The organism is Photobacterium sp. BZF1 (genome assembly GCF_014349205.1).
GTDB lineage: Bacteria > Pseudomonadota > Gammaproteobacteria > Enterobacterales > Vibrionaceae > Photobacterium.
In genome coordinates this window covers 1-43,772 of the sequence record NZ_JACSOF010000042.1, presented here as the reverse complement: position 1 = coordinate 43,772, position 43,772 = coordinate 1, and the positions used below count along the sequence as shown (strand labels likewise).

Annotated in this window: 39 protein-coding genes; 25 read left to right on the top strand and 14 right to left on the bottom strand. The window is 46.3% G+C overall.

Going from position 1 to position 43,772, the window contains the following annotated elements; translation table 11 throughout:
* Positions 1–305: 305 nt before the first annotated feature.
* The 3 genes from BIZ37_RS11505 to BIZ37_RS11495 all read left to right on the top strand — a co-directional run bounded on the left by BIZ37_RS11505 (position 306) and on the right by BIZ37_RS11495 (position 4,417).
* On the top strand, positions 306–2,009 hold the full coding sequence (locus BIZ37_RS11505; RefSeq protein ID WP_187461635.1) for a YdiU family protein: 1,704 nt from the start codon (positions 306–308) through the stop codon (positions 2,007–2,009).
* A 342-nt stretch (positions 2,010–2,351) separates the two neighbouring features.
* Positions 2,352–3,326, top strand: a complete 975-nt coding sequence (locus BIZ37_RS11500; RefSeq protein WP_187461634.1) for a DUF1852 domain-containing protein — start codon at positions 2,352–2,354, stop codon at positions 3,324–3,326.
* A 29-nt stretch (positions 3,327–3,355) separates the two neighbouring features.
* Positions 3,356–4,417 (top strand): methionine synthase, encoded by a 1,062-nt coding sequence (locus BIZ37_RS11495; RefSeq protein ID WP_187461633.1) that lies wholly within the window; start codon positions 3,356–3,358, stop codon positions 4,415–4,417.
* Here the strand turns inward: BIZ37_RS11495 and BIZ37_RS11490 are convergent.
* Complete coding sequence (locus tag BIZ37_RS11490) at positions 4,377–4,748, bottom strand: DUF2237 family protein (protein WP_187461632.1); 372 nt, start codon at positions 4,746–4,748, stop codon at positions 4,377–4,379. The genes BIZ37_RS11495 and BIZ37_RS11490 overlap by 41 nt on opposite strands.
* 292 nt (positions 4,749–5,040) lie before the next feature.
* On the opposite strand from BIZ37_RS11490, the gene BIZ37_RS11485 reads away from it, so the two are divergent.
* A complete protein-coding gene (locus tag BIZ37_RS11485) occupies positions 5,041–5,880 on the top strand; it encodes a phosphate/phosphite/phosphonate ABC transporter substrate-binding protein (protein ID WP_187461631.1) in 840 nt (279 codons plus the stop codon).
* Positions 5,881–5,919: 39 nt separating this feature from the next.
* Positions 5,920–8,214, top strand: coding sequence for an ATP-binding protein (locus tag BIZ37_RS11480; RefSeq protein WP_187461630.1), 2,295 nt, complete (start codon positions 5,920–5,922; stop codon positions 8,212–8,214).
* On the opposite strand, the gene BIZ37_RS11475 is transcribed toward BIZ37_RS11480, so the two are convergent.
* Positions 8,150–9,052: a LysR family transcriptional regulator gene (locus tag BIZ37_RS11475; protein ID WP_187461629.1), complete on the bottom strand. Its 903-nt coding sequence runs from the start codon at positions 9,050–9,052 to the stop codon at positions 8,150–8,152. The two genes, BIZ37_RS11480 and BIZ37_RS11475, sit on opposite strands and share 65 nt — an antisense overlap.
* Positions 9,053–9,215: 163 nt before the next feature.
* On the opposite strand from BIZ37_RS11475, the gene BIZ37_RS11470 reads away from it, so the two are divergent.
* Complete coding sequence (locus tag BIZ37_RS11470; RefSeq protein WP_187461628.1) at positions 9,216–10,199, top strand: zinc-binding dehydrogenase; 984 nt, start codon at positions 9,216–9,218, stop codon at positions 10,197–10,199.
* Here the strand turns inward: BIZ37_RS11470 and BIZ37_RS11465 are convergent, their stop codons facing one another.
* Positions 10,200–11,087, bottom strand: a complete 888-nt coding sequence (locus BIZ37_RS11465) for an AraC family transcriptional regulator (RefSeq protein ID WP_187461627.1) — start codon at positions 11,085–11,087, stop codon at positions 10,200–10,202.
* Between the two features lie 51 nt (positions 11,088–11,138).
* Between BIZ37_RS11465 and BIZ37_RS11460 the strand changes: the two genes are divergently transcribed.
* Together BIZ37_RS11460 and BIZ37_RS11455 are read left to right on the top strand one after the other, a co-directional pair.
* Positions 11,139–12,518, top strand: a complete 1,380-nt coding sequence (locus BIZ37_RS11460) for an MATE family efflux transporter (protein ID WP_187461626.1) — start codon at positions 11,139–11,141, stop codon at positions 12,516–12,518.
* Positions 12,519–12,661: 143 nt separating this feature from the next.
* Positions 12,662–13,177, top strand: coding sequence for a hypothetical protein (locus BIZ37_RS11455; protein ID WP_187461625.1), 516 nt, complete (start codon positions 12,662–12,664; stop codon positions 13,175–13,177).
* 48 nt (positions 13,178–13,225) lie between these two features.
* Here the strand turns inward: BIZ37_RS11455 and BIZ37_RS11450 are convergent, their stop codons facing one another.
* On the bottom strand, positions 13,226–14,149 hold the full coding sequence (locus BIZ37_RS11450) for a LysR family transcriptional regulator (protein WP_187461624.1): 924 nt from the start codon (positions 14,147–14,149) through the stop codon (positions 13,226–13,228).
* A gap of 90 nt (positions 14,150–14,239) precedes the next feature.
* Here BIZ37_RS11450 and BIZ37_RS11445 point away from each other — a divergent pair, with 90 nt between their 5' ends.
* From BIZ37_RS11445 to BIZ37_RS11420, 6 genes are all read left to right on the top strand, one after another.
* Positions 14,240–14,482, top strand: a complete 243-nt coding sequence (locus tag BIZ37_RS11445) for a DUF2798 domain-containing protein (RefSeq protein ID WP_107298020.1) — start codon at positions 14,240–14,242, stop codon at positions 14,480–14,482.
* Positions 14,483–14,558: 76 nt separating this feature from the next.
* Positions 14,559–15,107 (top strand): carboxymuconolactone decarboxylase family protein, encoded by a 549-nt coding sequence (locus tag BIZ37_RS11440; RefSeq protein ID WP_187461623.1) that lies wholly within the window; start codon positions 14,559–14,561, stop codon positions 15,105–15,107.
* 177 nt (positions 15,108–15,284) lie between these two features.
* Positions 15,285–15,740 (top strand): Fur family transcriptional regulator, encoded by a 456-nt coding sequence (locus BIZ37_RS11435; protein ID WP_187461622.1) that lies wholly within the window; start codon positions 15,285–15,287, stop codon positions 15,738–15,740.
* Between the two features lie 83 nt (positions 15,741–15,823).
* Positions 15,824–17,158: a dihydroorotase gene (locus tag BIZ37_RS11430; protein ID WP_187461621.1), complete on the top strand. Its 1,335-nt coding sequence runs from the start codon at positions 15,824–15,826 to the stop codon at positions 17,156–17,158.
* A 60-nt stretch (positions 17,159–17,218) separates the two neighbouring features.
* The gene (locus BIZ37_RS11425) at positions 17,219–17,779 is read left to right on the top strand and encodes a DapH/DapD/GlmU-related protein (RefSeq protein WP_107298024.1); all 561 of its coding nucleotides are present in this window, start codon (positions 17,219–17,221) and stop codon (positions 17,777–17,779) included.
* Positions 17,769–18,767, top strand: a complete 999-nt coding sequence (locus BIZ37_RS11420; protein WP_187461620.1) for a GTP-binding protein — start codon at positions 17,769–17,771, stop codon at positions 18,765–18,767. The genes BIZ37_RS11425 and BIZ37_RS11420 overlap by 11 nt, the downstream gene beginning before the upstream one ends.
* A gap of 101 nt (positions 18,768–18,868) precedes the next feature.
* Here BIZ37_RS11420 and BIZ37_RS11415 read toward each other — a convergent pair whose 3' ends face one another.
* Complete coding sequence (locus tag BIZ37_RS11415; RefSeq protein WP_187461619.1) at positions 18,869–20,569, bottom strand: alkaline phosphatase family protein; 1,701 nt, start codon at positions 20,567–20,569, stop codon at positions 18,869–18,871.
* Positions 20,570–20,645: 76 nt separating this feature from the next.
* On the bottom strand, positions 20,646–21,452 hold the full coding sequence (locus tag BIZ37_RS11410; RefSeq protein ID WP_187461618.1) for an SUMF1/EgtB/PvdO family nonheme iron enzyme: 807 nt from the start codon (positions 21,450–21,452) through the stop codon (positions 20,646–20,648).
* A gap of 154 nt (positions 21,453–21,606) precedes the next feature.
* Here BIZ37_RS11410 and BIZ37_RS11405 point away from each other — a divergent pair, with 154 nt between their 5' ends.
* The 3 genes from BIZ37_RS11405 to BIZ37_RS11395 are packed head-to-tail and all read left to right on the top strand — an operon-like array spanning position 21,607 to position 25,206.
* Entirely contained in the window at positions 21,607–22,941 is a 1,335-nt protein-coding gene (locus tag BIZ37_RS11405) for an anaerobic sulfatase maturase (RefSeq protein ID WP_187461617.1), read from the top strand.
* Positions 22,942–22,955: 14 nt separating this feature from the next.
* Positions 22,956–23,987 carry a tetratricopeptide repeat protein gene (locus tag BIZ37_RS11400; RefSeq protein ID WP_187461616.1) on the top strand — a complete coding sequence of 344 codons (1,032 nt, stop codon included), beginning with the start codon at positions 22,956–22,958 and terminating at the stop codon, positions 23,985–23,987.
* Between the two features lie 37 nt (positions 23,988–24,024).
* Positions 24,025–25,206: an OmpP1/FadL family transporter gene (locus BIZ37_RS11395; protein ID WP_187461615.1), complete on the top strand. Its 1,182-nt coding sequence runs from the start codon at positions 24,025–24,027 to the stop codon at positions 25,204–25,206.
* 252 nt (positions 25,207–25,458) lie between these two features.
* Here the strand turns inward: BIZ37_RS11395 and BIZ37_RS11390 are convergent, their stop codons facing one another.
* A complete protein-coding gene (locus tag BIZ37_RS11390) occupies positions 25,459–26,259 on the bottom strand; it encodes a LysR family transcriptional regulator (protein WP_187461614.1) in 801 nt (266 codons plus the stop codon).
* A 261-nt stretch (positions 26,260–26,520) separates the two neighbouring features.
* Between BIZ37_RS11390 and BIZ37_RS11385 the strand changes: the two genes are divergently transcribed.
* Positions 26,521–27,666: a GGDEF domain-containing protein gene (locus tag BIZ37_RS11385; protein ID WP_187461613.1), complete on the top strand. Its 1,146-nt coding sequence runs from the start codon at positions 26,521–26,523 to the stop codon at positions 27,664–27,666.
* Between the two features lie 282 nt (positions 27,667–27,948).
* Here BIZ37_RS11385 and BIZ37_RS11380 read toward each other — a convergent pair whose 3' ends face one another.
* Both BIZ37_RS11380 and BIZ37_RS11375 read right to left on the bottom strand, forming a co-directional pair.
* Positions 27,949–28,845 carry a 1,4-dihydroxy-2-naphthoyl-CoA synthase gene (locus BIZ37_RS11380; protein WP_187461612.1) on the bottom strand — a complete coding sequence of 299 codons (897 nt, stop codon included), beginning with the start codon at positions 28,843–28,845 and terminating at the stop codon, positions 27,949–27,951.
* A gap of 226 nt (positions 28,846–29,071) precedes the next feature.
* Positions 29,072–30,067 (bottom strand): NADP-dependent oxidoreductase, encoded by a 996-nt coding sequence (locus BIZ37_RS11375; RefSeq protein ID WP_187461611.1) that lies wholly within the window; start codon positions 30,065–30,067, stop codon positions 29,072–29,074.
* A gap of 208 nt (positions 30,068–30,275) precedes the next feature.
* On the opposite strand from BIZ37_RS11375, the gene BIZ37_RS11370 reads away from it, so the two are divergent.
* The 5 genes from BIZ37_RS11370 to BIZ37_RS11350 all read left to right on the top strand — a co-directional run bounded on the left by BIZ37_RS11370 (position 30,276) and on the right by BIZ37_RS11350 (position 36,192).
* Entirely contained in the window at positions 30,276–30,695 is a 420-nt protein-coding gene (locus BIZ37_RS11370) for a MarR family winged helix-turn-helix transcriptional regulator (protein ID WP_187461610.1), read from the top strand.
* A gap of 25 nt (positions 30,696–30,720) precedes the next feature.
* Positions 30,721–31,758, top strand: coding sequence for a DUF2955 domain-containing protein (locus BIZ37_RS11365; RefSeq protein WP_187461609.1), 1,038 nt, complete (start codon positions 30,721–30,723; stop codon positions 31,756–31,758).
* 91 nt (positions 31,759–31,849) lie between these two features.
* Complete coding sequence (locus tag BIZ37_RS11360) at positions 31,850–33,307, top strand: cryptochrome/deoxyribodipyrimidine photo-lyase family protein (protein ID WP_187461608.1); 1,458 nt, start codon at positions 31,850–31,852, stop codon at positions 33,305–33,307.
* Between the two features lie 62 nt (positions 33,308–33,369).
* Positions 33,370–35,748 carry a helicase-related protein gene (locus BIZ37_RS11355; RefSeq protein ID WP_187461607.1) on the top strand — a complete coding sequence of 793 codons (2,379 nt, stop codon included), beginning with the start codon at positions 33,370–33,372 and terminating at the stop codon, positions 35,746–35,748.
* Positions 35,749–35,892: 144 nt separating this feature from the next.
* A complete protein-coding gene (locus BIZ37_RS11350) occupies positions 35,893–36,192 on the top strand; it encodes a hypothetical protein (protein ID WP_187461606.1) in 300 nt (99 codons plus the stop codon).
* Between the two features lie 116 nt (positions 36,193–36,308).
* Here the strand turns inward: BIZ37_RS11350 and BIZ37_RS11345 are convergent, their stop codons facing one another.
* Positions 36,309–36,590, bottom strand: a complete 282-nt coding sequence (locus BIZ37_RS11345) for a DUF3861 domain-containing protein (protein ID WP_187461605.1) — start codon at positions 36,588–36,590, stop codon at positions 36,309–36,311.
* Positions 36,591–36,646: 56 nt separating this feature from the next.
* Positions 36,647–37,138 carry a DUF2798 domain-containing protein gene (locus BIZ37_RS11340; RefSeq protein ID WP_187461604.1) on the bottom strand — a complete coding sequence of 164 codons (492 nt, stop codon included), beginning with the start codon at positions 37,136–37,138 and terminating at the stop codon, positions 36,647–36,649.
* Positions 37,139–37,240: 102 nt separating this feature from the next.
* Here BIZ37_RS11340 and BIZ37_RS11335 point away from each other — a divergent pair, with 102 nt between their 5' ends.
* Positions 37,241–37,672: a MarR family winged helix-turn-helix transcriptional regulator gene (locus BIZ37_RS11335; protein ID WP_187461603.1), complete on the top strand. Its 432-nt coding sequence runs from the start codon at positions 37,241–37,243 to the stop codon at positions 37,670–37,672.
* 66 nt (positions 37,673–37,738) lie between these two features.
* Here BIZ37_RS11335 and BIZ37_RS11330 read toward each other — a convergent pair whose 3' ends face one another.
* From BIZ37_RS11330 to BIZ37_RS11320, 3 genes are all read right to left on the bottom strand, one after another.
* The gene (locus BIZ37_RS11330) at positions 37,739–38,080 is read right to left on the bottom strand and encodes a hypothetical protein (protein WP_187461602.1); all 342 of its coding nucleotides are present in this window, start codon (positions 38,078–38,080) and stop codon (positions 37,739–37,741) included.
* A gap of 150 nt (positions 38,081–38,230) precedes the next feature.
* Entirely contained in the window at positions 38,231–38,692 is a 462-nt protein-coding gene (locus BIZ37_RS11325) for a TerB family tellurite resistance protein (protein ID WP_187461601.1), read from the bottom strand.
* A gap of 220 nt (positions 38,693–38,912) precedes the next feature.
* A complete protein-coding gene (locus BIZ37_RS11320) occupies positions 38,913–39,446 on the bottom strand; it encodes an LA_2272 family surface repeat-containing protein (RefSeq protein ID WP_107298044.1) in 534 nt (177 codons plus the stop codon).
* Positions 39,447–39,629: 183 nt separating this feature from the next.
* On the opposite strand from BIZ37_RS11320, the gene hrpA reads away from it, so the two are divergent.
* Positions 39,630–43,544: an ATP-dependent RNA helicase HrpA gene (gene hrpA, locus BIZ37_RS11315; protein WP_187461600.1), complete on the top strand. Its 3,915-nt coding sequence runs from the start codon at positions 39,630–39,632 to the stop codon at positions 43,542–43,544.
* Positions 43,545–43,772 lie beyond the last annotated feature (228 nt).

Genomic DNA, 43,772 nt, shown 5'->3' with positions numbered 1-43,772 from the left:
CTGTCATTGAACGCCAGCCGCTCAGTAAAAGTTGTCGCGACAGATGATATGGATATGTCAGTAGCATCAAGAACTGTTTTCCATAGCCACTCGCGCTAATCTTAGTCTGAAGAACCCTGCAAGGTTTCAATATTCCAAGGCCTCAAGGCCTCAAGGCCTCAAGGTTCAAGATATAAAGATTGCAGGGTTTTGATTGGCCATTGAATTTGATATCGAGGCATTTAACGCTAGCCGTTAATGCCTTTTTGTCGATCTAGACGTATGATTGCCAATAGGTTCAGGATAAATAAACGGGTATCAAAGCGATGAGTGCACGAGAGGGAGCAGGAGGACCTGCCAATATTTCCACTATTGACGAGTTTGCCAAGGCCGCAGATTATTCTTTGATGGATACGTTAAACCCAGACCCAGATGCCACGGAAGATGGTAACGACTTTTCCCCACGACAGGTGTTCTCCGGGCATTATGTCCCCGTAAAGCCTTCACCGATTGCTGATCCTGTTTATATCAGCCATAGCCAACAGTTTTTTGGAGAGTTGGGGTTAGATGACAGCTTAGTATTGAGCGAAGGGTTCGCAAAGCTATTTTCAGGTGATATCACCGATGTGCCGGCACCTATGCGGAAGGTAGGGTGGGCGACTGGCTATGCACTTTCCATTTTTGGTAATGAATATACCGAGCAATGCCCATTTAGAACCGGCAACGGTTATGGTGATGGCCGTGCGGTCTCGGTGTTTGAAGGTGTGTTCAATAACCAGCGATGGGAGATGCAGCTAAAGGGAGGCGGGCCGACGCCATATTGCCGAGGAGCAGACGGTAGGGCGGTACTACGCTCAAGTGTCAGGGAATTCCTTGCCCAAGAGTATATGCATGCGCTCGGTGTTCCATCGACCCGTTCATTAAGCTTGTTCGTTTCACAATCCGAAACGGTTGATCGTCCATGGTACAGCGAGGGTTCCCGTTCGGAAAACCCCGATATTATGGTCTCCAATCCTGTTGCTATCTCAACTCGTGTCGCGCCTTCATTCTTGCGGGTAGGCCAGTTGGAGCTATTTGGCCGAAGGGCCCGTGTCGGTGATCGCCCTAACGCAATGGCCGAGCTTGAGATGATCGTCCTGCACGTTATCGAGCGGGAATACAAAGCGCAGATTGACGCAGATTTGCCTATGACCGACAAAATACTCGCTCTAGCGACTGAGTTTCGCGACAGGTTAACTGACTTGGTGGCGAACTGGTTGCGAGTGGGTTATTGCCAAGGTAATTTCAATAGCGATAACTGTGCGGTGGGTGGATTCACCATAGACTACGGCCCATTTGGCTTCTGTGAATACTTTGACCCTTATTTCCAACCATGGACGGGCGGTGGCCGCCACTTCTCCTTCTTTAACCAGCCACTGGCTGCCGAGAAGAACTTTGAATCATTCTGCTCCGCGCTAAAGCCGCTACTGCAATCAACCCCTGAAGCATTAGAGCAACTGGAACAGATCATCGAAGGTTTCTCCACAGTGATGGAGGGTAAAGTCAGTAAAATGTGGGCTACCAAGCTTGGGCTGGAATCGCTCGACAGTGAATTGTTCACTCAACTTTTATCATTGATGATGAAAACCCACGTTGATTACACGATTTTGTTCCGCCAGCTTTCGAGTCTGCCCAAGGAGATTTCCGAGATATCGGATAGCTTCTATGCCACGCCAAATGAAGAGCTTGAAGAAGCTTGGAATCAGTGGTTGATATCGTGGCGTAACAAACTCAATCTAGCGAAGAGTCTTGAAGATATTTCAGCTCAAATGAAACGTGTGAATCCCAAGTATACTTGGCGTGAGTGGCTAATTGTGCCTGCTTACGAGCAAGCGAAGAGTGGAGATTACTCCCTTATCCATGAATTGCAGCAAATTCTAGCCAACCCATACGATGAACAGTCTGAATGGGTGGAGAAGAAATATAATCACCTGAGGCCGCTTGAATATTTCACGGCTGGTGGGGTATCTCATTACAGTTGCTCATCATAGTATCGGTACATAAACGCCAGCTAGAAGCTCATCATTTATAGCTGGCGTTTTTATATTCGGTATTCAGATATTCACCCAATCCTAATTCTATAGTCCGGCATCATGAATTTCTCTCATGTTGAATGTGAGTCAAAAGCAATTTTATTCAATTATCTAAAACAGTATAAATAAGATAGCTCGTGGCGTTAGTCAAATGACAGTAATTTCAATGTCAGAATGTTGGCAAGAATTAAAGCCGAACTGAAATGATTAACGATAGGGAAAATAATAAAACAACTATCCCACATAATGAGCAAGGAATAAATTCAGCCGGTTTCAAAGGATATAGGATACCAACTTACGATGAATAACGATTTTACATTTGCGATCAAGAGCATTTGTTTTGATGAGAATTATCAGCCATCAAACAGTACGCGAGTCACCACTAACTTTGCCAATTTGGCTAGGGGGGATAACCGCCAAGACAACTTGCGAAATGCGCTGAGGATGATTGACAATCGTTTCAATGCCGTGGCTCATTGGGATAACCCAAATGGTGACCGCTACTCTGTCGAGCTTGAAATCATCTCAGTTGATCTGAATGTTCAAGCTGGCAATGAAACTTTCCCGTCGATTGAAGTGCTGAAAACCAATATTATTGACCACAATACCAATGAGCGCATCGAAGGTATTGTTGGCAATAACTTCTCTTCTTACGTAAGGGATTATGACTTTAGTGTTCTGCTGCTTGATCATAACAAGAACCAACCACAATTCAGTATTCCGGATAACTTTGGTGATCTACACGGCAAACTATTTCAGTATTTTGTTAATTCTGAATCATACAGGCAGCATTTCAAAAAAACGCCGGTGATTTGTCTGAGTGTATCGGATAATAAGGTTTATCGCCGAACTGAGAATCAGCACCCTGTATTGGGTTATGAATATCAACCCAATGAGTCGTCGTTAACCGAACAATATTTTAAAAAGATGGGCCTACAGGTACGCTACTTTATGCCGCCAAACAGTGTTGCTCCATTGGCGTTTTATTTTTTTGGTGATTTACTCAATGATTACTCGAATCTTGAGTTAATCAGCACGATTAGCACAATGGAAACATTCCAGAAGATATACCGGCCAGAAATCTACAACGCTAATGCCGTTGCAGGTAAATGTTATCAGCCAAACCTGAAGAATATAGACCACTCGTTAACTCAGATTGTCTATGACCGAGAAGAGCGCAGCCAGTTAGCGATTGAGCAGGGAAGGTTTGCCGAGCAGCATTTCATCAAACCCTATCAATCCATTCTTGAGCAATGGTCTGCAAATTACGCGTAATCGATAACGAGAACCTGGACGGAACGACAATGAAAAAACTATTACCGACATCAACAGCAGGCAGTTTACCTAAACCTTCTTGGCTGGCTCAGCCCGAAACCCTGTGGTCACCATGGAAACTGCGAGGCGAGGAGCTTGTTGATGGCAAGCGTGATGCGCTACGTGTCTCTTTGCAAGAGCAAGAATCGGCTGGTGTTGATATCGTCAGCGATGGCGAACAAACACGCCAACATTTCGTCACCACCTTTATTGAACACCTCAGCGGTGTAGATTTTGAAAATCGCAAGACGGTTAAAATTCGTGACCGCTACGAAGCAAGTGTACCGACCGTAGTAGGGCCGGTGAGTCGCCAAAAACCGGTATTTATTGAAGACGCCAAATTTTTACGCCGTCAAACCAAGCAGCCTATCAAATGGGCGCTGCCAGGCCCGATGACGATGATCGATACGCTTTACGATGACCATTATGGAAGCCGGGAAAAACTGGCATGGGAGTTCGCTAAAATACTTAACCAGGAGGCAAAGGAGTTAGAGGAGGCAGGAGTCGATATCATCCAATTCGATGAGCCCGCGTTTAATGTGTTCTTTGACGATGTGAATGAATGGGGCATTGCTTGTTTGGAGCGCGCAATCGAAGGGTTAAAATGCGAAACGGCAGTACATATTTGCTACGGCTATGGTATCAAAGCCAATACCGACTGGAAGAAAACACTTGGTTCCGAGTGGCGGCAATATGAAGAAGTGTTCCCTAAATTGCAGCAGTCGAACATCGATATTATCTCTTTGGAGTGCCATAACTCACGCGTGCCTATCGAGTTGCTTGAGCTGATTCGAGGCAAGAAGGTAATGGTCGGGGCGATTGATGTCGCGACGAACACCATTGAAACCGCTGAGGAAGTCGCCAATACACTGCGGGAAGCATTGAAGTATGTCGATGCCGACAAGCTTTATCCTTGCACCAATTGTGGGATGGCACCTCTGTCCCGCGCAGTCTCGACAGCTAAGCTCAACGCTTTAAGTGCTGGTGCTGAAATAGTCCGAAAAGAGCTTACTAATGCGAATCAACAGCATGCTGCTTTAATACATCAATAGGGATTATATCCAAGGTGCTAACTTCGCAGCTCGCTAATACAACAGGAGGTGCACAGCCTGCTTGCCATGCTTCTTTCCAGCGCTGAGCACACAGGCACCAGCGATCACCGGGGGCTAGGCCGGGAAAGTCAAACTCCGGCCTTGGCGTAGATAAATCATTACCTTGTGCTTTGGTAAAGGCGAGAAACTCATCCGTTACCAAGGCACATACGACATGAAGGCCAGCGTCGCTATCATCGGTGCGGCAATAGCCGTCCCTAAAAAATCCGGTTGTTGGCGAACAGTTACACAGCGCCAAGGGGCCGCCTAACACGTTAGTTTTACCAGTCATAGTCACACCTTGAATGATTCAGTTTCAGTGAGCAATACCATGAGTTGGGCACGATATTGTTATTCACTACAGGCTAAATGATCTTAGTGTAGTTGGTCGCTTGTTGCAGGGCGTAAGCCCGCAAGATTGACTGGGTTTAACTCCTTTCATCATACGCCTGCCGGGCTAGTCTGCCTAAACTTGGCACCTTTTTTGACTACTTTTCTGTATCAGCAACAGAAAGTCGTTAAGCACAACAATTTACCTTGATACAGCAGCACCTTGTACTGGGGAATTGATGGGAGGTGGCAATATGCGAATCAATTTGAAAAGCAAAATCACACATGCCTTTATCGCTTTGGCTGTGTGGTTTACATCCGGTGCTTCAGCCAGTCAGGAACCGGCTGAAGTTGCTAAGCAAACCTTGGTATTTGGTGTGGTGCCACAGCAGTCAGCCGCTAAGCTAGCGGTACAGTGGGGGCCGCTGCTCAAGGTATGGGGCGAAGTAACCGGTTTGGACATTCGTTTCGCGACGGCAAGGGATATACCTACTTTTGAGCAGCGCCTTGCTGCCGGTGAGTATGACATTGCCTATATGAACCCGTACCATTTCACCCTTGTAAACCAAACGCCGGGTTACACCGCTCTGGCCCGTGCCAAAGACAAACGTATCACCGGGATAATGGTTGCGAGAAAAGATTGGCAAGGCAGCCTTGATGAGTTGGACAACACTTCCCTCGCTTTTCCTGCCCCCCGTGCGTTTGCAGCATCCATCCTGACCCAATCTGAATTGCGCCAGAAAGGGCTTTCCATTTCAGCTAACTATGTTGGCTCACACGATTCTGTATATATGGCAGTCGCAAGGGGACTGTATCCTGCCGGTGGTGGGGTTATGCGTACCTATAACAGCCTTGATGAATCAATTAAACAGCATCTTACCGTCATTTATCGCACCAATAGTTATACCCCCCATGCGATTGCATTCTCCAAAAGCCTGGATAAATCAACGACCCTCGTGTTGCAGCAAAGTCTGACAGCAGTTAATGAGCATGCTGAAGCCCAGGCTGTATTCGAAAAGTTGAGTATTAAGGGTCTAGAACCTGCTTTAGACAGTGATTGGGATGATGTCGTATCGCTCGATATCGAAATGTAACTATCTAGTTCGAGAAGGCTATTTTAGGCGGGGCTTGGTATGACATTACGGACAAAAACAATCATAGGTATCGCATTGATAGAGGCCTTGGTATTGGCGGTATTGATCTTTACTGGCTTACAGTGGCTCAAAAACTCCAATGACAGTCGCCTTGAAACGGGTAGCAAACAGCTTGTTAGTGTCTTTGCCAGTGCTACCAGAGATGCAGTCCTTGCCACTGATCTCGCCTATCTGGACAGTTTTGCTCAATCGATCACTGCTGAGCATAACCTTGCCTACATCCGTATCACCGACCGAAATGGTTTGGAACTGACCCGTCATGGTGAATATCATAATGTGACGAACCATAACTTACCCTCAGAGGTGACAGATGGTGTTTATGATGTTTGTAGCGAGATAGTCGTCGGCAGCGAGTTTTACGGCAAGGTGGAGATGGGGGTAAGAGTCGATGACTTCCAAGCTCTTATGTCCCAAGCGACGCGGATGAGTTTGCTGATTGCGGCATTGGAAATGACTCTGGTTGCTATCTTTTCATTTGCACTGGGCACCTATTTACTCCGACGCTTGGAAAAGCTCAAACAAGGGGTAGAGCAAGTCGGAAAAATAGGCCCCGGCGGGCAAATTGCCATTACTGGTAATGATGAAGTCACGAGAGTCGGTGAAGCATTCAATCAGATGTCACTGTCATTGGCGTTGGCTCAGCAAGGCTTGGCCCAAAAGCATCAGCAGCAAATTGAATTAACAGAAAAGATCACTGAACTTGCCCAAGTGGCGGAGCATGCCAGGGACGTCATTATTATCACTGATGCCAAAGGCTACATAACTTGGGTTAACCCGGCGTTTGAAGCGCTGACAGGTTACCAATTCGAAGAAGCATTAGGGAAGCAGCCCGGTGATCTTCTACAGGGAAGGGGAACAGACAAAGGGGTAGTTGCCCAAATGTCGGCTTCACTTGCACAAAAGAAAGCCGTTAAAGTCGAGTTGCTCAATTATACCAAGCAAGGTCACGCATACTGGGTTGAGATGGATATTTCCCCGGTGCTTGATCAAGACGGCGAAGTGATTAGGTTTATTGCGGTGGAGCGTGATATTACCGAACGTCGCAGGGTGAACAAAAGACTTGAAGAGGCGCTTGAACAGGCGACTAAAGCAAACTCGGCAAAATCTGATTTCCTCGCCAATATGAGCCATGAAATCCGTACCCCGATGAATGCCATTATGGGGATGAGTGAACTGCTGCTCGATAAGGTGACTATCCCAGATCAGCACGAGAAATTGAAAATAATCAACCAGTCGGCTGAAAATCTCGTCACTGTCATTAACGATATTTTGGATTACAGCAAAATTGAAGCGGGCAAGTTAAGCCTCAATGATGCCCCGTTTGATTTGCGGGAAGTATTGGAGCAAGCTGTTGAACTCAGTGCCTACCAAGCCAAGAACAAGGGCTTGCCGGTAATGCTCGATATACCATCAGATATCCATACCCAAGTGATTGGTGACAAAGGGCGTCTCAATCAGGTGTTACTGAACCTATTGGGCAATGCAGTGAAGTTTACCCAAAAAGGGCATATAAAACTGTCTGTTACCGAGGAGCTTTTAGGTCAGGGACCTCTGTTTCGGTTTACAGTCGAAGATACCGGGATGGGGATCCCTGAAGATCGTCTGCCATATATCATGGATAAATTCGAACAGGTAGACAACTCAGCAACCCGTGAGTTTGAGGGGACGGGGCTTGGTTTGGCAATCTGTAAGCACTTGGTGGCATTATTTGGTGGTAAGTTGCAGGTCCAATCTATACAAGATGTCGGTTCGACGTTTAGCTTCACGATTGGCCTCAAACTGCAAGATGTTGGTAGTGAGGACGTAGCGGAGCGAGTTGTCCAATCAACAAGTGCAATTCAAACGGAAGAAGAGGCTTTACCGGCGCTCACGGTTTTGGTGGCTGAAGATAGCCAGGTAAATCGGATGTTGGTCGAAGCTATGCTGGCCAATAGTCAACTGAACCTAATCTTTGCAAATGATGGCCAAGAAGCCGTTGATCTATACCAACAGCATCAATTCGATATGGTCATCACCGATATTTCTATGCCTAGAAAAGATGGTTACGCTGTCACAAAAGAGATTAGGGCGTTACAGCAAAGTAGTCATTTGCCGTGGTGTCCGATCATCGCCTTGTCAGCCCATGCCATGCTTGAAGAACAGGAAAACTGCCACCAACGCGGGTTGGATGACTATTTGACCAAGCCCGTTAAGAAACATGAGTTGCTGGCTATGATCGCGAAGTGGGGAGTGACTGCTGATAACGCTCGCGAATGTAGTTCACGATATGTTTGATTTGGCTCTGTGCGTGTCTGCGGCCGAGATAATAAGCGTACATATCCCGTTTGCGTGGCTGTAAAGACTCGATAGATAAAAACACCATATTTTCATCTTGCACCATCGAACTGGGCAGCATAGCAATATACTGGCCGGTCATGGCTGCATGATACGCCAACCCCAGATCATCGACGATCAATCCTTGATATGGGGTGATCGTGAGTTCATTCTGTTTATTGTCGATAAATCTCCACTGCGTAGCAGGGCGGGTTATGACTGCTGGGAGGCTTTCTAGTTTCTCGGTAGATATGGGGCCTTCGGATAAACTATGCCTTTCCACATAGGAACGATGAGCGCAAACGACATAGGGAATATCCCATAATCGCAATGCAATCGCTGAGGAGTCGACTAATGGCCCAACGCGGAAAGCCAAATCTATTTCATCTTTGATCAGGTGCTTGTTGCTATTCGACAGGGAGATATCCAACTGTAGCTCAGGGTGCTCTGCTGCAAAATCAATAAGCCAGGCGCCAAGGAAGTCAATTCCGGCACGTACTGGCATGGAAACGCTGAGTTTGCCTTTGAATTCAATCTCGGAATCGACCGCAAACCCAATAGACTGGTTGATATTATCCAAAAGGCTTGCGCAATTTTGGTATAGCTCTTCCCCCCGCACGGAGACTTTGACTTCACGGGTAGTTCGGTGCAATAGCACCAATCCGAGGTTATTCTCTAACGCTTCGATACGCCGACTGACCGTACTGTGGGGGATATCCAATCGCTCTGAGGCTTTTTTGAGGCTACCTTCCTCCACTACGGTGCAAAAGACTTGCAAGTCATCCAAAACCCGTTTCATCCGATACTCCATGGCAAGTGAACTCAACGTTATTATCCCATTTTTGGAATTATGATGTCCAATATCGCTGATTTTCTCTCGGCTGCTGAGCGCCTATGATTTGAATCACAGACAGGCAGTGATTCAAACGCCAACACTAAGTATCAATGTTGAGGACAGATCCATGAAAGCAATCTTACTTAATCAAACTGGCGGTAGCGATAAACTAGAATACCGTGAAGTAGCAACTCCTGTTCTTCAAAAGGGACAGGTACTCGTAAAAATGCATGCAGCACCGGTTAACTTTATCGATACCATTATCCGCGAGGGCAACATGCCTCCAGGTATGATGCCAGAACTGCCATTTGTTCCCGGTGTGGAAGGTAGCGGTGTGATTGAAGATTCAAACCATACTTCACTCAAAGAAGGGGCAAAAGTCGCGTTTCTTGGACCTATTGGGGCTTCAACGTATGCTGAATATACTGCGGTAGACGCAGATAAATTGGTTGTCCTGCCTGATTCGATTGACCTCAATGAGGCGGCGGTGTTGCCGGTCAACTATTTCACGGCTTATCACATGCTGCACAATGTTGCCCGAATTGAAAGCGGCAAAACAGCGTTGGTGTATGCGGCGTCGGGTGGGGTGGGGACTGCTCTTATTCAACTAGCCAAACTTGCTGGGCTTAATGTTATTGCGCTGGAGCGTAAGCAACACAAAGCAGACAACGCCTTAGCGCTAGGTGCTGATCATGCCTTTGTTTCGGATGCGACGTGGGTCGAATCGGTAAAAGAGAGTACCGGTGGCCGAGGGGTGGATTATATCTTTAACCCAGTTGCCGGCGATACGATTGTTCAGGATTTTGAGGCGCTTGCACCATTGGGCCATGTCGTTGTGTTCGGTTTTCTTGCAGGGGCTGGCGAGACAAACTTGCAGGCAGAAGCCATTAAGCATTTTAGCAAGGCTCCGACGGTATCTTATTCTGAAATTTATGCGACCTATTTCAACAACTACCCGTTGGTAAAATCGTCGATGGAAGCTTTATATGCCCTGCTCGAACAGCAGAAGCTCAAACCCGTTTATTCAACCCTGCCTCTGGCTGAAGCCGCTAAGGCGCATGACCAACTTGAAAGTGGCACGGTGATGGGAAAAATGTTGTTGCTGCCATAGTTATTGTTGCTGCTGTTGGCGATATGCTTTTGGCGAAACGCCTACAAAGCGTTTAAAGCGACTGGAGAATGCATAAGGGTCCTTGTAACCAACCCTAAGGGCAATGGTAGATATATTATCACCTTGGGCTGCGAGTAAGTTTTGGGCCCTTTGCATTCTTAAGCTAATCAACTTTTGCTGCGGGCTACACCCATATAGTTGGCGGCAGAGTCGGCCAAGGTGTTCTTCGCTGATATGGCAGGCGGCGGCGATGTTTGCAATAGACCAATTGTGGTGTAGTTGTGATTCAATACGGTTGAATTGGCTTTCTACCCTTAAAAGACTGTTGTTGGCCGGCTTGTTCGCTTTCGAGAGCAATCGGGTGATTTCACTGATGTAGAGCGTTCTAAAGCTGGCTCTATTCTCTGCTTCAAGGGAGAGCAAACTACATAATGACCATATTTGCTCAGAGTGCTGAAATGGAATAATTCGTTGCCCTTCTTCAATGAGGTGCTGCCAACAAGGTAACTGCGGTGTCGTAATCCAGATAAAACGCCAATTTTCTGAATTTGAGCAAAGCTCAAACTTGAACGCAGTCTTGGCAGGCAAAATAACGAGGTGGTCACCAGGAACATGGCACTTCATGTTTTGGTTTGTGACAACACCTTCACCATCAATGCATACCAATAATGTATGGTGATCACCGCCTTCTCGTTCGACAAGGTAATGCTCTCGCATATCTGCCATACCACACATCACGATCCCTTCTTCTGCCAATTCAGGCAGGTTTGATTGAACCAAAAAACGCTCCTGACATTGTTCGGATAACTCGACACGGTCTTTCCACTTGTATTGGGTGTTATCAACATCAATGACGGATTTAACTAGTTTTTGGTCGTTTCTGAGCATTCGTAGATTGGCCTGTAAAGCATAAAGTTTGCTGATATACAGGAGATTATCATGACGAAGATATTCAGTGGAAATTTCGCTAAGGCGGGGAACTCAAATTCATTACTATCAAGGGCTTTTAAGCTCTCTTTACCTATTGCAATCCAAAGTGCACTAGGCGCTTTTTTAGGTTTGACAGATGTACTGATGGTCAGTGACTTAGGTGCCGCTGCCACAGCGTCTGTCGGAATTGCCTCAAAATGGATTTTTGTCGCCATGATGATAGCCGCTGGCATATGCACAGCGACAGGTACGCTTGTTGCTCAATATTGGGGGAAGGGGGAAGTCGTCGCGTGTAAGCAGGTAGTTTGCGAGGCTTTTATTGAAGGCATTAAATTGTTATTGCCTATCGCCATCATTATTACGGTATTTGCGGACGCTATCATGCTGCTCCAGACCAAGGATAGCGAGGTGATGGCGCTGGGGCGTGATTACTTATGGTTCACAGCGCCGATTTTGTTACTGACACTATTGCTGATGATCTGTGAGACGACCTTGAGGTCGAGTGATGAAGTGGTTATCCCTTTGGTTTTAGGAACCACAACAATTTTGCTGAATATTGCTTTGAACTATTGGTTTATTAAAGGGGGCTTTGGCATCCCTGCACTGGGTGTCATTGGCGCAGCTTTGGCAACAACAGTATCACGTGCGGTGCAAATCCTATTGACTCTGGCTGTATTGGTCAGTCGCCATCATTGGTTGTTATCCGGAAAGTTTGTCAGAGCATCACAGGCTTTGAGGGAGCGTTTTCGGGTATTGGCATACCCTGCAATGGCCAATACCGTGTTTTGGGCACTGGGAACATTATGCTACCAAATGATTTATGGACACCTGGGTACCACGGAGCTTGCTGTTTTCAGCATGATGGGCCCATTTGAGGGGTTATGCTATTCGTTATTTTTTGGTGTCTCCGTTGCGTGCTCAGTGATGCTTGGCCAAGCGCTTGGAAGAGATGACTTTAGTCATGCTGCTGTGGTCGCGAATTTTTATATCAGATCAATTTTGTTTATGGGGGTGTTTGCTTCAGCCTTTATTCTGATGAACAAATCTCTCTTATTGTCATTTTTAAACTTAGATCAGCCCGATTTAGTACCTTTAGCGTCACCGGCTATTACCTTGCTTGGCTTAACGATAGGGTTACGAATGCTCAATCTAATACTGATCAACGGTATTTTAAGGGCTGGGGGAGAAAATAAGTTTTGCCTTCGTATGGACTTCATCGCTATGTGGCTTGTAGGCATTCCATTAGTTGCTTTCGCCGCTTTTGTTCTCAAATGGTCTTTTACTTGGGTACTAACAATAATGATAGCTGAAGAAATCGTTAAGTTTGTTCTGTGCCTGAAACGCTATAGGCAAAAGTACTGGCTGCAAAACTTGACGGTGGCAGTGTGATAACAGGAAATAGAAACGAAATCTCATTCATAGCTTGCAAAATTGCATGCATCAACTTCAATGTTGTCTGTTTTTGAATGCTACCGCTGTCGCTAAGATCAGTGCAATAAACCGTTCTTCACTCTTAATCAAAGGTTATTGCTATGAGTACTTCGCAGTTAATTCTTGAGCTTTCGTTAATCGGCACCATGTTTTTGGTCACAGGTGTATTCTTGTTCCGCTCGTTTGATACCAAAGATACGCTTTCAATAAAGGTGCAGAAAATTCTTACCGGTTTACTGGGTGCGTTTTTGTTAATGGCAGGTACTGTTAAGGTTTTTGACCCATTTACAACCATGTTTGCCAAACAAATTGCGTTGAGTGAGCTACCTTTTCCTGCTTTGTCCCGTTGGGCGGGGCAGTTAGGTGAAATGGCAGCAGGAGCGCTGTTATTGATCATTATGATTGGTGGCAAAAGAATGGACGGTGAACTTCGTGATAAGGCGATGCTGTTGTCGATATTGCTGACAACAGTCATCATGCTGGTGGCAGTGTATGTTCATCTGCTGCCAAACGTCCCTGCCGAGGTCTTACCGTTGCAGTCAAAACCTCCGGTAATGACTTTGATCATCTTGGCATTAGCTTGGCTCAATGCTTATCTATACAAGTTGAATCGTTAGGTCTTTTGATAAAGAAGAAAGCGCTTAAACGCCAGCCTAGGTTGGCGTTTATTCGTTTTTGTCCGAACTCACAGCGGCCAAAAACTCTGCTGTTTGGCCGAAGCGGTCAAAGATCATATCCCTAAAAGCGACCACCCTGGACGCAATTAGTTTCCTGTCGGCCCAAACCAGATAGGCCTTACCAGTAGGGCAATCTACATCGGGTAATACCTGAACTAAATCCCCTCGCTCTGCATATCTTTCAAATGATGCTTTAGGCATCATGCAAATTCCAGCTCCTGCCAATGTCGCATCTATATTGAGCCTGAGGCTGCTTATGGCATATTTCGGCTGATAAGGAATACGTATCGATCTTCCGCCGACATTGAGTTCCCAGTAAGGCAAGTTATTCCCTGACAGAAGCCGGTGGGAAATCAATTCTTCCGCATTTTCTGGCATACCATGCTTCTCAATATAAGACGGTGCCGCAGCCAACATTAGTGGAGATTCGAACAATTGGCGTTGGACAAGATGGCTGGCATGGGGAGGACTGGTCACAATTGCCAGATCAATTTGCTCATCAAAAAACCGCTCTGTTCCCGCACTGAAATGGATGGTAATGGTAATTTCAGGGTGTTGCTCCATAAACTCGATGGCCAACGTCTGTAAAAAATGATCGGCAAATGGCTCTGGGCATGAAACACGGATCTCGCCTGTCAGAACAGGCTGGCTATTGGATAACTGTGTCCACTCGTCATTGAGCTGAGAAAACAAAGAGGCGAACCGGTGATAATACTCGTCGCCCGCTGTCGTCAACTGGAATTGTTTGGCGTTGCGGTGAACGAGTTTTTCGCCGAGTTTCTCCTCAAGGCTAGCAACGGCTCGGGAAAGTGTCGGGGCTGAAATGTGTGTCTGTAAACTGGCTGCAGCAAATCCACCACATTCTACTGACTGGCAAAACAGGTAGAGGTTGGAAATATCTTTAGCTTTCATATTTGCACGCTTCAAATTCAATGTTGTCTATTTTTGATCGCTAAGCTGGAGCCTAGAATAGCGACATAAGTTAGTCAATCGGAGCGAGACATGAAGAAGTTCCCACGTAAGTTTCAATACCCACTGATGGTGTCTATGGTGTTACCTACGATGCTGCTGAGTATGCCAGCAATTATGGTCGCCAAAAGCCTTCCCGAAGGCGGTGTGTTTTTTGATGCTTGGCTCTATGCTCTTGGGCAAATGTTGCCATCTGCTTTAATACTTCTTGCTGTTGTTGCACCGACAGTCCGTTTATTTGTTACCAAAGTGCTTCTTGAACCTGAAGCGAAATAAAACAGTATTACTTACTGAATATTTGAATCAAAACTTGCTTGTAAAGTCAGAACGTTAAAATATCGAGGATATAGCCATGAGCGATTTTAAACTGCATACAGTAGAAACAGCACCAGCAAAAAGCAAAGCCATCCTTGAAGGTGCGCAGAAGCAAATGGGTATGGTTCCAGGTCTATATTCAGTTATGGCTGAGTCACCGGAAATATTGAAAGCTTATACCCAGTTGCACCAGCTATTCACCAGTACTTCGTTTGATGCCGAGGAGCTAACCGTGGTGTGGCAAACCATTAATGTCGAGCATGAGTGCCATTATTGTGTGCCGGCCCATACGGGTATCGCCCACTCTATGAAAGTCGATCCTGCCCTGACAGAGGCGCTAAGAAATGATGAGGCAATGCCAACAGAAAAATTGCAGGCGTTGAAAGACTTTACACTCAGTGTTGTGAGAAACCGTGGCAATGTATCAGAGCAAGATCTGAATGCATTTTATGACGCAGGTTATGGCCAGCAACAGGTACTCGAAGTCATTCTTGGCCTTTCACAGAAAGTGATCAGCAACTACGTTAACCATATTGCCCACACGCCGGTTGATAAGGTGTTTGAACAGTTTGCCTGGAGCAAGTGAGCATTTAAGCCTCCTTGCTATGAGTAACAAGAGCCAACTTCATTTGAAGTGGGCTTTTTTATTGGCGCTTCTTTAACAGCGATGACCGGAGAGGGGACCTTGATGAAATCAAACTTTATGTTATAACATAACATAAATGGGTTGGTTTAATGAGCACAGAGCTCAAGGGAATACGCAATGAGCAACATCGACGCTCTAATGGAGCATGCGGAGCAGAATTGTAAGGCTCGGGGAAAGCAATTAACGGTAAAAAGAAAGCAGGTGCTTTATGGTTTATTGCACTCCGAAAGAGCGTTGTCTGCCTATGAGTTGATAGATTATTGCAAGGAGCAATTCGAACAAAGCCTACAGGCTATGTCGGTTTACCGCATATTGGAGTTTCTCGAACAGGAGCATCTGGTTCACAAGCTCAAGGTATCGAATAAATATGTGGCCTGTTCTCATATTTTGTGTGATCACGAACATGGTGTACCGCAATTTTTGATTTGCTCAAAGTGCAATAAAATCAGAGAGCTCACCATTGAGCAGGGAATGATTACCCACCTACAAGCCAACGCCCGCCAAGAAGGATTCACAGTTATCAGTCCGCAATTGGAAATCAACTGTGTATGCGATGAATGCATCAAATCGTAAATAGTGCCTCAGAAATAACGTCGAAAAATACAATGTGAAAACCTGCTGGAATAGCTTTCAATACATGGAGATCAAAGAGAGTGGTGTCATCAACGCTAATTAAAAATGCCAAAGTGGTTAACGAAGGAAAAGTGATCGAAGCCGATGTGCGGATTACCGGTCAGAAGATAGAAAAGATTGCGAATGACATTTCAGTAAAGCATGAAGAGCGTGTAATCGATGCCAAGGGCAACTACCTATTACCGGGAATGATAGACGATCAAGTCCATTTCAGGGAGCCGGGTCTAACCCATAAGGGTTCTATTGCGACGGAATCCCGTGCAGCCGTGGCGGGCGGTATTACAAGTTATATGGAAATGCCGAATGTCAGCCCTGCCACGACAACCATTGCGGCGCTTGAAAAAAAATATGATATTGCAGCGCAAAACTCGCTGGCAAATTATTCATTTTATCTCGGAGCGACGGAAGACAACCTTGAACAGATCAAGCGATTAGACCCAACCAGGCATTGTGGGGTCAAAGTCTTTATGGGGGCTTCAACCGGCGACCTCTTGGTGGAGAACCCGCAGGCACTTGACCTGATTTTCAGGGAGTCACCGGTGCTCATTGTTACCCACTGTGAGAGCGGGCCGGTTATCAGTCAAAACAGAGACGCTCTTCTTCAAACTAAATCTGAATTCACCATTGAAGATCATCCCAAGCTGCGTGATGCCGAAGCATGTTTTGCTTCATCATCTTATGCCGTAGGTCTTGCTAAGCAGTATCAGAGCCAACTTCATGTGCTGCATATCACTACCGAAAAAGAGCTGGCGTTGTTTGAGTCGGGTCCTATTCAAAACAAGAATATTACTGCTGAAGCCTGTGTTCATCATTTATGGTTTTCTAATCAAGATTATGCCCAGCTGGGTAACCTGATTAAATGTAATCCTGCAATAAAATACCCGTCTGATCGAGATGCCTTAATTCGGGCACTGCATACCAACCAGATTGATATTATTGCTACTGATCATGCGCCTCATACGTTTGATGAAAAGCAAGTGCCTTATGATAAAGCGCCTGCAGGTCTTCCTCTGGTTCAACATGCTTTGCTGACTTTACTAGACCACGTTGACCAAGGGCGGTTGAGCATTACTCAGGTCGTTGAGAAAACAGCACATAACCCTGCAATCCGCTATGCAATTGAGGGTAGGGGATATATCAAAGAAGGGTATTTTGCAGATCTGGTGTTGGTCGATGAGCGTTCACCGACAATTGTGACCCACGAAAATAGCCTATACCACTGTGGCTGGACGCCTTTCGCAGGGCATCAGTTCTCATCGAGAATAAAAAGTACCTGGGTTAATGGCCAGCAGGTTTTCGATGGCGAAAGCGTTATTGCCAGCAGAGTGCCAGCGATGGCAATGCAGTTCGAGCGGTGATAGCTTGATTGCAGCAATATAAATTACAAAGTATCAGGAAGAACAATAAAAGAGCGCATTATGATTAGAAGAAACCCAAACGGCCATTTGCCTGTTGTCTCCGAGACGGCGTTTATTGACCCAACAGCCATCATTTGCGGCAAAGTCGTTATTGAAGATAATGTTTTTATTGGCCCTTACGCTGTTATTCGGGCTGACGAAGTCGATGATAACGGTGATATGGAGCCTATATTGATCAAACGGGATACCAACATCCAGGATGGTGTTGTAATTCATTCAAAGGCAGGCGCTGCCGTTACCATCGGTGAGCGATCATCCATTGCCCACCGCTCGATTATTCATGGCCCTTGTACCGTAAGCGATGATGTTTTCATCGGGTTCAACTCAGTTGTTTTTAGCACCGTGATCGGACAAGGTTGTGTGATCCGCCATAACTGTGTTGTCGACGGGCTAGATTTGCCAGAGAATTTTCATGTGCCGCCAATGACAAATATTGGCGCTGATTTTGACCTAAATAGCATTTCAAAAGTCCCACCAGAGTATTCCGCTTTTTCGGAATCTGTTGTCTCTGCAAACCATACCCTTGTTCAGGGCTATAGGAGAATTGCCAATGAACTCTGAAAATGAACAGATACTAGCTGTACCTACAAATATCGTCACAGGCTTTCTCGGGGTGGGTAAAACATCCGCCATTCTAAATCTGATGAAACACAAACCAGACAATGAGCGCTGGGCGGTACTGGTCAATGAGTTTGGCGAGATTGGTGTGGACGGCAGTTTGTTCGAAGGGCAGCGCAGCCAACAACAGGTGTTTATCCGTGAAGTCCCAGGTGGTTGTATGTGCTGTGCGGCGGGTTTGCCGATGCAAATTGCACTCAATCAATTGCTAGCTGAAGCAAAACCCGACAGACTGCTTATCGAACCGACGGGGCTTGGCCACCCTAAAGAGGTTTTGCAGGTCCTATCTTCAGAGCATTACCAAAGCGTGCTGTCATTGCAAAAAACGCTAACTTTGGTTGATGCGCGTAAATTGTCTGATCCCCGCTATACCGGTCACGATACCTTCAACCAGCAAATCGCGATTGCCGATTCCGTAGTGGGGAATAAAGTTGACCTCTACCAAGGTAATGAAAAAGAACAACTTCAAGCTTATGTCGAGCAACATGGCAAGCCGCACACCCATGTGATATTTGCCCAGCACGGCAATATTGATATAAGCGAGTTTGAAGGTCCAACGGCTGCTAATGAACAACCGGCCCACCATCACCATCATGGTCATTCAAAGCCGTTGGCCTCTGAACAGCCAATGCCAGAAAGCGGTGTGCTAAAAGCGACCAATGAAGGAGAAGGATTTGTCAGTGTAGGCTGGCGTTTTTCACCGGATAAAGTTTTCAGCCGCCAAAAACTGGTTCATCTGCTGGTAGGCTTGACGGTAGAAAGGATGAAAGCAGTCTTTATCACCGATGATGGCGTATTTGGATACAACCTTACTCCGGATGGACTAACAGAAGTCGAGCTTGATGATTGCATGGAGAGCCGTATCGAGCTGATATCCGATTCTTTGGGCGATAAACTTGAAGAGCAGATCTTGAGCTGTGTAACCGATTAAATGTGCTATTGCCCCTGATAGCTATGGTTAACTGTCAGGGGCGTTTAACAATTTACAATTGTTGCTTTGTGGATCGAAGATGGTGATTCATCAAGGTATGGCTAATTAGCTGCGCTCACTTCCTTCAGCACTTGACCCGTTGCGCCACTTGGCAATGTAATACCGAGTGCATTAGACAAGGTCGGCGCAATATCGTACGGGGTGACTTCCCGTGTGACTTTATTGGCTTCGACACCGTTACCGGCAAAGATGACCGGTACATGGGTATCGTATCGCCACGGTGAGCCGTGGGTAGAAGCAATAGTAAGGCCATCCATATCATTGATGTAGGTACGCGGGGTAAATACCAGATAGATATCGCCAGACCGCTGTGGATGGTGGTTGTTTTTAACCAGTTGCATCACACGGCTATCAGGTAGGGTGTTTTGCATGATATCGGTGCTGGTAACGGCGTGTTCTATCCCTTTTACTTTCTCAACCTCTTCTGCAACCGCCCGTTGGACGGCTTCGAGTGATACGCCTTTGTTCTTGATGACTTCATGGTTAAGGTAAATGTACGGCTGGGAGTACAAGCGGATTGCCTCTTCACCCAAGCCAAATTCTTTGTTGAGTCGGCTCACCAATTGTTCGCTGATAATGGTGTCTTTATCGAAATACTTGGCAGTGTTGTAGCCAAGGGCATTGACCGTCGGGGCCGCTTCAGGCACTCCGTGATCGGCAGAAAGTACGATAAGAGTGTTATCTAAGCCAACTTGCTTTTCGACATTACCCAAGAAAGTAGCCAGTGTCTGGTCGAGGCGGATCAAATTATCTTCGGCTTCCAGACTGGAAGGGCCAAACATGTGAATGACATAGTCATTGGATGAAAAGCTGACGGCCAGATAATCTGTGAAGTTGCCTTGGCCCATTTTTTCCTGCTCAAGCAGTGCCGTGGCAAAATCAGCGGTCAGCTCATCTCCGGCAGGGCTCAATGTCAGCATGGTGCTGAAATATTGAAAGCTCGAAGGGCCATACGGGTGCGGGAAAGTGCGCTTGAATCCGGCAAGGTCGACTTTCTGCTCTTGAGGACCTTCCTGCAGTGTGTACTGATCCCTTTCTAGGCTCAGATCCCATTTCTGCTTGCTGTAACGGGCAGGGTAGCCTTGGGCATTCCATTCCGTTACCCATGCTGGATAGTTGTCATAATAGTAATTACTGGTCACAAACTCCGATTGGGCCTTGGAGAACCAGAACGCTTTACCCGAGTGACCGGCCAATGATATTGCGCCACGGTCTTTAACCGAAACGGAATAGATTTTGGACTTGCCATTGCTGGCAACTGCTAACTCGTCACTAAACGTGGTCGAGAGGATAGGCACGGGAGAGCGGCCGTCAAGCTTGGCTGTTTTTTGGGTCGGGTCGATTTCTGTCGACTGGTTAACACCAGCCCCCTGGGTCAACATGGCGTAATCGCCATCTTCGACGTTATAAACCAAGCGTTCTTTTTGCCTGTCGTACCAAACGTTGCCGACCATGCCGTGCACACTTGGCGGTGCCCCGGTCGCCAGCGACACATGGCCGACAATGGTTTCGGTATTCCCGTGCTGGTAATGGGCATTGGTGTAATACGCCCCTTCGTCCATCAAATAACGGAAACCCTTATCACCGAAATTGTGTTTATATCGCTCCAATAAATCGCCACGCAGTCCATCGACAGTGATCTGTAATACCAACTTAGGTGCCGGTTGAGGTGCCGCGACGGCATTAGCTGCGATTAAACCCAAGCCCAGACATAACAAGCGGGGTACTGTTGCTATCTTCATTGATAGAGGCTCCATTATTATTTTTGAAAACAATTGAAGTGTAGAAGAGAAATAAAGTGCTTTGGTCAATGTGAAATTAATCGGCATCCCTGACTAACCGTAATCCCATGTCAGCCATGATGATATTTTGGCTGGCAAAATCACGGCGGTAGCTTTCCGATAAACCTTCGTCATAGGCAAAGCTGCCACCACGGACAGATTTGTGGGCAAGGCCAATGTTGGTATCTTGTGCGTTGTTCGGGTTATCGCTTGAACCATAGCGGTAGAAGCCTTCATCGTAGGCATCAATAACAAACTCGCCAACGTTGCCGGTCATATCGTAAAGGCCAAGCTCGTTGGGTTGCTTTTGGCCGACAGGGTGGGCACGGTTATTGGCGTTTGCTACATACCAAGCCACATCTTCGATATTGTTGGAGCCGCTATAGGTGTAGTTTTGGCTTTTGTTGCCTCCTTTGGCAGCAAATTCCCATTCGGCTTCGGTAGGGAGCCGGTAATTGGCACCCGTTAGGGTATTGAGTTGCTTGATGAAATAATTGGCCTGCTGCCAACTGAGGTTATTCACTGGCACGTCGGGATCGCTGAAGTAACTCATTGAAGAGCCCATGACGCTTTCGAACAAAGATTGCGTTACTTCGAATTTGGAGATGTAAAAGCTATCGACTGATACTGTCCGAGCCGGTGATTCCGCTTTGCTCGCTGCTGGAAGGCTTGAGCCCATTTCAAATGACCCACCCTCGACCAATACCATATCCGATTCAATCTGCTTCATCACCGGATGGGGTTCATTGGCAAGCAGAACCTTGTTGAACCATGTTGTAGCGGCTAGCAAGATGAGACCTGAGATTGTAATAAATGCAGCTCGCTTAACGGTAGGTGATGGCATAAGGAGTCTCCGTGATTCAACAATAAGATGATTGAACTAGAGGAGAGATTGTATGCAAATTTGCCATGCCTAAAGGTTATAAGGGGTATAACAAGCACCTAGGTGTAGCACGCTTTATTATTGGCTTACTTAATTGTTTATAAGTAGGTGGAATATGCTGATTACTCAGGGCCCGCAACATAACGGCAAGGCATCGAAGCGATTACATGTGATGGCAAAACCCATTGGTGCGGCGTGCAATATCGATTGTACCTATTGTTATTATCTGAGTAAGCAGGATCTGCTGGAATATAAAAAAGGGTGCTCTCCGGTGATGGACGAGGACACCTTGGAAACCTATATCCGCCAATATATCGAAGGCCAGAACACGCCTGAGATCATCTTTTCTTGGCAGGGCGGTGAGCCGACCATGCTTGGTGTTGGTTACTTCAGAAAGGTGGTTGAGCTACAAAAGAAGTACAAGCCTGCTGGTGTGATAATTTCCAACGATCTGCAAACCAACGGCACCTTGCTCAATGATGAATGGTGTGAATTTCTAGCAGAGAACAATTTCCTGGTCGGGCTAAGCATTGACGGTCCCGAAATGCTTCACAATGCTTACCGTACCAACCGTGCAGGGCGAGGCACTTTCAAACAAGTCATGGCTGCCGTTGAGCTACTTCACAAGCACAATGTGAATTTTGCCACCTTGACATGTGTAAATAACCTGACCAGCAAGAACCCGCTAGAAGTGTACCGCTTCTTGAGAGACGAAGTGAGATCGCCACAGATCCAGTTTATTCCTATCGTCGAGCAGAAGACATTCCGTACTACCGCACCACAGAAATGGAATCCTCATGAGCAACTGCGCCAAGGCGATAAGCGTCTGAATCCGTGGCACAAAAACTCAGTTGTCGAACCCTGGTGTGTGTCTGCCGAAGGGTGGGGTGACTTCTTGATTGCAGTATTTGACGAATGGGTTCAGCACGATATCGGCAATGTCTTTGTGCAGTACTTTGAAGCCAGTGTTGAAACTTGGATGGGGCGAAAGAATCCACTTTGTACCCTGGGTGAGATTTGCGGTAAAGGGTTGGCGATGGAACCAAATGGCGATGTCTTTACTTGCGATCACTACGTATACCCTGATTATCGCGTTGGCAATATCCATCATCAAAAACTGGATGAAATGGCCTACTCAGAAGCGCAGCAAAAGTTTGGCTTTGCTAAATCACGTACATTAACCAGCCAATGCCAGCAGTGTGACTATAAATTTGCCTGTTTTGGTGAGTGCCCGAAGAATCGCTTTATTCGCACCAAAGAAGGCGAGCCCGGCCTCAACTATCTTTGTGCGGGCTGGAAGAAGTTTTTCTCCCATGCTGACAAAGCAATGGCTCTTATTCTAAGGACAACAGGACATCCAGTCGCCCATGGAAAATATTCAGATGCTGAGCTGAAAATTACGATGCCTAAACTTTCACCACGCCAGCCATATTTCCCAACTCGTTTCTAATTTGGAGTAAGACAATGATGAAGAGAGTCATAGAGTTGGTATTAGGGGTGTCATTAGCGGTTTTGATAATAGCGATGCCTTCATATGCACAAGATGTGGCGCCAGCACTTGATAGTGCCGAGCAACTGAACCCGCAGCAGCAACGGCAAGCACAGCAGATCCAGCAATGGGTAATGATTGCTCAAGACCGCAACCAAAATGATGAAAGACGTGCTGATGCTTTGCGTCAATTAGCAAGATACCCGAACCAGAATAGCCTAGTGGCGGTGGCCCGTAGCCTTCAAGATGAAAACCCACGAGTACGGGAAGCAGCAGTGGTTGCGGCTGAGCCTTATCAGTTTGCTAATCGCTGGCGTATGCTATCGCCGCTTTTAAAAGACAGTGACCAGCATGTCCGCTTGGCTGCAACGACAAATTTGATTCGCAATTACGGGGAGATGACTCCCGAACAGCAGGCAGACATGGAAAAGCCTGCAAATGGTTTGATCAAATACCTTAAAGGCAAATCCGATCCATCATCTCAATTGCTGTTGGCCGATATATACCGCTGGTATCAGCAGTTTGATGATGCGAACCGAACCTACAACACTTTGCTCGATGGCGATAAGCAAAATCCGCAAATTTGGCTAGGATTGGCAGACAACTATCGAGCTCAAGGGGAAGATCAACAAGCCAACAAGGTTTTGGTACAGGCACAAAATGTATTGCCAGAAGAAGCAAATCTGTTTTACTCCCAGGCATTGACTTTGGTCAGGCTCGAAGAGAAGAAACAGGCTGCCGATGCGATGGAAAAGGCCACCGAACTGTCTCCGGATAACAGCTACTTTTGGTATTTGAACGGAGTGCTTCAAGAGGCTTTCAATGTGGATCAAGCTACGGCCTCATTTGAAAAAGCCTATGAAATTTCCGGGGCCCCTGAGCAGTTATATGCCGTCTGTGACATTTATGTGAGGCATGGCAATCTCAAGGCTGACTCATGTTTGGAATCATTGGCCAAAGTCGCCCCCGCCTTTGTTATCGAAGAACTAAAATCTAAACGGGGCTGATAAGCCCCACCGACTAAAAATAATAAAGAGGGAGCAAATGCGACCATTAAAATTAGCAATGGCAGTGGCGTCGGTATTGGCATTGCCTGTTCAAGCGAGTGGTATATTCCTGCAGGAAGCAGTAACAGCAAATGCGGGTACAGCAGGCGCGGGTGATGGTGTCTATACCGGCTCAGCCGCCGCTATGTGGGTAAACCCAGCAACAATGAGTGGGATGGGCGAGAGTCTGACTACGTTCAACCTACTAGGTTTTGATCTCGAAATGAAATATCGAGACAACGGCGATAACGGTGATGGTAAAGCGCACTCGGTATTACCATCTGCCGGTGCATTTCACGCCCGTCAGGTGACTGATGACCTACATGTTGGCATTGCTCTTGGTGCTGTAGGCGGCTCGAGTTTGTCTTATGGCGACCAATGGGCAGGTGCAGCAGCACTTGATGAAATTACGCTTACAGCCATGCAGATTAACCCTGCCATTAGCTATCAAATCAACCCGCAATGGTCGGTTGGTGCAGGCATTCAGTTAAGTTGGGCCTCACTGGAGCAATCGACAAGCTTACTTGATATTGAAAAAGATACCGACTGGGCGTTTGGCGCTAACTTCGGTGTGATGTATCAACATGATGAGCGTCTATCAATAGGCGCTAGTTACCGAACGAAATTAGAGCATGAATTCGGTACCCGTGTTTCGGGACCCACAGATTTAGGTGTTATTAGTAGTTTGCGTACTGATATTACGGTTCCTGCTATTGCTGATATCAGTGCTAGCTATGCTGTTAATCCTCAACTGGATTTACTGGCTTCGGTCCAGTGGCACCAATGGAGCGAATGGGACAATACAGTGATGGAGTTTGGTGTCGGGCCAACAACCGTGCCGGCTATCATCGACAGGGATTGGGATGATGTATGGAAGTTTGCGGTTGGTGCTGATTATCAATTAAACAGCCAATGGCGATTGAAGGCGGGCTTCTCATACGAAACCTCTCCGCAAGACGATGCGACAAAGCAATGGGTAGATGTGCCTGTTGGCGAGCAATATCGTTATTCAGTCGGTGCTGCGACCAAATGGAATGATGTAACTATCGATATGTTTTACGAGTACGCTGATTTAGGTGAAGTCGATATCAATCGAAACTTTGATAATCTTCCACTGAGTGGTATTAACGGTACATTCGACAGCCGAATTCACTTTTTGGGTGTGAGTTTTACCTATTAAATTAAACTAATCACTTTCAAATAAAAAAGCCAAATCATGATGATTTGGCTTTTTGTTTATTTCTATCATGTCTTGTTAGTACCGATTTTCGAACTTGCTTTAGGTGCTGTTGTGCAAGTAGTTTGACTTTTTGGGAATGACTCATCACATATATTTCTAAATTTGAAAATGAATAAAGGGATTATATGAGTGATGATAGTGACTATGATGATAGTCGAAATTCCTACAGGAATAGTGTGCTAGAAGGTTAACTCAATAGCCCTCAAAGGTTTCGATCAGAGGCACCAGTAGTTTAGTCAACCATTGGATTTTTTCTGATTGTCTTCGTGACGCCTTGGTGATGATAGCGACGGTAAGGTCGATATCGTAATCGGTTTGCTGATCTTTATCTGGTGCATAACGGAGCGTGTAGCAGGTATCCATTAACTGCGTAGTAAGAATGTGGTTGTCAGTATAAATCTTTGTTTCGATTGAAGGATCGATCATCTCGTAACGGTTTTCAAACTCATTGACCCCCGAAATAATATATTTGACGTATTCACCATCGGTGTTGCCCTCAAAATGCGCTCTGCCTTTAAATAGCGGTTTCTGGTGCAATGTTTGTGGCTTGTTGTTCAAGATGTGTATGCCGATATCGACGATTTCTTCTTGAATCATCGTTTCGCTTAAAGGACTCCATTGCCGGATATCGATAACGACGTCGGTTTCCTTGCGGATTGCATCAATAATATCTTTGCCGATGGTAATCAGGTATGGCTCGATAATATGCAGGGTAATTTTGTCGAGTAATTTGGGATCAAATTCTTCAGGCTCTAAGGCAATAGTCACCTGGTCCAAAGCTGTACGCAGCCTTGGCTCAATGCTCATGGCATAACTGGTGGGAGATAACCCTTCAGCGGTTCGGACAAAGAGTGGATCATCGAGATCTTCACGAAGTTGGGCCAATACTTTTGATACGTAGGACTGCGAACGGCCAAGCTTTTGTGCAGCCCGGGTTGTTGAATGAGTTTGCATTAAAGCAAGAAAAACATGGAGCGCATTCAAATCATTCATAAATCGATAATTTTTGTTATTCCATAGATTGGATTATCCATTAATCTTAGACGAAATGAAAGCAGATTAATGTAGTGTCTCATTGGAATAACGGTAATTCCAAAGATAATAGTGATATGGATATAATGTTTTCGTCGGCTAAGGAGAGACGGTAAATATAGTTTATTCCTGAAACTCTATCCTCTATGAAGACGGTCAATAATAACCAATATGCTAGGGATTTGCCTTTATGTTTACGATGTAAGGGCATTTTTTTTATTTATGTTTTATAGAAAGACGCAATTAGAACAAAATATACAGCGGCATAATGGGAAATACCTTTTTCACCTCATTATCGCGATTGTTGTTATATCGATACTTTTGTCACAGATGACAGGTTTTTGGTTAGATGAAAGTATCATCATCGACAAAGAGATTGAGAGAGAGCATGTAAAACAATTGTTTCTCTATGGCTTTCCTGTGCTTGGTCTAGGGTTATTGTTGTCTGGGGCCATTTCAGGTCAGTCCGCTGCATACCAGAAATTAAGCATTTTGGTGATGGTGAGCATAGTTGCAACTATCCATACTCTATCGATTTCTATGTTCTCAGATATCTCTATCATCAGTTTAATAATGATCACTTTAGTTGCCAAGTTACTGGTTTTTCCCCCTTCATTTTCTATGCTGGTTTATACCATTTATATATTACAAGCTAATATGATGGTTGAGATTTTTCACTCAGGTATGGTGTTGTATTCAAACTATTACTTTTCTTTAGCAGCTATGTACGTTTGGTTGAATTATATCTCGATAAATAACTATCGTTGCTATGCCCGTGATTACAACCATGAGCAAAAGAAAAAGTCTTGGATGGCTAAGGCGGTCATCCATAACCGAGAAATAGCCGCAAAAAATATTATTCTAAAAGGGTATTCATATATTGATGAGGTGACAGGTTTATATAACAGGCGATACCTGCAAGAACAAATGACCTTGATGAATCAGGGAAGCAAGCAGTTACCATTGGGTGTGCTCCTCATTGATATTGATTATTTCAAACAGGTTAATGATGTCTATGGCCATGCAAAAGGCGATGAGTACTTAAAAAAAGTAGCTCAAGCAATGCGGAATGTCTTCAAGCGAAAAAGCGATGTCATTGCTAGGTATGGTGGCGAGGAAATTGTCGTGATGCTGACAGGGATAAGTAAAAAAGATCTGGAAGATAAAGCGAAGCAAGCATGCGAGGCTGTCACAGAGCTAGCCTTGAAACACCCGCAACGTGAATGTGTGAGTGTCAGTATCGGCGGTATCCATACTGGCGCAGATATTCACACCGCTGAATATTATCTAGATGAAGCTGATGCTTGTATGTACCAAGTAAAATCCAGTGGCCGAAATGGCTTTCTGGTGGCATCTGCTAAGCATTAGTCGTCATTGTGAATTCAAATGTCGTTAAATGACCTGTTTAATATGTGCGGAAATTTCTATCTTTCTTTTGCAAGAAGTAAGGCAGACAACGGTGAGTGTGCCTTTCAAAAGTGAGGGGGAGAGATGAAGACCTGTATTAAATGGACACTTCGATTGACTGCGCCGAGTGCCATTACTATTTTGATTGTGCTGTTGGGTATATACTTGTAGCCCCAACAGTGATGAGATAAGAAAACGCGACCCTTGAGGTCGCGTTTTTGCTTTTGACTGACTAATCGACAATTAGTAGTGCCAAGGGAACTTGCTGAAGTCCTGATCACGTTTTTCCAGGAACGCATCACGGCCTTCTTGGGCTTCATCTGTCCCGTAAGCAAGTCGTGTTGCTTCGCCGGCAAATAGCTGCTGGCCGACCAAACCATCATCTGGCAGGTTGAAGCCGTATTTGAGCATGCGCATAGCCGTTGGTGACTTGCTGTTGATTTCTTTGGCCCAGCGCAGTGCTTCTTCTTCCAGTTCGAAGTGATCAACTACTTTGTTGACCATACCCATTTCGTAAGCTTCCTGAGCACTGTAGTTGAAGCCACAGAAGAAGATTTCACGGGCACGTTTCTGGCCAATCATTTTAGCAAGGTAAGCTGAGCCGTAGCCTGAATCAAATGAAGCAACATCAGGATCAGTCTGCTTGAAGATTGCATGTTCTTTCGATGCCAGTGTCAGGTCACAGACAACGTGAAGGCTATGACCACCACCCACTGCCCAGCCTGGAACAACAGCAATGACTACTTTAGGCATAAAGCGGATCAAGCGCTGGACTTCAAGGATGTGCAGGCGACCCATGCGGGCAACGTCAGCTTTGCCGGCTTCTTCACCTTCGTATTTGTAACCGTCTTTACCGCGAATGCGCTGGTCACCGCCTGATGAGAATGACCACTGGCCTTTTTCAGAAGGGCCGTTACCTGTGATGAAAACACAGCCAACATCTGACCACTGGCGGGCATGGTCTAGTGCCGTGTAAAGCTCATCGACAGTTTTTGGTCGGAAGGCGTTAAGGCAGTTCGGGCGGTTGAATGCGACACGCACTGTACCTTGGTCTTTGGCACGGTGGTAAGTGATATCTTCAAAGTCGAACCCTGGAACCTCTTCCCAAAGCTCAGGGTTAAAAATCTCTTTGCGGCTCATGATGACAATTGCCTGAAAAATTCAAAAGGTGATGTAAGGCTAGGGAGTTACAGCTGAATGTCAATGGTTTATGAAAGAATGTGACTAGAAGGCGAATGTTTTGGGTGAGGTGGGATATTTATCCATCAACAAAGTATGGTTTATTGCGGTACTGGCCACCAGCCATGTCAAAAATGGCTGGTGGCTAATTTAACTACTCTATGCAAGCATCCAAGCTATGTAAACATCATAGCTTAACGAGCATTTTGCCTTTGTTCTTACCTTCGAATAGACCGATGAAAGCGTCTGCCGCCTGGTCAATACCTTGGTAAACCGTCTCTTCGTATTTTACTTTGCCATCGGCAATCCATTGACCCATTTGCTGTGCATATTCACCATAATGTGCCCAGTGATCGAACACGATAAAGCCCTGCATCTTGAGTTTTTTGATTATCAACATTGCCATGTTGCTTGGCCCCGGTTGTGGCTCAGTGGCATTGTATTGCGAGATCAAACCGCATACGGCAATGCGGCCATAGTCATTCATATTGTTAAGGGCTGCTTCCAAGTGCTCACCGCCAACATTTTCGAAGTAGACATCAACGCCTTGAGGTGCCACTTCAGCCAGAGCTTGGGTCAGATCTTCTGCTTCCTTGTAGTTGATGACCGCATCCACACCCAGTGAAAGAAGGTAATCTGCTTTTTCTTGCGAACCAACCGAGCCGATAACGGTACAGCCATGCATTTTGGCGATCTGGCAGGCAATGCTGCCGACAGCGCCTGAAGCCGCAGAGACAAATACAGTATCAGAAGGCTGAAGGTCGGCAATACGGAATAAACCCGTCCATGCTGTCATACCCGGCATACCCATGATTCCGAGGAATGTTTGCTCTGGAAGTGGGGTAGTTGGCAATAAGGTTAACCCAGTGCCGTCGCTGATAAAGTGGCTGCGCCATCCCAGCATGCTGCTGACTTTACTGCCGACAGGGAAGTCTGGGTTATTGGATTGGGTGACTTCGCCGATAGCGCCGCCTTCTAACACTTCGCCAATTTGGAATGGTGGGATGTAACTCTTGCGATCAATCATGCGACCTCGCATGTAAGGGTCGACAGACATCCAGGTATTTTGAACCAGTATCTCTCCCTCTTTCAGTTCCGGCAGGGCCACAGTGACAAGTTCGAAGTTATCTTTAGAAGGTGTACCTTGTGGGCGTGATGCAAGGTGGACTTGTTGGCTGTTCATTATCAATCCTTATCAGCTGTTCTAATAAATACTTTATGCAAAAAAGGTTAGCGCGCAAACTATTTGCCTATTAACTTAATGATTGATTTGGCAACTTGCAATAGCTTTGTGAGAAAATAATTTGCGCGCAATGTATTTTGATCCGCATTGAATCTGCTATCATCGCAACAGAATTGAACAATACAGATGGATAACCTCGGATCTTAGTATGGCCCAGAAGCTATCAGACAATGTGTGTTTTGCCTTGTATACCGCGTCAAATGCGCTGGTGAGGGCCTATCGTCCTTTGCTGGATGAGTTTGATCTAACCTATCCGCAATATATCGTGATGCAGTCGCTTTGGTACAACGATGGTGTCAGCTTGAAGGAAGTCTCGAATAACACTCAGCTAGACTCGGGCACATTAACTCCGATCGTAAAGCGGCTTGAGGCAAAAGCGCTGTTAACCCGTAAAGTATCCGCTGAAGATGAACGGAAAAAGGTGATTTCCCTGACCGCAGAAGGCTTGGCACTGCGTGAAAAAGCCAAAGATCTTAAGGCGCAGCTTGAGGAAAAATCTAGTATGAAACCCGAAGAGGTAGAATCGCTACGTAGGTTGTGTTTGGAACTGGCGAAAAACTTAGCTTAAGGGAAGATAGGATAGTGAAGAATCGATGAACATTGGACAAAAAGGTATTACTCCTCAATTGCAATTGACACTTACATTCACTGTCTGTGTTGCCATAACATTGTTATTTGATTGGCCCTTTTCATTTTTTTGTCCTTTGTTCAGTTTGCACATTATGATGTTGCAATTACCATCTCTCCAATTAAAAGGATACGGTAAGGTATTTATTACTGCAGCCGTTGGTGCGGTGGTTGGTGCCTTGATTGCGAAGGTTTATTCGTTGTCACCCCTGATATTTCTTCTAATTATTGCAGCAGTGATTTTTACTTGCCACCGCTTTGACAGGTTAAAGCCAAACCCTATTCATGCTCCCATTCGTGTCGTGGCAATCGTGTTGGTATCGGCGATTGGCATAGTAAACCAAGCATTAATAATGCCGTTTACCATTAGCCTACTGCTTGGTCTGGCTGTTGCCATGGTGGTTTGCTACTTAATGTATATCTTGCTACCAACCCCAATCCAAGATGGAGATTCGCACTCTGAAACTGATGCCAGTACAACTCCGATAATGATCAAAAAAGAGTGGGCGGTACTTGCGGTATTTATGCCGCTTCTCATATTGTTCACCTACACAGATTTGAAGCAGTATTATATGGTCATTGTGGCAGTGAGTGTGATTAGCTTTTACCCTGAAGTCAGTCATGTTGCTAGAATCGGCTGGGATTTCCTTCGAGCAAATTTGCTCGGTGGTGCTTTGGCGGTGGCAGGCTATATCACCTACACTCAAGCTTTGTCAGTGATTTCCAGCGAGTACCTTCTACCGCTTGCGGTGGTGTTTCTTTCCAGTTTGCTGCTGACCGCTGTCATATACAATTCCAAGGCCAAGCATTTGGCCCATTATTCATTGACGCCATTTGCCTTGCTGCTTCTGCAAGCTGACAGGTTTGATTTTAATATCTACCAGTCTTATCAATTTAGGTTGCTGAGTGTTTTCACGGCTGTTGTTTATACCTTGGTGGTGTGCTGGCTGATCAGTTGTATTTATCGCAAGGTGATACATCGGAAAACACCCCCTCATCGATAAGTGAGTTCCGGTCTTTCTGTTGTCGGTGTAAAGTTACAGATATTGATCTTTATAAGAAAAAACACCGTTGTCTTTCAAAAAGGGAAAGACAATGAAAAAATCAACGATTCAATTAGTATGGTTTAAACGTGATCTGCGATTGTGCGACCACGAACCATTATATCTCGCCTCGCTTATACCCCAGACTCCGTGTTTACTTCTCTATATCTTTGAACCAATGCTATTGGATAATCCCCACTATAGCGAAAGGCATTGGCGCTTTGTCCAGCAATCGCTTGAGCAGTTAAACGAGCAACTTGGCCGATATGGCGGCAAGGTTGTGACGGTACGAGGTGAAGCGATTTCCGTTTTCCAAACACTGCATGAGCAATTTAATATTGAGTGTGTGCGGAGCCACCAGGAGGTCGGGCTGCAGTGTACTTTTGACAGAGACCGCATAGTTGCAAATTGGTGTTCCCAGCAGGGGATACAATGGTTGGAGTCGCCAACGGGGGCAGTGATACGTGGGGCCACCTCCCGTGATGGTTGGGATAAGCATTGGCATAAATTTATGCGCTCATCGTTGGCTCTGCCAAGGCTCGAATCTATGCAATGGGTAACAGAGACCATTTTACCGCTCTATAACGCACCCAAGCAATGGAATACTCCCAACCATAGCCTGCAAACCGGCGGCGAGATTTCTGCCCACCAAGTAATGGAGAGCTTTTTTGAATCCCGAGGCAAGGGTTACGCCTTTGGTATTTCCTCGCCTTCAAAAAGCGTCGACAGTTGCTCTCGGCTTTCGCCTTACCTTGCATGGGGGAACCTAAGCCTACGGCAAGTCTATCAGGTCGTATTGGCTAACTGGAAAAAGCCAGGCTGGCGACGTTCCCTGGCTGCCTTTGCTTCGCGTCTGCATTGGCATTGTCACTTTATCCAAAAGTTCGAGTCTGAAATAGACATGGAACAAAGGCCGATCAATCGGGGCTACCAGACATTTCCTTATGAGCAAGATATCAGCTCGAAATTGCATGCATGGAAAACTGGAACAACCGGTTATCCCTTGGTTGATGCGTGTATGCGTTGCTTGATCCAAACCGGCTATATTAATTTTCGTATGCGGGCAATGCTGGTTAGTTTTCTTTGCCACCATTTGATGGTTGATTGGCGCCATGGCGTTGAACATTTAGCTTCCTTGTTCCTCGATTTCGAACCGGGTATTCATTACCCGCAGTTTCAAATGCAAGCTGGGGTAACGGGTATAAACACCATACGAATTTATAACCCGATTAAACAATCGCAGGAGCATGATCCTGATGGCTGCTTTATCCGTCACTGGGTGCCTGAAATCAGCATGCTGCCCAACGAACTTATCCATCAACCATGGCAACTGACACAGATGGAGCAGCAAATGTATCAACTGGTTTTGGGTGAAAACTATCCTGAACCCATTGTGGCTATCGAGCACAGTGGCCGCAAGGCACGAGAGCTTTATTGGAAGTGGCGCAAGAACACCATGGTCAAGCAAGAGGCAACCCGTATCCTGCAACGACACGTCAGGACAACTTAGTCATGACATGGTCTGTAAAACTTGCCACAATACGGGTATGTTGTTGATGCAAAACCTTTGCTATGTCTATCTCTCTACCTATTGATTCGCTTAAAGCCCAGTTCCTCGAACGCCTTTCCCACACCCACCTTGTTGTTTCTGCCGAAACCGGTTCGGGTAAATCGACCCGTTTACCCGTTTGGGCGGCAGAGCAGGGAAGGGTGCTTGTTGTTGAACCAAGGCGAGTCGCGTGCCGTTCTTTGGCTGAGTTTGTCGCCAGCGAGAGGAACGAAAGTGTTGGTGAGTCGATAGGTTATGCCATCCGCTTTGAAAATACGTACTCTGATGACTCTCAAGTCGTTTTTGTTACTCCGGGCGTGGCATTGCGGTGGTTGAGTGAAGATGGTCTTGCAGGTTTTGCCACTATCATCATTGATGAATTTCACGAACGCCGCTGGGACACGGATCTGTTGCTGGCGATGCTTAAGCAAAAGGATACCCACAAACTAGTGGTGACATCGGCAACGCTTGATAGTGAACGGTTAGCCTCTTACCTTCAGGGTGAATGCCTTAATGCCAAAGGTCGCAATTTTCAGGTGGCTGTCGAGCATCTCGCTTCAGATAGCCGCAATATGCCGGATATCCGGTACATCGAGAATAAAGTCAAAGAGGCGGTGCTCACAAGGTATGAGAACCATCAGGATATTTTGGTTTTCTTGCCGGGCCGAAAAGAAATCGCTCAATGCTTATCAACCCTAAAACAGGCCTTCAGGGAGCAAGTTGACCTTGGAATACTTGATATTATCCCGTTGCATGCCTCTGTAAGTGATGATGAGCGCCACCGCGCACTGACTGAAAGTGATAAGCAGCGTATTATTTTGGCGACCAATGTTGCGGAAACTTCGCTGACTATTCCTGGCGTTACCTTGATTGTTGATACCGGATTGGAGCGAAGGACACACCAACGCAATGGTCGAACGGTACTCGGTTTGCACGCTATTTCAAAAGCCAGTGCCGAGCAGCGCAAGGGGCGGGCAGGACGTGTTACCGATGGCACCTGTGTGAGGTTATTTGGTAAGGCTGCGCCGCTGGAGTTAATCACGCCACCAGAGATGCACCGCGAAGAACTGGTTGAGCCGATGCTGGCAGCTGCATGCTGCGGCTTTCCGCTAAATACCTTGGACTTTGTCGATACTTTGCCTGATAAGTCTTTATTGATTGCCAAAGATAAACTTCTGCAAATGCAGGCGATTGATGATAAGGGCAATTCAACCGAGCATGGTCAAATTCTGTATCCCTTGCCGATAGATACCTTGTTTGCTCACCTGATCACCGCAATGGCGGACAAAGCTAGCCGCGAGGCAATGGTCGATTTGGCAGCATCGCTGAGTGTTTACCAACGCATATGGCAAATGCCATCCGGCGAGGAAGCCCGTGAAAAGCTGGCACAGTGGGAGACTAATCATTGTGACGCGATGGCACTTATCAAGCTACTTCGCGGCAGTGAACCCGAATGGCTGACTTTTGACAAAGAGGTGCTGGCAGAGGCGCGGATGCTATCAGGACAAATGCGCGAAGCGCTTGGCTTACCGGCTCTGGAAGTGGCTACGTCGGTGAAAAGGGATTCATGGCTACAGGCGGTAATGAAAGCCGCTCCCGAGCTTGTATTTGTTCGCAGGCAAAAGCGTCGGCAAGCATTGGGTAACGGGTATAGTGAAGTCAGCATTGGCCGTGATAGCCGGTACCCAGAAAGTGCTGAGGCAGCGGTTGTTTTTGACCAGTTTGCTTTGCCGGGCAAAGGGGTGAAGCAGAATTTAGTATTGGCTACCTGTATGGCTCCCGTTCCCCTTGCGCTGATGAACCAACTTGAAATGGGCGACGAAGCTTATGGCGAAACACAAGTCGGTGAGCAAGGCTGCTTGGTTGAAAAGCAAAGGGTTTATGCCGGGCGTGTGATCTATTCTGAGTGGGTGGCACCGCAGGGTGCCTCCGCCCATGACACATATATCGATATGATCCTGAATGGCTCAATATTGCATGGGCTTGGTGAAAAAATCACAGCTGATATCCACCAGTGGAATTTGTATTTAGCCTTGGGCAACTATCAGGCGGATGTTTGCACTCGTGCTGCTGAGGCTGTCGATGTCCGTCAATGGTTGGGCGAACAGATTGAAGCGTTAGGGGTAGAATCTGCCGAAGATTTCGAACTATTTACGACGGATGATTTCATTTTTGATGGCATTCCACAGTGGGAGCGAGCCGATTTTGATCAAGCGTTTCCCTACAAGGTAGCCTTGACCGATCTGACGATGCGAATCGAATATCACATACCGCGCAAATTGGTGCTGGCTATCCATGAGAGCGGTAACCGCAAGGCTGACCCAAAACGTTGGGAGCTTCCACGTTGGCAAGGCTGGAAGGTACAGTATCGCAAGGCCAGCCGCACCATCGATGTGCGCTAGCAAAATCTATTACGACTGCTTTCCTATTTCCTCCATTAAAGCTCAATATGATTGTCACATTGACGTGTAATTAATGATGGAGGATATAAAGCGACCAAGACCGTTAGGTATCAAAGGTTGCACCAGCCTTTTAGGGAGATAGGAATGCAGTTAAATTGGCATGAAAATGTGTGTGCAATGAAGCTATTGGGTTTTGATGTAAATGTTGAGCAATTGCAGGGAAAGCATACCTATTTCAAAGCCAAGGTAAGCGTCGGAAAGCGTTACCCGGTACGCTTAGCGGATATCAGCGACGAGTATCTGGAAGGTGTCATGGGACAAGTTTTCGATGCCGTTGAAACCGCGCCGATGTCTGCCAAAGATATATCGAAGCAAGCTAATTCATTGAAGTACAGCGGCTGTTTTGAAGGTTTGCACGCTTTGATTCGAGAGAGTCAGATCTAGTTAGAGTTAATACAGCTTAGTTGAAAGTGTAACTAGATGTTCCATATAAACCTGAAGCTGCCTGTCATGCTTGGATATCAAGACAAGGGCAGCTCTGGTTTATTCACCGAATAACGTTAGCTTTTGTTTTTCAGCTTAGCTTTCAGACCTTTCATGAATGTGCCGAAATGCGGGAAGAATTCTGCAAACAATGGGTGTTTGCGATCTTTCATCATCATTGGGCCAAGCAGACGCAGAGCAATCCCTAGACGGGTCGAGTCGTTTTCATCCAATCCGCTGCCGTGCTTAATAGCATCGACAATGGCAAACATATCTTCACGATCTTCAAACTCGAACTGCATAGTGGCAGCATTGTCTTCGTTGGTTCGTTCGATAGTAATACGGTAGTTGTGTTTCATATTTAGCTCCGGTGTTTTAGTCGGTTAAGTCGTTATATCAATTTGAAAATTTGGGGTTAGCTTTTTAGAAAGCGTTCAACCTTAGGCTTAATAGTCATTGAGATAATGGTGATCAAGGCCAAGCCAACAGGCAGAGCGGCAATAAAACCCTGCAACCAGCTATTTGCAAAAAGCGCCATATCGTCAAAACCGATGTTGTTTGCGGTAGTGGTGAAGGCCATCATAGATTCCATTATCACAGCCATATTCAGGCCCACTACCAGATTTCGTCTTTTCTCACTGGAATTGGGCATCAATTTGCCTATCAGCTTGGTGACTAAAGTCATCATCACCAAACCAAACGGCATCATGACCAATACTGTTTTCAGGAATGAGCTGAACCAGGCGGCAAAGAATGTTTCGGTGTAGCCGACGTTCATATATGTCATTACCCCGGTCAATGTGCCACCCATTAGGGTCATCATGCCCAGCACAACTAGTACTTTGTAGATCAATGGGGTTTTCTTTTGATTGGGGAATGGGGCTGTCATCGTTGTTTCTGCAGTCATCGAGATTCTCCAGTCTTGAAATTTCGCTCAATTAAGTTGATAATGTCAACTATAGTGGTTTGGTTGATAATGTCAACTATATTTTTATTTGAGGAACACCGGATGTCAGAGTCAAAGTCACTCGAAAGTTTGTTTCAGTTAGTCCATATGCTCAAACGCCACATGCATGAACATATAGAGCAGCTGGATTTGAACATCACCCCAATGCACCTTCGCGTACTTAAAATTATTAATAAAAAACAATCATGTACCGCGATTGATATTGCCCAATTCTTAAACCGGGACAAAGCACAGGTAACGCGTTTGCTAAATGAATTGATCAAGCAGGGCTTGATTGAGAAAGTGCCGAATCCTGAAGACAAACGAAGTCAACGTTTATTGGTTACCAGCGAAGGAATGGCGATCTTGGCGCAGCTTGAGACTATCGATTCAAAGATGAATGACAAGATGATGAGAGGAATTTCTCAAAAGGAGCTGGAAGAATTTGAGCGTATCACCGGGTTGATGAGTGATAACTTGTCGAAAGCCGAATAGAGTAATGAGCCGGCAGGGCATTTTCTGCCGGCTTGAAATTCTTCAAAATCGTCACATAAGAAACGACTAGCCCGTTACCACCTCAACTGGGCCATGATCATCGCAGTGGTCACCATGCTGATGGTGCAAACGGCCGTTTACGATGTAATCGACATGGTCACCGTGTTGGATCGCTTCATGCCCGCAACCAGGACCGTGCACATGGTCTCCGCAGTGGTGGGCTGAATTACATTCAGTAGGGTGTTCAGCATCGACTTCAATCGCGTGGTCGTCGCAGTGATCACCGTGCGGATGGTGCAAGTGGCCGTCGACAAGATAGTCGACATGATCACCATGTTTAATTGCGGTGTGACCACAATTTGGTCCATGGGTATGCTCAGGGTGAGAATGGGTATGGGAACATGACATTTCGAAATCTCCTTATTGCTTTTTATGTCTTTGTAACCTCTAAATTATAGTACGTTATATATGCAATTAAGTGCTTTGCTGTCAAAGTCTTGAGTTTGAGCACGTAAAATGAAGATGACAGCAACAAAAGCTGTCTTTGATTCATATTTACTATTCGTTTTCCAAGCTATTCTGCACGGCTAATTTTGCCCGGATGTACTCTGAGTGGTCGACATAGATAAGCTCGGCAACTTGGCGGATCACCGCTTCTTCCATCGGGTCTAGCACACCATCGGCATAGGCAACTTGCCACATGGCTTCAATGAGTTCGAAGCGTTGCTCGGGTTGTAGGGAGCGGAGTTTACTGGTGAAATCATACAGCGAGACAGATGATTTGCTCTGAAGGAGTGCTTTTTCCAACAGTGCGTCGGCATTCTCTTCACTGATATCAAGAAGGTAAACAAGTTGGTGGCGTTTGGCTTGGATTTCTCTTGGATCGTCACTGTGATCGGCATTTGAAACTTCACAAAGCAAGCATGCCATGGAAAGGTGGAGAGTTGGGGTATCGACAGCACCGCCATCGGTGCCTTCATTCATCACTTGGCGGAAAATTGTACGCAATTGTTTGAACATGCTGAGCCTCAGGTTTCATTTCTATTAAGTATAAGACTCTTTAGTCGGGTACGGAGTTCCTTAGTTGTGGCTTAGTTGGATGTTTAGTCAGCAATTATTCAACAATAGTTGTCAGCAGAAAGTTGGGGTTAGCTTAGTGGGGGAAGGAGAAAGTGAAAGAAGTCTGGAGATGGACTCCAGACTATAATTACCAGTCATGCCGGACTGTTAACGACTGTTATTAGAAACGGGCGTTAATAATTGGGAATACTGGGATATCTTTGCTGACGAAGGTACCAGACTTGTCATAGTTGATTAGACCAATCTGGACACCTTTTTCGATGCGGTCAGTGGCGTTGATGAAGCCAAGCTGCAGGCCGTTAAGGCTACCTGCGTAGTTAAGCGCGCCGAACTGAAGACCTGTGAACTGGCTGCCAGTGTAGTTGGCAAAACCAAAATCAGCACCTGCTGCTGTGTTGTCGTTCCAGTTAGCTAAACCGAACTTAACACCTGTAGAGTTGCCAGTTACACGGTTTGCACCGAATAGGATACCGAAGCTCAAGCCTTTGAAAGTTTGCGATTCAGCAAGACCAAGCATAGGTAGCTGGAAACCAGTAACAGATGGAGTCTGTCCGTATAGAAGAGAAGCGCGGAAACCGTGAACATTGCCGTCAGGTAGGTTATTGCCAGGTACTGAAAGCTGTACAGGTTGGTTAGCAAAAGCAGGTGATGCCATCACAGCTGCCAGCGCAAGGCTAACTAGTGTTTTTTTCATTATTTTTACTCTATGGAATGAAGTTGCGACAAAATAATACCTGAAGTCATATTTGTGCTGCAAATTAAGTCATACATATTAGCGAAAAATTTGGCTGCAATTCTCGTATGCCGCAAAACCACAGAGTTGTGGTAGAATTCGTCCAATTTTGTGAAATACCCAGCTGAAATATCAGGAATTCCATTGACTCAGTCGAATACTCCTCAGGCTAACGTTTTAAACAACGAAAAAACCCTCAAAGCTGCGATTAAAGATTGCATGATGCGCGATCAGTTTCGTTTGCACAAACGTGTGCAAGGTGCAGCAAGGATCAAGAAAGAGCAGGCAAGGCATGCTGTGTTTGACGAAATCGCGCTAGATATCGCCAAATCAATGCAAACCGTGCAGATGCGTGCGACCCAGCGACCGACAATCTCTTACCCAGAGCAATTGCCGGTCAGCCAGAAAAAAGACGAAATCGCCGAGGCGATTAAAAACAACCAGGTTGTGATTGTCGCCGGTGAAACCGGTTCGGGTAAAACGACCCAGCTACCAAAAATCTGTTTGGAGCTAGGGCTCGGCACCAAGGGCATGATTGGTCATACCCAGCCTCGCCGATTAGCGGCCCGCTCAGTCGCAAGCCGTATTGCTGAAGAGCTTCAGTGTGAGCTAGGCTCTTACGTCGGCTATAAGGTTCGATTCAACGACAAAGTGTCGGATCGTAGCCAAGTCAAGCTGATGACCGATGGTATCTTGCTGGCCGAGATCCAAAACGACCGTTTCTTGAACCAATATGACACCATCATTATCGATGAGGCCCACGAACGTAGCCTCAACATCGATTTTATCATGGGTTATCTGCGTGAATTGCTACCAAAGCGCCCAGATCTAAAAGTCATTATTACGTCGGCAACTATCGATCCGGAGCGTTTTTCCAAGCACTTCTTCAATGCCCCGATTATTGAAGTTTCAGGCCGTACTTACCCTGTGGAAGTGCGTTACCGTCCGGTTTCCGAAGATGGAGACGATAGTGATCGCGACCAACTTCAAGCTATTTTTGATGCAGTAGACGAACTGTGCGATGAAGGCTTGGGCGATATCCTGATCTTTATGAACGGTGAGCGGGAGATCCGCGATACTGCCGATGCGCTAGAGAAACGCAACCTGCGGGATACCGAAATTCTGCCACTGTATGCTCGGTTGTCGGCCGGTGAGCAGAACCGAGTGTTCCAAACTCATGCCGGTCGTCGTATCGTGCTTTCAACTAACGTTGCAGAGACATCTTTGACTGTACCGGGGATTCGATATGTTATCGACCCGGGTACTGCGCGTATCAGCCGATACAGCTACCGTACCAAAGTACAGCGCCTACCGATCGAGCGTGTGTCTCAGGCGAGTGCCAACCAGCGTAAAGGTCGATGTGGCCGTGTAGCTGAAGGTATCTGTATCCGCCTTTACTCAGAAGAGGACTTTCTGTCACGCCCTGAGTTTACCGACCCAGAGATCCTTCGTACCAACCTTGCATCTGTTATCTTGCAGATGACGGCAATTGGCCTTGGTGATATTCAAGCTTTCCCGTTCGTTGAAGCGCCGGACAACCGCAATATCCAAGATGGTATCCGCCTCTTGGAAGAGTTGGGTGCGATTAACACCAAGGCAAAAGATCCGCGTAAGCGTTTGTCGCAGATTGGCCGACAGTTGGCCCGATTACCGATTGACCCACGTTTGGCGCGTATGGTGTTGGAAGCGCCGAAGCAGGGTTCTTTACGCGAAGTGATGATCATTGCTTGTGCACTGTCTATTCAAGACCCACGTGAGCGTCCTTCTGACAAGCAGCAAGCTTCGGATGAAAAGCACCGTCGTTTCTACGACAAAGAATCAGACTTCGTGACTTTTGTTAACCTGTGGGATTACATCCAAGAGCAGCAAAAAGCGTTGTCAGGCAACCAGTTCCGCCGCCAGTGTAAGAAAGATTACCTGAACTACCTGCGTGTCCGTGAATGGCAGGATATCTACTACCAGGTCAGCCAAGTCGTTAAAGAACTAGAGTTCCGCATCAATGAGCAGGAAGCCAGCTATCAAGGCATCCACACTGCGATTTTGTCCGGCATGCTTTCGCATATTGGCCTTAAAGATCAGGAAAAGAACGAGTATCAAGGTGCGCGAAATGCTCGCTTTAATATCTTCCCGGGCTCTGGCATCTTCAAGAAGCAGCCTAAGTGGGTAATGGTTGCAGAGTTGGTTGAAACCTCACGTTTGTGGGGCCGTATTGCCGCCAAGATCCAACCTGAGTGGGTGGAGCCTTTGGCTGAGCACCTGCTTAAGCGCAGCTACAGTGAGCCGCACTGGGAGAAGAAACAAGCTGCCGTTGCAGCCTTCGAGAAAGTGACGATTTACGGTATTCCTGTTGTTGCCAAGCGTAAGGTCAATTACGGCAAGATTGATCCGGTTATTTCTCGTGAGCTGTTCATCCGTTCGGCGTTGGTAGAAGGGGATTGGGAAACCAAGCACAAGTTCTACCAGCAGAATCGCAAGCTATTGCGCGAAATTGAAGAGCTGGAGCATAAATCACGTCGTCGTGACATCTTGATTGATGACGATGAGCTGTTTAATTTCTACGATCAGCGAATTGACCACACTGTGGTTTCAGGCCGCCATTTTGATACGTGGTGGAAGAAAGCCTCGCGTGACAATGCCGAGCTGCTTAATTTCGAACGCGAAATGCTGTTCAAGGGCGATGCGAGTCATATCACCGATTTGGATTACCCGAACTTCTGGCATCAGGGCAACCTGAAGCTTAAGCTGAGCTATCAGTTCGAACCGGGTGAAGACAGTGACGGTGTAACGGTGCATGTACCGTTGCCTATCTTGAACCAAGTCGAAACCGATGGTTTTGATTGGCAGATCCCGGGTCTGCGCCAGGAGTTGATCGTTGCGCTGATCAAGTCACTGCCAAAACCTGTTCGTCGTAACTTCGTTCCTGCACCAAACTACGCCGATGCTTTCCTTGCGCGCGCAGAAGCTATGGCAATGCCACTGCTGGATTCACTTGAGAAAGAACTCAAGCGAATTTCTGGTGTGACGGTGTTGCGCGAAGACTGGAATCTTGATCAAGTACCTGATCACCTGAAGATCACATACCGAGTGGTTGATCACCGTAACCGTAAGTTGCGCGAGAGCAAAGATCTTTACAGCCTGAAAGACGGTCTGAAAGAGAAGGTCCAGGAAACCCTGTCCAAAGTTGCCGATGACGATATCGAGCAGGAAGGGCTGAAGACCTGGAGCTTTGGTGAGTTGCCAGAGCGTTACCAGCAAAAACGCGGCGGTTTCGAAGTGAAAGCTTACCCTGCGATTGTTGATAACAAAGACTCTGTGGGTATCAAACTGTTTGAAACCGAAGAAGAGCAGCGTACCGCGATGCAGCAAGGCCAGCGTCGTTTGGTCTTGCTCAATGTACCTTCGCCGATCAAATACCTGCATGCCAACTTGCCGAACAAGTCGAAGTTAGGTCTGTACTTCAACCCTTATGGTCGGGTCATGGATTTGATTGATGACTGTATTGCCTGTGGTATCGATAAGCTAATCGAAGAGAAGGGCGGTTTAGTATGGCAACCAGAGGCTTTCGAAACACTGAAAGAGCATGTTCGTGGTGAACTTGGTGATACCGTAGTAGATATTGCCAAGCAGGTAGAAGAGATTCTGACCACAGCATTCAATATCAATAAGAAGTTGAAAGGCCGTGTAGATTTGACGATGGCATTTGCGCTTTCGGATATCAAGGCACAGATTGAAGGGCTGATTTTCAAAGGCTTTGCTACTGAATGTGGTTGGAAGAAATTGCCAGATATCCTTCGCTACATGCGTGCTATTGAGCGCCGTATGGAAAAACTGCCAATTGATCCTAACAAAGACCGTATGCATATCATGAAGATTGAGTCGGTGGTATCTGATTATAAAGAACTGCTGAACAAGATCCCTAAAGGTCAGCCTGTGCCTGAGAAGGTTAAGGAGATCCGTTGGATGATTGAGGAGTTGCGTGTCAGTTATTTTGCCCAGCAGTTGGGTACGCCTTACCCGGTATCAGACAAGCGAGTGCGTAATGCGATAAGCGATTGTTAATCAACTCTGATTAACCGTGCTTTTGACATTAGCCACTCAATAACAATAGCAATAGCAACCCAACTCGGGTTGCTATTTTTTTATCCATTTATCATGATGTTAATAATTATCATTGCTTGGTTAATCTGATTTACCTCAAATATTCTAACAGCGAATATTTGCCACTCTTGGTGATCAAAATACCACTTTATGGGTATGGGTTTTGATGCTGATATATCTGTTGATATT

Excerpts from the sequence above, each read along its gene's own strand:
- BIZ37_RS11490 (WP_187461632.1), bottom strand. The coding sequence starts at position 4,748 with ATGACTGGTAAAACTAACGTGTTAGGCGGCCCCTTGGCGCTGTGTAAC.
- BIZ37_RS11455 (WP_187461625.1), top strand. The coding sequence starts at position 12,662 with ATGAGTACTTCGCAGTTAATTCTTGAGCTTTCGTTAATCGGCACCATG.
- BIZ37_RS11395 (WP_187461615.1), top strand. The coding sequence starts at position 24,025 with ATGCGACCATTAAAATTAGCAATGGCAGTGGCGTCGGTATTGGCATTG.
- BIZ37_RS11405 (WP_187461617.1), top strand. The coding sequence starts at position 21,607 with ATGCTGATTACTCAGGGCCCGCAACATAACGGCAAGGCATCGAAGCGA.
- BIZ37_RS11335 (WP_187461603.1), top strand. The coding sequence starts at position 37,241 with ATGTCAGAGTCAAAGTCACTCGAAAGTTTGTTTCAGTTAGTCCATATG.
- BIZ37_RS11480 (WP_187461630.1), top strand. The coding sequence starts at position 5,920 with ATGACATTACGGACAAAAACAATCATAGGTATCGCATTGATAGAGGCC.
- BIZ37_RS11320 (WP_107298044.1), bottom strand. The coding sequence starts at position 39,446 with ATGAAAAAAACACTAGTTAGCCTTGCGCTGGCAGCTGTGATGGCATCA.
- BIZ37_RS11420 (WP_187461620.1), top strand. The coding sequence starts at position 17,769 with ATGAACTCTGAAAATGAACAGATACTAGCTGTACCTACAAATATCGTC.
- BIZ37_RS11360 (WP_187461608.1), top strand. The coding sequence starts at position 31,850 with ATGAAAAAATCAACGATTCAATTAGTATGGTTTAAACGTGATCTGCGA.
- BIZ37_RS11410 (WP_187461618.1), bottom strand. The coding sequence starts at position 21,452 with ATGCCATCACCTACCGTTAAGCGAGCTGCATTTATTACAATCTCAGGT.
- BIZ37_RS11370 (WP_187461610.1), top strand. The coding sequence starts at position 30,276 with ATGGCCCAGAAGCTATCAGACAATGTGTGTTTTGCCTTGTATACCGCG.
- BIZ37_RS11340 (WP_187461604.1), bottom strand. The coding sequence starts at position 37,138 with ATGACTGCAGAAACAACGATGACAGCCCCATTCCCCAATCAAAAGAAA.
- BIZ37_RS11380 (WP_187461612.1), bottom strand. The coding sequence starts at position 28,845 with ATGAGCCGCAAAGAGATTTTTAACCCTGAGCTTTGGGAAGAGGTTCCA.
- BIZ37_RS11460 (WP_187461626.1), top strand. The coding sequence starts at position 11,139 with ATGACGAAGATATTCAGTGGAAATTTCGCTAAGGCGGGGAACTCAAAT.
- BIZ37_RS11350 (WP_187461606.1), top strand. The coding sequence starts at position 35,893 with ATGCAGTTAAATTGGCATGAAAATGTGTGTGCAATGAAGCTATTGGGT.
- BIZ37_RS11330 (WP_187461602.1), bottom strand. The coding sequence starts at position 38,080 with ATGTCATGTTCCCATACCCATTCTCACCCTGAGCATACCCATGGACCA.
- BIZ37_RS11445 (WP_107298020.1), top strand. The coding sequence starts at position 14,240 with ATGAAGAAGTTCCCACGTAAGTTTCAATACCCACTGATGGTGTCTATG.
- BIZ37_RS11465 (WP_187461627.1), bottom strand. The coding sequence starts at position 11,087 with ATGCTCAGAAACGACCAAAAACTAGTTAAATCCGTCATTGATGTTGAT.
- BIZ37_RS11470 (WP_187461628.1), top strand. The coding sequence starts at position 9,216 with ATGAAAGCAATCTTACTTAATCAAACTGGCGGTAGCGATAAACTAGAA.
- BIZ37_RS11400 (WP_187461616.1), top strand. The coding sequence starts at position 22,956 with ATGATGAAGAGAGTCATAGAGTTGGTATTAGGGGTGTCATTAGCGGTT.
- BIZ37_RS11415 (WP_187461619.1), bottom strand. The coding sequence starts at position 20,569 with ATGAAGATAGCAACAGTACCCCGCTTGTTATGTCTGGGCTTGGGTTTA.
- BIZ37_RS11345 (WP_187461605.1), bottom strand. The coding sequence starts at position 36,590 with ATGAAACACAACTACCGTATTACTATCGAACGAACCAACGAAGACAAT.
- BIZ37_RS11485 (WP_187461631.1), top strand. The coding sequence starts at position 5,041 with ATGCGAATCAATTTGAAAAGCAAAATCACACATGCCTTTATCGCTTTG.
- BIZ37_RS11475 (WP_187461629.1), bottom strand. The coding sequence starts at position 9,052 with ATGAAACGGGTTTTGGATGACTTGCAAGTCTTTTGCACCGTAGTGGAG.
- BIZ37_RS11505 (WP_187461635.1), top strand. The coding sequence starts at position 306 with ATGAGTGCACGAGAGGGAGCAGGAGGACCTGCCAATATTTCCACTATT.
- BIZ37_RS11355 (WP_187461607.1), top strand. The coding sequence starts at position 33,370 with ATGTCTATCTCTCTACCTATTGATTCGCTTAAAGCCCAGTTCCTCGAA.
- BIZ37_RS11435 (WP_187461622.1), top strand. The coding sequence starts at position 15,285 with ATGAGCAACATCGACGCTCTAATGGAGCATGCGGAGCAGAATTGTAAG.
- BIZ37_RS11425 (WP_107298024.1), top strand. The coding sequence starts at position 17,219 with ATGATTAGAAGAAACCCAAACGGCCATTTGCCTGTTGTCTCCGAGACG.
- BIZ37_RS11375 (WP_187461611.1), bottom strand. The coding sequence starts at position 30,067 with ATGAACAGCCAACAAGTCCACCTTGCATCACGCCCACAAGGTACACCT.
- BIZ37_RS11500 (WP_187461634.1), top strand. The coding sequence starts at position 2,352 with ATGAATAACGATTTTACATTTGCGATCAAGAGCATTTGTTTTGATGAG.
- BIZ37_RS11390 (WP_187461614.1), bottom strand. The coding sequence starts at position 26,259 with ATGAATGATTTGAATGCGCTCCATGTTTTTCTTGCTTTAATGCAAACT.
- BIZ37_RS11450 (WP_187461624.1), bottom strand. The coding sequence starts at position 14,149 with ATGAAAGCTAAAGATATTTCCAACCTCTACCTGTTTTGCCAGTCAGTA.
- BIZ37_RS11495 (WP_187461633.1), top strand. The coding sequence starts at position 3,356 with ATGAAAAAACTATTACCGACATCAACAGCAGGCAGTTTACCTAAACCT.
- BIZ37_RS11440 (WP_187461623.1), top strand. The coding sequence starts at position 14,559 with ATGAGCGATTTTAAACTGCATACAGTAGAAACAGCACCAGCAAAAAGC.
- BIZ37_RS11385 (WP_187461613.1), top strand. The coding sequence starts at position 26,521 with ATGTTTTATAGAAAGACGCAATTAGAACAAAATATACAGCGGCATAAT.
- BIZ37_RS11365 (WP_187461609.1), top strand. The coding sequence starts at position 30,721 with ATGAACATTGGACAAAAAGGTATTACTCCTCAATTGCAATTGACACTT.
- BIZ37_RS11325 (WP_187461601.1), bottom strand. The coding sequence starts at position 38,692 with ATGTTCAAACAATTGCGTACAATTTTCCGCCAAGTGATGAATGAAGGC.